Here is a 55,624-nt window from a genome sequence, read left to right on the forward strand (position 1 = left end):
ACAATCATGCCCAGTGCCACCACAAAAGCCCAGGCCGAACCGGTGATTTCTGCGGTTTTCTGGGCAAAACGTCTGAAAAATGCGTTCATGGGACCTCCCATCAGGTGATTTGCAGGTCAGATGCCTTCAGCCTGAAATCTGATGATGTGGCCAGAATGAAATTCAAGAAAACATAAAGAATCCCACCCTGGCTCAAGGGTGGGTGACTCAAGGAAAAATCAGGTGCAACTGATGCAGGAATTTTGAATTGAAATCATGTTAGGGGATTTCCCTGAAACAATCCTGAAATGCTTGATGCAGTCCGGCAAAATCATTCAAGCTCTGGACATCAACGTGCAATCAAAAGGAAGATCAGGGCCAGCAATGCAGGAATCCCCTGCACCATGAAAATGCGGGGCTTCACGGTCGCACCACCATAAATGGCCGCCACCAGCACACAGGCGCAGAAAAACACCTTGACGTCCCACTGACCGATGATCAGGCCCCAGGCCAGACCCGCAGCCAGAAACCCGTTGTAAAGGCCCTGGTTGGCAGCCAGAACCTTGCTGTCCTGTGCAGCCTGTTCGGTGGTGCCAAAAATGCGGCGGGTGTTGGGGGTGGTCCACAGGAACATCTCCAGAACCATGATGTACACGTGTTCAATCATCACAAGCACGACAAAAAGGGTGGCAAGAAAGGACATGCCTGATCATATCCTGAAACGGTTGTTTAGCGGTATTTGTCAGGGTATTCCCTGTCTGTGAAAATGCCTCCAATGGGCAGGTCTTGCAGCTCTACAAGTCTGCCTCCCTGCTGCAAAAGGTCAGGAAGGTGAAGTTCCGCATTGTCCTGGGGCTGGTATCCCCAGCCATACAGCAAACTGTTGTCTGCAAAATTGCGGGTGTTGTTTGAGATGCCATAGACCACTGAAAAACCCGTGCTGGGCTGCCGCAGGCACACCTCTGTCAGGTGCACCATGTCTCTGAAACTGATCCAGGTGCACAGATGGCGGATGCTGGAGGGTTTTTCCTCAAAACTGCCAATCCTCACACACCGACTCCAGACCAAACTTGTCCCAATACAGGCTGGCCAGGGCTTCTCCCAGGACCTTGCTGACCCCATAAAACGTGTCCGGTCTGGGAGGCACTTCAGATCCGATGTGGCCGTGGATGGGATAAAAACCCACAGCATGGTTGCTGCTGGCAAAAACCACCCGTTTGACCCCCTGCAGCCTTGCTGCTTCATAAATGTGGTGGGTGCCCAGCATGTTCACAGAGAGCAGGTCCGTGAACGCAGCTTCGTCGGGAATGCCTCCCAGGTGCACCACAGCGTCCATGCCCTCCATGGCTTTTAAGACCCCATCAAAATCTCTGAGGTCACAGGGCAGCTGTTCTTCATTGCTGGTCAGTTCAGAAATGGGCTCCACATCAGACAGCCTGAGCCGAAAACACCCCGTTAGCCCCCTGCGAAGAACAGAACCAATGTTTCCCTTTGCTCCGGTGATCAAAACGTTCTGGATGGTCTTTTGCATGCTGCACCATAGCACCTGCGACTGAAAATCCAAACCCAGATTGCCAGAAATCCAGCAGTAAAACCCTGCGCTGGTTCCTAAACTGAACTCCTCAAGAGAGGAGCCTCACATGATTGAAGATCCCCACCTTCCTGGATTCACCCCGGACCCACCAGACCGACCTGACACGCCTGAATTCCCCAACAACCCGGAAAACCCCACTTTGCCCGGTTTTGTTCCTGAACCTCCCGAACCCGAGCAGGATCCTCCAGCACAGCCAGGACCAGAAACCGATCCTCCTGTGTTCTGATGGGCCATCCTGAAACCTGCCCTGCAAACCTATAGACTGGAGCATGGCACAATTTGAAAAGACTCAGGCTTTATTGCAGGCTGCTTTACAGCTCTTGAAAGGTCCCGTCTCCGCCCAGGCCCACAATCAGGTGGTGCACCACCTGCACGATGCCTATGACCTGATCCGTCCTGACACCCGCCAGGACCAGAATGGGCAGCCTTTTGAACCCCTGAAGCCCAAGCTGCTCAATTTCAGTTACTACCAGCGCCACGCCACCGAAGTCCGGGGCCACACCCAGGAAGCCCTGGATGAACTGGAATTCATGCTGGAAGAGGGCGTCAGCACCGCATGGGTGAACAGCATTGCGGATTCTTTGCGGGAAGCTTACGACAAGCTGTAAATGAGCAGAGGAAGGGGTCTCTTCTGTGATGACCTCTTCCTCTGCTTAAAAGATGTTTTCAGTCTTCGGTTTGTGGAGCAGCTTTAAGGCCACAGAGTTTTCTGGCCCAGGCCAGGGCTTCCTTGTGGGTGTCAAAACTTGCCAGTTTCAGGGCTGGACCCTGCACCATGCTGGCCTCCACATAAAAAAAGTCATCGTGGGTGGTCTGCACCAGCAGGCTCTGCACGTTGTCCAGGTTGAGCAGGACCACAGTGCCATCGGAATCGTATGCTTCAGTGAATTTGGCCATGGTCCAGTTTACCTGCAAGTGGGGTCAGGCAATGTCAGTCTGAGGCAAAACAGGGGTTAAACAGGGGTCAAAAAAGAAACCAGAAGCATGGGCTTCCGGTTTTTTCTGGAGCGGGTAACGAGACTCGAACCCGTGACATTCAGCTTGGGAAGCTGACGCTCTACCGACTGAGCTACACCCGCATTCTCTGGTGAAAAAATTTTACACCAACCGGGTTCAGGCGACAAGAGCATCAAAAGCTGTTGTGGGCAGGCATTCTGACCTACCACTTAGGTCATCTCAGGGATGTGGTGGACGCTGCAGCTTTCTATACTGCAGACAGCATGCTGGAAGCAAAGAAACCCTACAATATTTCAGGTCTGATGAACCTCATGGATGCCATGATCTCGCCCTCTGGACATCTTTTTTCATCTGATGGACATGATTTACAAGATCTTTTCAGGCGAATTTCTGCGCTGGGATGGGTCACCCTCGATGAGGACCTGAGGTCGCTGTCTTTTTACTTTTCCGGCAGACAGCGGCTCAGCCATGCCATCACACCCCAGTGGATGCAGACACACCTCGCTGATTTGCAGCAACAACCTCACCTGCTGTGCTTTGTGGCCTGTCATCCGAATGGTTATGTCAGGGAGGCAGCCGTGCAATTGCTGCAAAATTCTGGTGCTCTGGAAGCCACAGCATTGCTGCTGGTGCGTGCCAACGATTGGGTGCAAGCTGTACAGCTGCAGGCCCATGCAGCCCTCTGGAAGCGCCTTGTCCCTGAATGCAGGGAACACTGGATTGAACTCTTTCCTCTGGTTGTGCGCCTGCTGGAGGGCACCAGAGCAGGTGCGCCTGAGTGGTTTTCTGCCTTGCTGAAATTGCTGTCCCAGCCGGAGTCTCGCCAACTGTTGCAGTCAAAATTTGCCTTTCTGGACGATCTCACACGCAAGAGCCTGATGCAGGTGGTTCAACATCAATTGACAGATCCAGGATGGCTGCCCATTCTCCAAAAAGATCCCAGTATTCAGGTGCGCAGGCTTCTGGCACAACACGCTCCTGTGGCTGATCTGTTTGAACTGACCGGAGATGCTGACTTCAAGGTCAGAGAAAAAGTGACCCAGCGCATTGCTCAGGAAGGCACACCCCAGCAAATCCGTCCTGTCCTTTTGCAGGCTTTGCTGGACATGCGATCTGGCAACAGGGCACTGGCCCAGTACCTTTTGAAAAAACAGGGCGATGAGGTCAGGAGACTTTACCTTGCAATGCAACCCAACAACACCAGAGAAAAAATTGGCCTTGCAGGTGGGCTTGCCGATGTGGGCACTTTGCAGGACTTGCCCCTGCTGAAAAACCTCTCCAGACACCCTCACCCGAGGGTGCGTGCTGAAGCCCTCAGGGGTCTGGGACGACTGGGACCTGTCCAGTTCCAGAAAGAGCTGGAAGATGCAGTTCTGGAAGTCCAGCGCATTTCCTGGACTGCACTTTATGCCTTGAGGGCAGCACAGCTCATCGCAGAACCTGCCATTCAGAGGCTCTGGCTGAAGGCCACCACCCCTCGGCAACGCAAAAACCTGATCCAGATGGTTTTGCAGCTTCCCAGGTATCAGGCTGTGGCTGTTTTGCTGGAATGGCGGCCTCTGGTCACCCCTGAGGAGGGAGGAAAAATCCTGCAGCACATCCAGATCTTGTTGAAAGGTTATGGAGTGGCTTACTTCACCAAACCTGCTGTGAGCATCCAGAAACGCATCTGGAACAGTTTGTATGTTCAGGAGGTGCCCAGAACCCTGAAGGCCACGTTGCTGGAACTCTCGAACCATTAAGACCCGCTCACACCCAGTGAAAGGTTCCCGTGACGCCCTGCACGTTAAACTGTCAGGCAGTGTCCACTCCTGTTCCCACCCGCACCCCACCCAGACATTCTCCGTTTGCCGTTTACCCGAGGATGCAACAGCTTTTTCCAGAGATCCTGTGGATGGGCCAGTCCCACCCTCAATTTGCCCTGACCTTTGATGATGGCCCCCATCCTGTTGACACCCTGCAACTGCTGGAAGTTCTGGACAGGCATCAGGTGAAAGCGACCTTTTTCTGGCTGGGTGAGAACATCGAGAAGAACCCCGAACTGGTCCAGGCGGCTGCAAAAGCAGGCCATCAGGTGGCTTTGCATGGCTGGACCCACCTCCCCTTTCCCTTGCTGGGCACAAAGCAACTGCAGAAGGACCTGGAACGCACCAGAGGCCTGCTGACCGACCTGACCGGGATTCAGGCCGCAGACCTGCGGGACGTGCGGCCCCCTTATGGTGCTGTGGTGCCCAAAACACTGCGCAGTCTCAAAGCCTGGGACTACCGCACCGTGCTGCTCAGCAGCATCCCCATCCACTGGGTGCAGAGTGTCAATGCCACCGTCAAACAGGTGCTCCAGCACGTGCATGGTGGCATGATCCTGGATTTGCACGAAGGACAGCCCACAGGCCCACGGGTGGCAAAAATCACCAATGTGCTGTTGCCTGAACTCAAGGCACGGGCGTATGATTTTGTGACCATTGACCAGATGTGGCGGGAACATCGGGTGGGGTCTGGCGTGGTGGTGCGGTAAAGCTGGAACCCAGCGGGCGAGGCTCGCCTCGCCCCTACATCATCCAAAGATTCAGTACAATTCCAATCATGAATTCTTTGAAAGTCCGTTTTGGATTGCCAGAGCATGGCTGGATTGCCCTGACCATTGAAAATGGCAGCCTGAAGGCTTGCATTGATGCCGACTCCAGATTTGAAGCCTTTGATGAACTGATTGAGGCACTCAGAAGCATGCACTCTGGTGAGGAGAATGCTGTTGCAACCTGGTATGAAGAACCCAATCTGACAGAATTGCATTTCCAGCAAACCCCAGAAAAAATTCAATTGAGCTGTGTCAACACCAGAATTTATGATCTGGCTGATCAGTCTTCAGATCAATCTTTTGTGGTTGAAGGAAGGTATGGCGAGATCTGTCTGCCTTTTGTGCAAGCTTTGCTGGTTTTGCGAAAAGCTGTAGCTGGGAAAAGATGGCTGAAACTGGCCCAGGATGACTTTCCAGAAGATGAATTTCAGGAGTTTTTGGAATTGCTCAAAGCTGATCCAGAACTGGAACTGCAGTTGAAAATGTAGGGGCGCAGCGTGCTGCGCCCTCTTCTGCCCTCCCCCAACCTCCCCATACAACAAAAAATTCCCCAGATTGCTCTGAGGGACCTGCAATTCCTGTACATTTCCAAACATCCCAGACAACAAAAAAGTCCCCCTTCGTTAAGGGGGACAGCTTCGAGCAAAGCGAGAAGCAGGGGGATTTAATCCGCTGCTTGCTGCGCTTCGCGGGCTTCCTTCTGGGCGTTTTCTTCTTCGCGCTCCAGTTTGGCTTTGATCTTCTTCAGACGGAAAGACTCTTCGCGTTCACGCTGGTCCAGAACCCCACGGATGAAGCGGATGTCGTCTTCCACGCCAGGAATCACGATCTGTTCCAGGGCGTTCACACGGCGGGAGGTCTTTTTGATTTCTTCCCCGATGCGGCGCAGTTTGGTTTCGGTGGCGGCCACGCTGATGATGGCAGCGAGCACCTTCTGAAACTCCTGTGCAGCGGTCATGGTGCGGGCACCCACCCCGATGGGGGAAAAGGGCACGTCGCTGGAGAATTCGGGAAGGTCAATTTTGGGAACCTTCACGCCGTACACGCTTTCCACCTGCAGATCGACCTGCAGCTCGCTTGGACGGGCGAGGGCAAGGCTCTCGACAGCTTCGGGGCTGTCCCAGGCTTTGGCGGTGAACAGGCTGAGGTAGGCACCCTTGGACACGGAAGCAAGGGCTTCACGGGCGGCGAGGGCGTCCTTCACCAGCGCGAAGAATTCTCCGATCAGGGCGTCTCTTTTTCTTTTGAGCAGGTCTGCACCATCGCTGGCCAGTTTTTTCTGGGCCTTGCTGGCGAGCAGTGCAGTGCGGGTGGGGCTGATTTGTCCGGCCATGGTTTCTCCTTTGGAAGTTTAGAGTTCACAGTAGACAGTTCACAGTCTATTGTCCCAGAAGCAGACGGCTTTTTCTGTAAACTGTCTACTGTTTACTGTTCACTTCTCAGATGCCCATGTTGCGGCCACCGCGCCACATGTCGTCCAGCTTCTCACCGTAGAACTTGTCGATGGAATCTTTGCCGATGCGGGTCAGCTCGCTTCTGGGGAGTTTGGAGAGCAGTGCCCATGCGACGGTCAGGCTGTCTTCGATGGAGCGGTCCTGGTCTCCCTGGTTGAGGAAGAACTCTTCGAAGTCATCTGCAAAGCGCAGGTACAGTTTGTCGTTGTCGGTGAGGGCGTCTTCACCGGTGATGGCCACCAGTTTGCGCAGGTCCAGACCGTTCGAGTATGCAGCGAACAGCTGGTCCGAAACGTTCTTGTGGTCTGCACGGGTTTTGCCCTTGCCGATTCCGTTGCCCATCAGACGGCTCAGGGAAGGCAGGGGGTTGATGGGGGGGTACACGCCTTTGCGGTTCAGGGTGCGGTCCACCACGATCTGGCCTTCGGTGATGTATCCGGTGAGGTCAGGGATGGGGTGGGTGATGTCATCGTCGGGCATGGAGAGAATGGGAATCTGGGTCACAGAACCCTTCTTGCCCTGGATCACACCGGCGCGCTCGTACAGGGACGCAAGGTCGGTGTACATGTATCCGGGGAAGCCACGGCGTCCGGGAATTTCTTCGCGGGCACCACCGATTTCACGGAGGGCTTCACAGTAGTTGGTCAAATCCGTCAGGATCACCAGCACGTGGTAGTCATGCTCGAAAGCCAGGTACTCGGCGGCGGTGAGGGCCATCCGGGGGGTGAGCAGTCGTTCCACGGCAGGGTCGTCTGCTTTGTTCAGGAAGAGGATCGAACGGGCCAGAGCGCCGGTTCTTTCGAATTCCTGGGTGAAGAAGCTCACTTCGCGCTGGGTCAGACCCATCGCTGCGAACACCACGGCGAAGTCCCCTTCGTGACCGGGCACTTTGGCCTGACGGGCAATCTGGGCAGCCAGTTCGTTGTGGGGCAGACCGGAGCCGGAGAAGATGGGCAGTTTCTGTCCACGGATCAGGCTGGTGTTCACGTCGATGGTGGAGATGCCGGTCTGAATGAACTCTTCGGGCTTGTCGCGGGCAGCAGGGTTCATGGCCTGTCCGTTGATGGAGAGGCGCTGCTCGGCCACCACGGCAGGCAGTCCGTCGATGGGGCGGCCCAGACCGTTGAAGCGGCGGCCGATCATCTCTTTGGACACACCCAGACGGGCAATGTCTTCCACCAGGCTGACACTGGCAGAGGCCAGGTCCAGTCCAGAGGTTTCTTCGAAGATCTGGATCACGGCGTACTCGGTGGAGACTTCGATGACCTGTCCACCGCGAATGCGGCCCTTGGCATCTTTGATCTCGACGATGGCACCGTAGTTCAGGTCAGAGGCTGCGTTGACGAACAGCAGTGGACCCGAGATGTAACTGACATCGGTGTACTCTTTTTTGAGCATCGTTGGCTACTCCTCTTACGCTTTCACAGCGAAGGCGGTGTCGAGTTCGTTCAGCACGGTGGTGGTGTAAGCGGCGAATTCTCCTTCGGGCACGTAACGGGCACGGGAGAGTTTTTCGTTTACGGTGCTGGCGAGGATCTCGTCGATGGTGGCACCTTTGCGCACAGCGTCGGATGCTTTTTCGTAGTACTTCAGCATCATTTTCATGAGGCCGTAGTTCTTGGGCATGGAGGCGCTGGCATCAACGGGGTCGAAGCCGTTCTGTTGCAGGAAGTCCTGGCGCAGCATGCGGCCGGATTCGATGATCAGACGCTCGTTGTCCTGCAGCGCGTCGGGACCCACCAGTTGCACCACTTCTTGCAGCTTGGCTTCTTCCTGGAGGATCTTGGAGATGCGTCCACGCAGTTCAGGGAAGTCGGGACCGACGTTTTCGCGGTACCAGCTGTCCAGAATGGGGGTGAACAGGGAGTAAGATCCGTTCCAGTTGATGGCGGGGAAGTGACGGCGGCGGGCCAGACCTGCATCCAGACGCCAGAAGGCACCGGTGATGCGCAGGGTGGCCTGGGTCACGGGCTCGGACATGTCTCCACCTGCGGGGGAAACAGCGCCGATCACAGAGACGGCTCCATCTTCACCAGCAAGGGTCACCACGGCACCGGCGCGCTCATAGAAGGCGGCCAGTTTGGCGGCGAGATAAGGGGGGTACCCTTCTTCTGCGGGCATCTCTTCCAGACGGGAGGAGATTTCACGCAGTGCCTCGGCCCAGCGGCTGGTGGAGTCTGCCATGAGGGACACACCGTAACCCTGGTCGCGGAAGTATTCAGCGAGGGTGATGCCGGTGTACACGGAGGCTTCACGGGCAGCCACAGGCATGTTGGAGGTGTTGGCAATCAGGATGGTGCGCTGCATCAGGGGGTTGCCGGTCTTGGGGTCTTCCAGTTCGGGGAATTCCACCAGCACGTCGGTCATCTCGTTGCCGCGCTCGCCGCATCCCACATACACCACGATGTCAGCGTTGCCGTATTTGGCCACAGACTGCTGGGTCACGGTTTTGCCGGATCCGAAAGGACCAGGGATGGCGGCTGCGCCACCCATCACCAGGGGGAAGAGCACGTCCAGAATGCGCATTCCGGTGAGGAAGGGCAGGCTGGGGTCTTTCTTCTTGGCGACAGGGCGGGGCTGACGCACGGGCCAGTAGTGGGCCAGGCGCAGCTTGGTGCCGTCTTCCAGTTCGGCGATGGTGTCGTCGATGGTGTATTCACCAGCAGCAGCCACACTCTTCAGCACACCGCTCACGTTGGGAGGGGTGAGGATTTTGTGGGTGAAGGTGAACTCGGGCACGGTGCCCAGGATGCTGGATCCGCTGATGGTGTCGCCGGCCTTCACGCTGGGGCTGAAAGCCCACTTCTGGGTGCGGTTGAGGGCGGACACCTCGATGCCACGGGCGATGAAGTCGCCGGAGGCTTCGCGGATTTTGTCCAGGGGGCGCTGGATGCCGTCGTAAATGCCGTTCAGCATGCCGGGGCCAAGCTCCACGGAGAGGGGCAGTCCGGTGGTGGCCACAGGCTCACCCACGGTCAGACCGGATGTGTCTTCGTACACCTGCACGAAGGCGGTGTCGCCGTCCAGACGGATGATCTCGCCCACGAGGCGTTCGGTGCCCACACGCACGATGTCGTACATTTTGGCGCCGTACATGCCTCCAGCGATCACCGCAGGACCAGCAATTTTCAGGACTACACCAGTTTTGGTGCTCATGTTCCTCCTTGAAAGAGTCAACAGTTAACAGTTCACAGTTAACAGGGTTGTTGGCTTGTGCTTATGCATTTTACTGTGAACTGTCTACTGAAAACTGTTCACTTTAAAGCTTGATGTCGAAGCCGATGGTGTCGCGCACCAGTTTGCCCATGTAGGCTTTGGCGTCGACGGTTTCGGTGCTGAAGGCGTCCCTGAGGCTGGGGATGGGCAGCAGGATGGGAAGGTCCCGTCCACGCATGGCCCGCTCGGCAGCCCTGGCAGGATCGGCAATCAGGCCGGAATCCACAGCGACCAGACCGTAATTGCCCTGGGTGATCAGACCCTCCAGGGCTTTCACTGCGGTTTCTGCGGTGGCTTCGACGACTTCCACACCTGCCAGGCGGTAGCCGGTGGCGGTTTCTGAATCTGCGAGAACCACGACCTTATGCATTTCCGAGCTCCTGTCTGATGCTGTCTCCGGGAACCCCGTAGAACTTGCCACGTCCGATCAGACGCAGTTTGGCAATCTCGATTTCCTTGCGGCGCAGGAAGTCCAGCACCACACCTGCACCCAGCACGTCGGTCATGGCCACGTTTTTGGCGGCCTGGTCCAGCAGCAGTCTGCTGAGGACTTCGGCACGGTCCAGGCTTCCGGCTTCCAGCAGGGGTTGCAGGTCACTGTTGGAAACAGCATTGTCGCCGCCAGCAATGCGCAGGAAATCCCCTTCGCTTAAGGATCCACCCGGCACGAAGTATCTGGCACTCACGGTGCCGCCACGCAGTTGCAGGGCGGTCAGGATGTTGCGCACGTCCACTTCACGGGCCAGGTAACGCCTGAGGTTGTTGCCACGGGCAGCAGAAAGCGCTGCACGGTAATATTCCTGGTCGAGGGTCACTTCCACATCCAGCAGTTCATTGGTTCCGCTGGACACGGCCTGACGCAGGGCGCGTCCCAGGAAACCTCCGCCAATGGAGAGGGTCTGGGCCAGGCTGGCCAGGTCGGTGCTGTTGGCGGCGGCCTGCAGAACACCCCACTTGATGGTTCCGGCAGGAATCAGTCCGGCCAGAATGTCCTGTGAGCTGCGTCCGGTGAGCACACCGCGCACCAGGGTTTTGATGTTGAGCAAATCCCAGCGGGCCACCAGGGTGTCCACTTCTTTCTTGGCTTCGCCACTGGCGAGGCCCTGAACCTTGCGGACCACCCGGAAGAGGTTTTTGCTGAGGGCAGCGTCCAGCTCGCCCAGTCCGGCTCCCTGGGCGGTGGCGTCTCCGAGGTCTTCCCGGATGGGGGTCTCGGAGAGCACCCGCAGGTACTCGGCGTAGGTGGCTGCAGAGACCGCCTCATCCAGCTGGCGGTTTTCGAGCAGTGAGCCGCGCATCATCTTGACGCGGGCGTTGATGTATCCGTAATCGTCTGCCACGTCTGCTCCTTTATTGGGCCAGAACGCGGGCCACCTGAGAAGCAAGGCTGTCGCGGGTTTGGGCGAGGCGTCCGAGGAGGGTGTTCTGCACGCTGGTGCGGGCACCCTTGGCCACAAGACGCACACCGGTCTGAACCTGCTCGTTGCCCTTCACAGGAACATTCAGGCCGAGGTCGGCCAGCACATCCTGGGCCAGCAGCAGGTCAGCAGGGTTCACTTCAACCGTTTCGGGTTCAGCGATGGCTCCTCTGGCTTCTTCGATGAGTTTCCCGAGGATCGTGCGGTACTCAGCAGACTGGCTGTTCGCCAGGTCGCGGATTTTTTGTTCTGCCTCGACGAAAGCGCGTTTTTGCACGCTGTCCGCTGCTGAGAGGCGGAGTGCTGCAACTTCTAAACTTGCAGCACTCTTCGCCCGCACGACTCCCGCATTGAATTCACCTTCGAGGGCGCGTTTCCGGCTTTCCAGCAGGTTTTGTGCCTGCTCTTTGGCCTGGTTCACGATCTCAGCAGCTTTCTCCTGGGATTGCCGCTTGACCTGCGCGATTTCCTCGCGGACTTCAGTTTCGAGAATCGATGCAAGGTTTGACATGTTTTCCTTACTTGAGGAGGAACAGGCCCACGAAACCGAAGATCACCAGGGTTTCGGGAATCACGAACCAGATCAGCATCTGACCGAACTTCTCGGGGCTTTCGGCGGTCACGCCGGCAGCGGCAGCACCGATGCGGCCCTGGGCAATGCCGGTGCCGATGGCGCCGAGACCGAGGGCGAGACCTGCGCCGATGGCTTTCAGACCAGCGACCAGCACGTCAGAGTTGGTGGCAGCTTCCTGAGCGAAAGCAACGCTTGCGAGAGCAATAACAGCGAGAACAGTAGCCAGTTTCTTCATGGGGTTCCTCCGAAATTCACTTTTGCTTGCTGAGTTTTCTCAGCGGATTGTAGCGGGGGCCGGTTTCGGTGTAGAAGCCGGTGGGGTTTAAGAATTCCACGTAATTCAAACGCAAAGGCTGCATCACGTGTCCGATGATGGTCAGGGCAATGGCAAAGGCATGCACCAGCAGGGCCAGCAAGATGCCGAGGATGGCACCGATCGCGCCCATGCTTTCATACAGTCCCCAGCCGAGGTCGGTGGCCAGGTTGGCCAGGATGGCCGAAGCCAGACCCACAGCAAAAAGACGGCTGAAGCTGATGATGTTGCCGCCCTGGGACAGCAGTTCAATGGTCATCATGCCCATCTTGGACATCACAACGCCCACGATGAAGACCAGGAAGCCAATGACCATGACCCAGAAACGGGGATCGGTGCTGTCACCGATGGCACCCAGTTCTTTGCCTGCCTGAGAAATCCAGGCCACCATGATCAGGCCAACCAGACCGCCAATCATGCCCACGCCTTCCCAGAAGTGGTTCATGTGGCCGTGCTTCAGGCCCAGCTGGGCTTTGAGGCCCCAGCTCCACAGCAGAAAGAGGATGCCGATGTACAGGGTGTGCACCATCACGGTGCCAGCGAACCCAGAATCCACACGGGGGTAGAGGATGGGAAACAGGCCTCTGGCTTCTTCTGCAGCATGACCCGCTTCTGCAGCATGGTGGGCCACCTGGACACCCCAGACGTTCTGAATCAGGTTGGGATCGATGTAGAAGATGCCCAGGTGTTCAAAGAAGTTGCCGAAGAACTCTCCGGTGAGGAGGCCCCACAGGATGGCCCAGAGGCTCATGGTGGTGAGCACGGTGGCCACCTGACCCAGGGTTCTGGGATCGAGCACCAGGCCCATGAATCCAATGGTGACGCTTTTGCCTGCTCTGGATTGACCCATCGCCCACAGGGAGACGAACAGGAACAGCAGCCCCAGCCCGATGTCTGCGATCACGAAACCGAAGAACAGGGGGAAGAAGAAACTGACAATCCAGCTGGGATCAAAAGTGCCATAACGGGGAGGCTGAGAAACATTCAGCAGGAACTCAAAGTTCTGGACGTATCCATTGTTCTTGAGTTTGACCGGAACGTTTTCAGAGTGGTGCTCGTCTGCAGCTTGCATCTCGATGGCCACATCAAATTGCTTGAGGGCATTTTGCAGGTCGCCAGCCTGATCTGCAGGCACGAAGCCTTGCAGGGCAATGCCGTACTTGCCACGGGCACTCTGGGCCTGCACTTCAAAGGCCGTCACGCGGTCTTTGAGGGCGTCCCGGATGGCGTTCAGGGTGCTGCCCTGTTGCTGCCCGATGCTGTTCAGACGGTCGCGGATGCCTTGCAGTTGACCGGGGGCCTCGCGGCTGACCCGGCTCAGTTCTGCAGCGGCGTCCCCGAGGGGCATGCTGTCAAAGCGTCCGGGCAGGCGAAGTTCGCCCACACGTGCTTTGGAGAGGGCCTGGCGGGCAGCATCGCGGTCCTGGTTTTTGACCACGACCACACCTGCACGCAAAGCACCCACGGGTTTGAAATCCATGGCGAAGCGGTCTTTCAGGTCGCTTTGCAGGGTCTGCTGCAGCAATGCAGCATCCTGTTTGGCGTCCAGGGTGAAAGGAACCACAGCGAGACGTTTGGAAGCGTCAAGGCCCTGCGCCACTTCAGCCAGTGCTTTCACCACATCAGAGAACGACTGGGCCAGAGCAAGGTCTGCTTCCAGGCCAGTGCGCTGGTGGGTGAGGGCATTGCTGTCTCTGGCCACAGCCTCAACAGTGCTTTCCCAGTTGGCTTCTGCGGGCAGAGCGCCACTGGGGAGAACGGGATTCCCGAGCTCACCGAGGGTGGTGTCCACGCGGGCGAGCAGGCGCTCCGTGTTTTTACGGTCTTCAGCATCCTGCCCGGTCAGGGCTCCGGTGGAAAGTTCCTGGGTTTCGACGGGGGTGATGTGTAGCACTCCGGCATCCTGCAAAGCAGAAATCAGTCTTCTTGCATCGCTCTTGCGGGCGGCAATGGTGACTTGCTGCATTTTCGAGATCACGGGAGTACCGCCTTCAAGATGAGATCCACAGCCTGACCAACGCGCCCTTGTGCACGGGCTTTGTCGCCTTCGACAGATGCTGTTGCAGTTTCGCGCTCCGCATTGCGGATGCGTTCCTGCTCGGCTGTCAGTCGTTGCGCGTTGTTGGTTGCCAGTTGACGTGCCACCGTTTCAGCTTCGGACAGAATGCGTTTTGCTTCTGCTTCGGCGTTCTCGATGGTGCGTTTGGCTTCCGTCTGGGCTGCTTCGATCTCAGCTGCGAGCGCACGCTCCTTCTGAGCGAGTTCGCTGATGATTCGACCACTCGACGCTTCCAAACCTCTCCTCCTTTCCGTAATGAACGGACCGGGTCGCGTATTTTGTGCTTGCGATGTCCCGATCGCGCTGAGTCTAAATTGTCCTGAAAGCTTGATGTAAGTAAGGCTCAAGCCCCGCAAAAAGAGTACCATAGCGGCCTGGGGGTGTAAACCTTTCCTCTAGCACACAAAATTGCTCTTGGTGCTCCTCTACTGCGCCCTTCAATTGTAGGGGGGGTCAATCGGGACTCTTGTCCTTGTGGCAGGAATGCAGACATCAATCAAGTCTCTCCAGAGGTAACACCCTGCTGGAACCGCTGCCATTTTCGATTGACACACAAAACCCTCTGGATGGTCCTGCCTAAACAATCCAGTGTTTCATGCAGCCGTGAAACCGAGATGAAAGGGGAAAAGGGATTTTAAGGCTCACCTTCTGCAGTTCTGGCAGCAGGCTTCTTCCTGAGCATGAAAGCCACACTGACCGCCCCAATCAGCACACACCCCAGAATGATCCAGAGCTGGTATTGCTGCCACCACTTCAGGAAAGCCTCGCCCGATTTCCAGAGGCCGTACTGCCACACACCCACCCACAGAAAAGCCCCGATCAGGCTGAACACTGTGTAGCGCCTGAGGCTCATTCCCGCCGCACCTGCATACAGAATGAAAGGGGTGCGCAGAAAACCCACCCAGCGGCTGATGATGATCACCCAGAAATCGTATTTCTCATACCAGCGCTTCACATCTTTGAGTTCAATGGCATTGCGGGCTTTCTCGGGCAGGTAAGCTGCAATTTTGTGGCCAAACACATAACCCAGCACGTTTCCAATCCAGTTCCCCAGCGTGCCCCACAACACCGCCTCCCAGAAGGTGGTTTTCCCAGCATGAATCAGCAACCCCTCTGTGACCCACAGCAGTTCAAAAGGAATGCCCGGAACGCCCACCCCTTCGATCAGCAGCACCACAAAAAGCAGGCCATGCAAAAGCACGGGGTTCAAACTCAAAAGCCAGTCTGGTAACTGCACCCCACCAGACTAGCAGTGTTCTTTAAGGACACCGTGGGAGGCCCTCAGGGCCGGGGGGCCACTGCAAAAACAAAATTCTGCACGGTCTTCCACATGTGGGGGGTGCTGGTGTGGTACAGGTTGTAATAGGTCACGAAAACATCCTCCTGCCTGAACGCTGGAAGTTGCAGGGCAGGTTTGCCCTCCCCCTCACAGATGTACCTTTCCTGCACAGGCGGGCTGGCAGACCCATTGCGGGCCAGATGCACCACCTTGACCGTCCGGTCTGCTTTCCTGCGCACCACAAGCAGGTCACAAAGCTGTTTGTAGGGAATCAGGGGGTCCTGGGCGGCCACCAGATTGAGCACCGGAGCATCCACCAGGGCCGCCTCTTTGAGGGGCTGGCGTTTCTCGTACTGTTCAGGTGCATCTTCGGGGGTGCCCCCAAAAATCTGGTACCAGCGGTCTAAAGCGTCCGGGCGGGTGGCCCTCAGAATTCGAATCTGCTGCGCAAAATCCATGGGGGTCACCAGAATGGCCACCCCTTTCACGTCTTTTTGCTGTGCAGCGGCCTTGAGGGCAATGCATCCTCCCAGGCTCACCCCGATGTGCACCACCCCTCTGGTTTTCAGGCGTTCCTGCACCACCTGCTTGAGGGCCAGGGAATCCTGCACCTCGCCCTGACAGGCTTCCACCTTGCCTTCACTGCCGCCCTGGCCCCTGTAGGCACTCTGGGCAATCACATAACCCAGACGGGCGTACTCTGCACAGCGCTTCGGATCGGTGGACGTGTCAAACCCCCCATGTTCCAGCATGATCAGGGGGGTGTTGTCCTTGAGCTTGCGTGGAGCGCACACCAGACCAGCAATGCTCAGGCCCTCACTGTCATAACGCACCCGACTGAGGTTGATGGTGCCCTGCTGGGTGGTGTTCCATTCGGGTTGCTGCAGGTCTTTTTTGATTTGCGTGTTCTGCGTGTCTGCTGGCACATTATGGCCCTGCTGCGTCTTCTGGTAAGCCTGAAGCCCCGCCAGCACCAGCACAAAAAAGACCAGAACCAGGAAAAAACGCATGGTGAAACAAGTATAACTGCCACCTCGGGGAAAGAGGTGGCAGGAATGAGGGTTTGCAGAAGGCCAAAGGCAGAAGGCACAAAAGATAAAATTCTTGTCCTGGCCTCAAGGACAGCAAGTTGCGGGTCAACCCTTGAAAACCCTCTGTAAGCAAAAGCTTGAGCCATACATCAGAGCCTTCTGCTTTCTGCTTCCTCAAAATCCATGCCCTCCACACAAATGCATGGAGGGGTTTTGCTCACTTGCTCAGATCCAGCCCAACCACCACAGGATCATGGTCACTGGAACGGTAAGGGGTGGGGCTGTAGAGGTCTGCAATCTGGGCAGCGGTTTTGAACTCGGTGTTGTAGTCCAGCACGATGGGTTCATCAGAGTTGATGTGCCATTCGGTCACACCTGTGATGTTGTCAGATAAGGTGCTGCTGCTGAGGGCGTGGTCCAGATACCCGGTTTCGCCGTTGAAGACGTAGGAGTAACGGTCTTCTGAAGGGATGCGTTTGTTGAGGCTTTCCAGACCGCCTGCTTCCAGCGCCTTGATGGGGTCTTCCAGGCCGTAGGCGTTGAGGTCTCCCATCACCAGCACATCTGTGTCGGTGGCTTTGAGGGTGCCAATGAATTGCAACAGCGCATTGGCCTGGTTCACACGGGTCTGGTTGTAGCAGCTCTGACCGTCATTCTGGTCCTGGTCCAGTCCGGTGGCGTTGCTGCACCCTTTGCTCTTGAAGTGGTTGATGACGAAGGTGAATTTCTCGCCTGAAGACACCTCCTGGAACATCTGGGCGATGGGGGGGCGGGAGTACACAGCGTTGGTGTCGATCACAAAGTTGCCAGACAGACTGACTTTTGCAGGTTTGTAGATGATGGCCACTTTGATCTCGTCGGTGCCCACAGTTCCGGTGGGAACAGCAGCATAGACGTTCGAGCCGTAAGCAGCGTTGAGGCCGCTGACCAGATCGTTCAGGGCGGTGTCCCCGTTGTTCTGGATTTCGGTGAGGCCCAGAATGTCTGCATCGATGGCCTTGATGGCGGCCACAATTTTGGCTTTCTGGCGGTCAAATTCCGTCTGGTTGTTGGCCCCGCGTTTGTTAAACTCCGTGAAGTAATTCAGCACGTTGAAGCTGCTGACCTTCAGGGTGCCGCCCACAGCTCTGGGGGCGGCGGTTCTGGGGTTGGCATCTTCAAACACCACGGGCTGGGTGGGCTGGATGCGGTAGAGGTCAAAGCCGTAAGTCAGGTTCCCGGTCAGGCTGGTAACTCTGTCTCCCACCCGGCGGGTTTTCTGGTCGTTCAGGTAGGGGATGCTGGCGGGGTTCTGCACGGTGCTGCCATCGTCAAGCTGAATGCGGCGCAGGGTGTTCTGCTGGGCGGTGCTGGCCTCGTTGCCGTTGGTGGGGTTGAACAGGCGGCCTCCGGCAGACAGGGACAGTTCGCCGTAACGCCCCAGTCCGTACACCTCGGTCACGGTGAGGGGCCCACTGAAGGTGATGAGCATGCCCTCGTGTTTTTCCAGGTCGGTGGTGGCAGCCACAGGCAGAGCAACCGGAGTTGCGGCAGGAACGCTGGTGGTTCCACAGATGCTGAGTCCAGTCACAGAATCCAGTTCGGTCAGGGTCAGGGTGCTGGATTTGAATTCCTTGACCAGACCGGTCAATTGCACGTAATCTCCGACTTTCACATCGTTGCTGGCGGTCAGGGTGTTGGTGTACACGAAGATGCCGTCACTGGTGCTGGTGTCCCCATCTCCGGGGATGTCCTGCAGGTAGAAGCCTTTGAGCTGATTGGCAGCCTGGAAATCTCCGGTGACCACGCCACGCACTGCAACGGTCTGTCCGACCACAGGACTGGTTGCACCACTGCCCTGCACGGCTGGAATGGTGGTCAGGCTGGCCGGGGTGCTGGAGCAGGCGGGCAGACCCAGGAAGTCCTTCTGCACGCTGCTGGGACCCTGTTCAGGGGTGAAGGTGTAGGTGCCGCCCTCAATCAGGTTGCTTCCGGAATAGGCCCGGAAATGCAGGGTGTAAGCCATACCCTGGGGCAGGCCCAGAGCACCACTGAAGCTGCCAGTGCCACTGGGGATCAGCTCCAGTGCATATTCGTTTTGCAGCTCCTGCTTGCTGACCTGCTGGGTGGAGATGTTGCTCTGTGCGGTCACCACAGCCACCACACGGTCTGCACTGGCAGGCACGTTCTGGGCCTCCACGGTCACCTGCGAGGTCTCTGCACCCAGACCCACCTCGATGTTGCCGTCGGTGGTGCCCAGCACCTGCACGGACAGGCTTGCCGTGCTGCTCAGATTGGCGGTGTTGGTGGCCGTCACGATGATCGAGTTGTTGCCCCCGGCGGTGTAGGTGTGCTGCACATTCAGGGTCTGGCTGGAACCATTGACCGCCTGGGTGGTGCTGGATCCATCTCCCCAGTCGATGGTGAGGTTTTTCAGGGTGGTGCCGTTGGTGTTTTTGTCCTGCAGGTTGATTTGCAGGCTGTAAGGATCGCCCTGCTTCACGCTGCTGTCTCCCACCAGGGTGGGGTTTTCTGGGGCCAGGATGCTCACGTCCTGCAGGGACACATTGACGGTCTTGTTGGCTTCGGAGAGCTGCACGCTGACGTGTCCCTGCTGGATGAGTGCACCGCTGATGTCTCTGCCTTCCACGATCACCATGCGGTTTTTTCCGGTGGGCACGCCCAGCAGATCGCCTTCAGCGTTGCTGCCAGATTTGAGCAGGCGGGCGCTCAGGTTGCCCACTTTGGCGGTGTAAAGCACCACTGTGTCTTTCGTGGGGTTGGCCACCACATGGATGTTGCTGGTCAGGCGGAACATCTTGAGCGTGACCGGATCGGCGTTCTGGATGCTCTGGGCAGGCAGCACCCCTTTGTAAAGCACCACCCCGCCTTTTTCATCCCAGCCTCTGGCGGTGACCTTGTAGGTCCCTTTGATCAGGTTGCTGGCCGTGACGGTGGCGGTGCCGTTGTTCAGGCTGGATTCGATGGTGCGGTTTTCTGGACCCTGCAAATCCAGGGTCAGAAAGGTGGTGGTTTCTGGCAGGCCCTGGGCCTTGATGGTGAAGGCAGTGGTTTTGCCAGAAGGCACCTGGGCACTGCTGCAGGCGGCCAGCAGCACGGTGAGGCTGAGCAACATGGGGGTTTTTCGCATGCTTGAACTCCTTGGGAAGCGCTGAAATCAGGCCGTGTAAAAAGAGAAAACCATGGAGAGGTGACCTGCCAGCAGGCTTCAAATTCAGTCAGAAGTGCATTATTTCTGCAATGTGTCAGCAAAAGGACATGAATTTTTGACCGGGCAGAATTTTAAACCCACTCCATGCGACTGGCAGCAGGTTTTTCTTGAATTTATGAGTTTCCTTAAAAATGTTTAATGTACACAAATGATCTGGAAACACCAAGCTTGCTAAATCTTCATGCCAGAAAGATCAATTGGGGAATGTCCTTACACAAACTGAATTGGAGCTGAGGGTCAGGCAAGGGTCCGGGCCGTCGGAACGGCACCCGTACGCAGTCTCTCGTCCATCCACCAGAACACCCCTGCACCCAGCAGGCCAAACCAGCCAAAATAAGGCCCAAAAAACAGCAGAAACAGTGCGCCGCCCAGCAAGTGAATCCCCAGTGCAATCCACCTTCTGGGGTACGGACCCCGGTCAGCAAACCTGTCTGACAGGGCCGTGACCGCCAGGGCAGGCAAAAGGCCATACAGGAGGGCCACCAGGGCCGTGAGTGCAAAAACCTCAAATGCCTCTTTGCTGGTTCCATCCAGGCGGGTCATCACGCCCAGAACCACAGCGATGGCCAGTGCAGCCACCAGCAGGGCCAGCACTTTTCTTCCAACCCATTTCCAGAACATCATGGGTTCCAGGGTAACGTGCAGTCTGGAAGAATCGACCAAATTGGACACAGCGAAAAGCAGATCTCTGATCAAGCTTTTGCCAGAACATTCCAGCCTTCTGCCCTGGCCTTTTGCCTTCTGCCTCTTGCTGAGCATTACGCCCACAAACGAAAACCCAACGTTGTGTTGCCCACCATCTGAAATCCAGCCTGAGGTAAACTGTGAACCATGTCGCACGACCCCTGCATTGATCCCGCCTGCACCAGCTGTTCCACCCGAAAGTTTGCCCACCTGCACCAGCACACCCAGTACTCCCTGCTGGACGGGGCAGCCAAACTGAGGGATTTGCTGAAATGGGTCAAGGAGGTCACCCCCAACGACCCGGCCTGTGCCATCACCGACCACGGCAACATGCACGGGGCCGTGCACTTCTTCAATTACGCCCAGCAGATGGGGGTCAAACCCATCATCGGGTATGAGGCTTACGTGGTGCCTGGAATGGGCACCCGCAGGGACAAGAAACCCGGCCAGAGCGGTGAAAAGGGCATCTTTCACCTGACCATGCTGGCGAGGGATTTTGAGGGTTACCAGAACCTCTGTCGCCTGACCTCACGGGGTTACACCGAAGGCTACTATTACAAACCCCGCATTGACCACGAACTTTTGCTGGAGCACCACAAGGGCATCATCGCCTTCTCGGGGTGTCTGGGGGCAGAAGTGCCGCAACTGATCATGCAGGACCGTCTGGAACAGGCCAAAGAGCGCCTCTTGTGGTACCAGAGCCTGTTCAGGGAAAATTACTTCATTGAGGTGCAGGACCACGGCATCCCTGAACAGGTGCGGGTCAATGAGGTCCTGAGAACCTGGGCAAAAGAACTCGGGATTGGCATGGTCGCCACCAACGATGGGCACTACGTCAAACGCGAAGATGCCAAGCCCCACGACGCCCTACTGGCCATCCAGACCAAGGCCACCCTGGCAGACGAGAACCGCTTCAAATTCCCCTGCGAGGAGTTCTACGTCAAGAGCCTGGACGAGATGCAGCAGGCCTTGCCTGTGGATGTGTGGGGCGAGGAGCCCTTCGACAACACCGCAGACATCGCCCGCATGTGCAACGTGGAATTGCCTGTGGGCAAAAAACGCGTGTACCAGATGCCTGCGCTTCCCATTCCAGAAGGCCGCACCATGTCCGAGGAGTTGCGGGTGCAAACCTACCGCGGCATGATGAAACGCTACCCCGAGCACCTCACGGAGCCCCTGATCCGGGAGTACATCTGCCAGTCCTGGGAAAAAGTGCAGCAGGATGAGGCACTGAAGGCCTATTACCAGGCCATTTATGAGCCCAAACTCGATGGGGAAAAATTCACCGAAGAGAAATTTACCGCCATTGATTTTGCAGGTCACACCAGCAAGCTGAAAAAACGCCTCCCCAACTTCAGGCCACAGACTGCTGATTTTGAAACGCTGTACGCTGCCATGGCCTTCATGGGCTCCCTGTGGGAAGACCTCGGGAAAGCTGTGGGGGAAAAATACACCAGATATCCCGCGCTGGAAGAGCTGGAGCAGCGCTGCAAAGACGGCGAGTGCATGGAGGGCTTCTCAGAAGACCAATACAATCACGCCGTTGTGCTGCTGAGGCGTGCAGAATACGAGCTGTCCGTGATCAACAACATGGGCTTTCCGGATTACTTCCTGATCGTGGCAGATTACATCAACTGGGCCAAAGACCACGACATTTCCGTGGGACCAGGCAGGGGGTCAGGTGCAGGATCGCTGGTGGCATACGCCATCCGCATCACCAACCTGGACCCCCTGGAGTTTGAACTGCTGTTCGAGCGTTTCCTCAACCCGGACCGCATCTCCATGCCTGACTTCGACATCGACTTCAACGACCAGAGGCGTGAAGAAGTGATTGCCTACGTGCGGGAAAAATACGGCGATGACAAGGTGGCCCAGATTGCCACCTTCGGGACCCTTTCTTCCAAGGCATGCCTGAAGGATGTGGCCCGGGTGATGGGTGTGGTTTATGCAGATGTGGACAAGGTCTCCAAGCTGATTCCGGTCAAATTCGGAAAAAGCTACTCGCTGGAACAGGCCCGTGAGAGCGTGCCAGACATTCAGGACATGCTGAAAGCCAACCAGGACCTTGCTGCGGCTTACGAATTCGCCCAGAAACTTGAGGGCCTGACCCGCCACGCCTCGGTGCACGCTGCAGGGGTAGTGATCGGACGGGACAATCTCACCGATCTGGTGCCCCTGATGCGCGACAACTCCGGGGAAGGCATCGTGTGCCAGTATGACATGAAAGCCTGCGAGGACATCGGGCTGATCAAGATGGACTTTCTGGGACTCCGCACCCTGTCTTTTCTGGATGAAGCCCGAAAGATCCTCAAGGATTCCAAGAACATCAACATCAACTTCGATGAAATCCCGTTTGACGATGAAGCCACCTTTGACCTGATGGGACGCGGAGAGTGCAAGGGGATCTTCCAGTTTGAAGGGGGCGGCATTGCCGACGCCACCCGCCGCATGAAGCCCAAGCGTCTGGCCGATCTGGTGGCCATGTCTGCGCTGTACCGCCCCGGTCCGATGGAGAACATCCCCACCTACATCCGGCGGCACCACGGACAGGAGCCGGTGACCTACCCCGATTTCCCCACCAGCGAGAAATGGCTGGAGCCTATTCTGCGTGAGACTTACGGCATTCCGGTGTACCAGGAGCAGATCATGCAGATTGCGTCCACGGTGGCGGGATATACACTGGGCGGGGCAGACTTGCTGCGTCGGGCCATGGGTAAAAAAGATGCCAATGAAATGAAAAACCAGCGCATTCTTTTTGTTAAAGGCTCCAAAGAGAATGGTGTTCCCGAAGAAGAATCAAACAAGCTTTTTGATTTGCTGGAAAAGTTCGCCAATTACGGTTTCAACAAATCACATTCAGCCGCATATGGCGTAATATCATATCAAACAGCATGGTTGAAAGCAAACCATCCTGTTGAATTCATGGCCGCATTGTTGACTGTAGAGCGCCGGGATTCAGACAAAGTCTCTGAATACGTCAGCGATGCCCGCAAGATGGGCGTGGTGGTGCTGCCCCCCAGCATCAACCATTCTGGCGCAGACTTCAAAGTGGTTAAGGGCCAGATTTACTTCGGTCTGTATGCCATCAAAGGCCTGGGGGAAAATGCTGTGGAGTTCATTCTGGCCGAGAAAACCCACCACGGTCCTTACAAATCCCTCCCCGATTTCTGCAAACGGGTGTCTTCCAAAGTGGCCAACCGCAAAGCGCTGGAAAACCTGATCAAGGGCGGGGCTTTCGATGCTTTCGGAGACCGCAAAGCTTTGCTGGAATCTGTGGAAGAGGCCCTGAGTTTCGGGCAGGCCAGCCAGCAGGACAACGGCATGGATTCGCTGTTCGGAGCGGCCACCACCATGCCAGAACCGAAACTCAAACAGGTTGCACCCTTCACAGAGCTGGAAAAACTGAGTGCCGAAAAAGAAGCGCTGGGCCTCTACATCTCTGGTCACCCGCTGGAACAGTACGAGGGTCTGCGTGAAGCGGCAAGCTGCACCATCCTCAATCTGGAAACCTACTTCCAGCAGAACCGCCCTGGAAATGGTCGCCTGAAGGTGGTGCTGGCAGGCATGCTGGAAGCCATCGTCAAGAAACCCACCAAATCCGGAGGCATGATGGCCAAATTCAACCTGGCAGATGAATCCGGTGTGCTGGAACTGGTGGCCTTTGGCAAGGCTTACGAACGGGTGCAGCACAAACTGATTCCCGATTCTCCAGCCCTGGTGATTGTGGACCTCGATGACTCCGAAGGCTCCATCCGGGCCATTGCAGAGGAAATTGTCACCATCGAGAATTTGATTGATGTGCCCAAAGTGGCCTGGCTGAACCTGGACCTCGACCAGACCGACAACGACGCACTGCGTGAACTGGCCAGCTTTATGGACGAATACGCCGGAAGCCTGCCCGTGCGCATGAAAGTCTCTGGCAACGGCATGTTTGCCAGCCTGGAGGTCTCGGGCATGAAAATTTCTCCAGACGGCATCAAAGCCCTGAGCAGCACCTTCAAATGGGTGGATGCCTCGGTGGCCTACGACAACTCCACCATCCTCAGCAAATTTGCCCCCAAACCCAGATGGCAGGGCAAACCCTCTGGCGGTTTCCAGAACCATCAGGCCTGAACTGAACAAAGCTGCTTGACCTCTGAACCCCCGAGCAACAGTGCATCCATATGTGCATCCAAAACAAAGACCCTCTCCATGGGAAAGGATCTGGTGCCGGTCACTCGGGGGTGTTCAAAAACTTAAGGCTGCTCCTGCAGGGCTGTTTGACGCTGCACCAGAGACCATTCCCATGATGAGGTTCCGACTGAAGGCTTCTGTGGCTTTGCGGTCGGGTTTGCTTTCCAGCATGGGGCGCAGGATCCGCAAAGCAGCCATGACCTCTTCAAAGGTGTACACCTTCTGCCAGAAGAATTCGATGTGGTTTCTCAGGTGGTGCAGCGGAAGCACCTGCACACCCTGCACCACACCCCCATTGATGTCCTGCTTGAACACGATCAGGGGTTTGACTTTCATTTTGAGCACACCTTCCAGGCGCTTTGTGGCCCCCAGGTGCTCCCGGACCAGGTAATCCTGCAGTTTGGCATCAATGTACAGCGAGCCTTCATGCACTTTGACTTTTTCCCGGTCCAGCCTTTCCAGCACGCTGAAGGCCCCAAAGCGGGACACCAGCACGTAATCGATGTGAAAGCGGTCGTTAACCACATCCTCACGGATGTACCACTCGTCGGAAAGTTCATAGATGGAGTCTGAGACGCTGAGGTGTTGTATTTTCATGATGGGGCTCCTCTGGACGCATCCAGCAACTCGGGACGCAGGCTGTGGACCCATCCGTGGGAGCTCAGCCTGAACTTACGGCAACATCATGCCCCCCAATTGTCTGAGCTTTGCAATGCACCATCACAAAAATGTAAAAAACACCTGAAGCTGTAAAATCTGAAGCCATGAAAAAAGCACTGGACATCCAGTGCTTTTGCAGGGACAGCCTTTCGGTCAGTCGCGCTTTTTGCCCCAGCCGTGGTCCTTGCGGGCACGGGGTTTGAAAGCAGATTCGCCTTCTTTGCGCTCAGGACGGGTTTCGCTTCTGGGGCGGAAACCACCTTCAGGACGGTCACCACTGGGACGGTCACCACTGGGACGATCGCTTCTGAAACCACCACGGTCACCACTGGGACGGTCGCTCCTGAAACCACCACGGTCTCCACTGGGGCGGTCGCTTCTGAAACCACCACGGTCTCCACTGGGACGGTCACCACGGTCGCTTCTGAAGCCACCACGGTCACCACCCCTGTCACCGCCACGGTCATCCCGGTTGAAAGTGCGCTCTCCGGTGCGGAAGTCACGTCCTTCGCCTCTGGGACGGTCACCACTGGGACGGTCGCCACGGTCGCCTCTGAAACCACCACGGTCTCCACCACGATCGTCGCGGTTAAAGGAACGCTCGCCACTGGGACGGTCATTTCTGAAACCGCCGCGATCATCGCGGTTAAAGGAACGCTCACCACTTGGGCGGTCACCACGGTCGCTTCTGAAACCACCACGGTCACCACCGCGGTCGCCACGGTCAAAGGAACGCTCGCCACGGTCGCCACCACGGAAACCGCCTCTGTCACCACGGTCAAAGGAACGCTCGCCACGGTCACTGCGCTCGAAGGAACGCTCGGGTTTGCGGTTCTCCACGGCTTTCTTCAGTTCAGCAATTTCGCGGCCCTGGGCTGCGACCTGTTCTTTCAGAGCGGCAAGTTCCGCGAAAATTTCGTCCAGACTCTGGTATTCCCCTTCTTCGAGATCGGCCTCGGTGTCCTCATCCATTTCGCCGGATTCCAGGGCGTCGATGAGTTCATGCAGGCTTTCGGGGTTGTTCTCTTTGGTCATGCTGTGATCCTTCCCACCTGGGTCTCCAGGCGATTGTGTTGCTTACTGTGTTGCTTTGAGCAGGTCTGCTCTGATTTCAGTAAAGACAGGAGAATGCCCTCGGGCACCCTGAATTTTTTTCGCTGGCTTTCTTCGGTTAAAAATGACCCGTCATTTTTGACAGGCCTTTTAAAGCACACCTTTTCAGTGTACTTCATCTCGAGATGGGAAAAGGGCCGAATTGCTGAGAAGCTGCAATTCAGGCCAGAATTCAGGGCTGTCCTGGTTTAAGTCAGCTTTGTTGTTCGGCTTCCAGGGCAGCGAGTTTCTCTTGCAGATCGGTGCGTGCAGGAGAGAAAGCCTCGATCACCACGGTGCTGGTCAGGGCTTTTGCACTGTGGAAAGCATTGGAAGGCACGAAGACCACTTCTCCGGCAGTCAAAACCCGGATTTCACCGTCCAGTTCGTATTCCAGTTCACCCGAAACCACCAGGGTGAGCTGTTCGTGGATGTGGTTGTGTCTGGGGGCAATTTTGCCTGCTTCCAGCTGGATGTGCAGCAGGGTGGTGTTTTCTCCGCTGAAGGGGCGCACATGAAAGCCCTCTGCGGGCTTGAGGTGCACGTTTGCAAAAAGGTTGTCGGTTTTCATCGGGGGTATTTTACTGCGTTTATCAGTGAAATAGGAGCATTCAGAAAAATCCTCCTATTTCAAAGAACATGAACCCAGGAAACAACTTTTATTCTTCTGTCAAATGCTCTAAAACATCAGGCAGAAACTCAAGAAGCTGTTTCCTGGTCTGCATGTTTTTGTGACAGCAAACTTCCAGAGAAGCCTGCTGTCACACCGATCAACGCAGCAACCCAGAACAGCCTGGGCTCAGGAGGCTTTGATGTGCTCCGGGTACACCACCATCACACGGGCCTTGCCTTCCAGCAAATCTGCCAGGGTTCTGAGGGTGTGGGCGGCTTTGAGGCGCATCAGCGAGGGAACCTGGTTGCTGAGGTGGTGTTGCTGCAGGTCTTTCAGGTAAGTCTGGTAGCGGTCCTGCACTTCGAGCTGGCGCATGTCTACGGGGTCTTGCATGGCTGAAATCCTCTCTAAAAGCAATGGGGCAGCTTCCTGAGCTGCAGGCAGTTCAGGCACTGGAAGGTTGGAGGGGTGGGTCAGTCGCAGGTGGGGGCGTTCTGGTGGTGTTCCAGAAACTGGGTGAGGGGTTTGAAGCCTTCTCCGTTGAGGGAGTAGTAAACGGTGTTCCCTTCGCGGGTGGCTTTGACCAGTCCCGCTTCCACCAGCACTTTCATGTGGTGGCTGACCGTGGGCTGGGTGAGGCCCAGGCTCTGGCTGATGCTGATGCCATAAGAGGTGGGGTCCTGCGGGTCCTGGGGTTCGCTGTCTTTCTTGTCGCAGATGGAACGCAAAAGCCCAATGATCTTGAGGCGTGTGGGGTCTGCGAGGGCTTTGAGTTTGAGCAGCACCTCGTCCATGTCTATAGACTATCATCTAATTAGATCTTCGTCTATATAGATGTGCGTCTAATCTGGAAGGGTATACTCGGTCCAGAGGTATACAGAATGACCCAGGTGCTGATCATTGGAGCAGGTTTGAACGGTCTGTCTTGTGCTTACGCCGCCTGGAAACAGGGGCATCAGGTCACGGTCATCGAGCAGTTTTCGCTGGGCCACACGCTGGGCAGCAGCCACGGAGAGTCGCGCATCATCCGTTATTCTTACGGGCACCCAGAATATGTGCGGCTGGCAAAACGGGCCTACCCCCTCTGGCATGAACTGGAAGACCAGCTTGAACTGAAGATCATCCATCCGGTGGGCGGCATTGATCTGGCTCCCAGCGGGCATCCTGTTCTGCAGCAGCACATGAATGCCCTGCAAACAGAAAACATTGATTTTGAACTGCTGTCTGGTCCTGAGGCCAGTGAACGCTTTCCGCAGTTTCACCTGCCTGACAGCGAATCGGTGCTGTTCCAGAAAGACGCTGGCATCCTCAAACCCGATGAGGTGTTGCCCGCTCTGGCCCGTTTCCTGAGAAAACAGGGCGTGAGCATTCAGGAGAACACCCCGGTGCTGTCTGCAGAGCACGGAAAAGTGGTCACCGAACGCTGGACCTACCAGCCAGACCATGTGCTGGTCTGTGCCGGGGCCTGGGTGAACCGCCTCTTGCCTGCCCCCCTCCCCTTGCAGGTCACCGAAGAGCAACTGAGCTATTTTGCAGTGCCTGACCAGAAATTCCATTACCCCAACATGCCTGTTTTCATTGATCTGGTGCGGGGTCCTTATGGCTTTCCACAGTTGGACAGGCCCGGCGTCAAACTGGGTTTGCACCACCATGGCCCAACCGTCACCCCGGAAAACCGCACTTTTGCCCACCAGCCAGACAAAACCCGTTATCTGGCAGACTGGATGGCCCGCTTCATGCCTGAAGTGTCTGCAACGCCGCTGGAAAACATCACCTGCCTGTACACCAACACCCCAGACGAGGATTTCGTGGTGGACCGCATGGGAGACCATCTGACGGTGGTTTCTGCCTGCTCCGGGCACGGGTTCAAGTTTGGCCCGGCCACCGGAGAACTGGCCCTGCAAAGGGCCCTGCAAACCCCAGATGCCTTCTCGGGGTTTTTTCTGGCAGATTTTCAGCAGGAATGAGTGTTGCAGAGGGCTGACCTTTTGCCTGGCAATCCCTCTGCACCCTTTTTCTGTTTTTTACCCGATCTCCAGCTGGAAATTGCGCAGTTCATAGCCCTGAATCAGTTCATTCCAGGTCATCTGGGGGGCCTTGAACTTCACAGGCAATTTCAGGAAACGGGTCAGGAAGATGTCGGTTTCCTGCAAAGCCAGAAAAGCCCCGGGGCAGCGGTGGTGTCCATCTCCGAAACTCATCACCTGGGCCTGCACCCCTCTGGGAAGGTCCCTGTGGGGGCACACCTCTCTGGGCTGCTCTCCCACTGTGCAGGTGTCCTCGTTGGCCCCATACACGTGCAGCACCACCAGATCGCCTTTTTTGAGGGGGAAAATCTGGTTGTCGCTTTGCAGCTCCAGATCGCCCTGCATGCGGCGGAACAGCTGGCCCACCACCGGCTCAAGGCGCAGGATCTCGCCCAGGATGGCCATGCGTTCTTTTTCGGAGGCGACCAGATACCGGTCTTTGAGTCTGGGGTGTTCCAGCAGGTGCCAGGCAGCCACCTGAATGAATTCACGGGTGGTGACCATGCCTGCAGCCCCATAAGTGATGCATTCGGTCAGGACCTCCATGCTGGAATACCCTTTGCCCAGCGTGTGGCTGATCACGTCTTCTTTTGGGGTTTTCATGCGGGCTTTGACGGCAGGCTTCACATCCTGGTTGTAGAAGCGAAAGAGCTTCACCTGGTTTTGCAAAAAGCGCACGATCTGGATCCATTTCGGAGCTTCCCGGCTGGGATCCTGCTGGAAGAAGGCTTCCAAGCGCTCGGACATTTTATCGGGGTCGCTTTCCGTGAGGCCCACCACCTGACCGGCCACCCGCACCGCAATGCGCAAGCTGATTTCCGAGAGGTTGATGGTCTTTTTCTGCACGGCGTCCTTCAAAAAGGCGTCCACGAACTGTTCCATCATGGGGCGGTACTTTTCCACCGTGGTGGGCGAGAAGTATTTTGCCACTTCGGAGCGGTAGGTGCGGTGTTCTTCCCCATCCATGAACAAAACGGGCTGGTTGCTGAGGCCCTTGACCCCGCGCACCGTTTCAGCCAGAAATCCGGCCTGGGTGGTGACATCGCTGCGCAGCACCTGACGGGCCTCGTCAAAACCATACACATGCCAGTTGCCTTTGGTGTCTTTAGACACCCGATGGGTGGGAATGGGCTCACGGTTGGTTTTCTGCACGCCGCCTTTCAAAATCTGGGTCATTTGACATCCTCCTGGGCAAGCTGGGAGAGGGTTTCGATCTGGTTCACAAAAGTGTCCGGGTTTTCAAGCTGGGAGAGCAAAGGAGAGGCTGCATCTTCGGTCATCTGCAAGGCCCTCAGCTGCGCTTCGAGGCCCTGGCGGGTCACCGTGAATTGCATGCGTCGGGCGTCTTTTTCATCCACCTGCCGCTCGATCAGGCCTTTTTTCAGCAGTTTGTCCAGGGTGCGACTGACCTCGTATCTGGGGAGCAGGATGTGCTGGGCCACCTCGCTGGGATAACTGGTGCCCGCAGCCAGGTAAGACAGCACGATCAGTTCCCGCAGATCCATGTTTTCTTCGGTCTGGATGGCAGATTCCACTTTTGCCACCAGGGCCTGTCCCACCAGCCAGTACGCGCACAGAAAGCGAAAACTGGCGGTGCTGCGCTGGGTGAAATCGGGGACTTCCGGGGCCACATCATTTGATTGCATGTTGCAACTGTAGCATGTTGTGAGGATGTGCATGGTGAAACTGGCTTAGTGCAGGATCACAAGTGAGGTTGTGAAGATCCCTGTCATCTGTCACAGTGAACTATGGGCAGCAAAGTCAAGGTCCGGCTCCTCAGCGAGGAAGAAGTCCAGTACATTCAACATCAGCTCAAATCTAAAGATGCGTTCACCGTCCGGCGTAGCCAGATTCTCCTGGCCAGCCATGAGGGCCAGGTGGTCTCCCAGATCGCCCGATCCCTCAGGATTGCCACCCAGACCGTGCGCAATACCTTCCGTGCCTTTGAAGCTGATGGTTTAGCGAGCCTGCACGAAAAATCTCATCGGCCCCATAGCATGCTGCCTCACATCGACGAATCCGCCTTACAACGCCTCCATGCTCTACTGCAACAAAAACCCCGAGATTTTGGAATGCAAAACGAACACTGGACGCTGGAAAAGCTAGCTCAGGTCAGCTTCGAGCAAGGCATCACCAGTGAGAAGATGAGCTACGAAAGCATGCGTCGGGCTTTAAAACGGTTGGACGTGAACTGGAAACGGGCCACCTCCTGGATCACGTCACAAGATCCCAACTACACGGTCAAAAAAACCAACGGGCACGACTGATCCATCTGGCCCTCCAGCACTCCGATTGGGTGCTCGGTTTTATGGATGAGGTGTGGTGGAGTCGCTTTGCTCAGCCGAAAAGAGCCCTGTGGACGGGTCAGAACCGCTCCAAAGTGGAGGCCCCTCAGTGGCAAGCCGGAGATGAAGATCCCAAAGCGCTGGCATGCTACGGCTTGCTGAGGGCCGACACCGAAGAAATGATGCTGCGTTTTGTGCAGGGTCGACCCATCAGCGCTGTGACCTGTGACTTTCTACAGTGGCTCACTCAGGAACTGGGTAAGCAGGGCAAAAAGGCGTTGCTGCTGGTCTGGGACAACGCCAGTTGGCACATCAGCAAGCAGGTCACCTCCTGGATCAAGCAGCACAACCGAAAGGCCAAAGCAACAGGTGGGGTGCGGATCTTGAGTTGTTTATTGCCGAAGAGAAGCCCGTGGCTGAATCCCATTGAACCGAAATGGCTGCATGGGAAACGGGCGGTGATGCCCGCTCAGGGCTTGCTTTCGGCGGAGGAGCTGGAGTCTCGGGTCTGCGCTTACTATGGTTGCCCGAAATTAAAGCCCCTTGCACAACCTCTTTCGTGATCCTGCATTAGGTCAAACGGAAGATGCCCTTTTGTTCCAGAAGCCCTAGAGTGCTCTGCATGGACATTGTGTTGCTGATGGGACTTCAGGCTTCGGGAAAAACCTCTTTCTACAGACAGGTTTTCAAGGAAACCCATGTGCACATCAGCAAAGACCTCTGGAAGAACAACAAACCCTACAAACAGCAGAAACTGCTGCTGGAAAGCCTGAATGCAGGCCGCAGCGTGGTGATCGACAACACCAGTCCCACCCGTGAAGAGCGTGCAGCCCTGATTCAGACGGCAAAAACCCGTGAAGCAAAAGTGATCGGGTATTATTTCCAGTCCAGGCTGCAAGATTGCCTGGAGCGCAACCAGAACCGGGACCGACAGGTGCCTGCACTGGGCCTGTATGCCACCTTCAAGAAGCTGCAGTTGCCGTCTCTGGAAGAAGGCTTTGAGGCACTGTTTTACGTGGAACTTGCCGAAGGCACTTTTGTGGTGTCTCCCTGGGAGGAACCATGAAAAAACCCAACAAACAGGATCTGGATGTTCGGATGCGCCAGAGGGAGGTCTACCACAACCTGACCCTGGTTCCGGGCATGTGGGCGGTGGTGCGTCTGGATGGGCGCTCCTTCTCCAGGTTCACCCAGCAGTTTTACCAGAAGCCCTTCGACAACAGGTTTAAGGACGCCATGGTCCAAACAGCCACAGCCCTGATGAAAGACCTGCATGGCCTTTATGGCTGGACCTCCAGCGACGAAATTTCCATTTTGCTGCCTCCAGGCTGGGCTGGCTTTGGGCGCTCGCTGGAAAAAACCCTTTCCTTGTCTGCCAGTCTTGCAGGCAGCACCTTCAGTTTGCAGGTGGGTCAGGCGGTGCAGTTTGACAGCCGCATCTGGCTGGGTGCCACGCTTGCAGATGTGCTGGATTACTTTCAGTGGCGGCAGGAGGACAGTGCCCGCTGTGCTTTGCAGGGCTGGGCCTACTGGACCCTCAGACAGCAGGGAAAAACCGCCCAGGAGGTCACCCAGCTGCTGGAGGGCACGGACGCCGCTTTCAAGAACGAATTGCTGTTCCAGCAGGGCATCAACTTCAACGAAACCCCCCTCTGGCAACGCAGAGGAATCGGGATTTACACCGCTCAGGTCAGCAAGACGGGCTTCAATCCCATTTTGCAGCAGGAGGTCATGGTGCAGAGAAATGTGCTGGTCCAGAAAGACGATTTGCCCATGAAAGAAGCGTATCGGGATTTTCTGGGTGACCTCCTGCAATGATCCTCACTTCTGCCCTCACATTCCCCAGTGGTCTGCAAAGTGGCTGTTGGGAAAAATGCTGCGGGCAATTTGCAGCATCTCCTGCCAGGTCTCCCTGCGGTACCGCTGGGACACGTGAAACAGAAACAGGTTTCCCACTCCTGCATCGCGGGCCACTGCAGCCACCAGATCCGGGGTGGTGTGGTGGTTTTTGACAGCCAGTTCCAGGTCCTGAGGATGAAACTGGCTCTCACAGACCAGGGTTTCCACCCCCTGCAGAAAGGGCAGAAGGTGTTTTCTGGCCGCATCATCAATCAAAAGGTCCGTGATGTAGGCCAGAGACCCCTGCTGTTTCTGAATGAGGAGGGCCTTTCGCAGATCCTGGGTGGAGTGTGCCTGTCCAGCCACCTCCAAAGTCTCCTGCTGGTACTGGGGGTCTTTCAGGTGCTGCATCCAGGGGCCAGGTTTGAGGCCCAGTGCGGCAAGTTTTGTCATGTCGATGTTGGTTCTGGGTTTCTCCTGCACCCGGTATCCCAGTGAAACCCCATGGTGCGACAGGGGCAGGGCCTGCACACTGAATGCCTCGTGTTCCAGAATCACGCTGGAGTGTGGCCGGACAGGCTGAGGGTAAGCCACTGAAAAAGCTTCATGGGCCAGAAAATGGGTGGTCTGGATGTGGTCTGCATGCACTTCATGCACCTGCCAGAGGGCGTCCAGGTCTGCTGCATGGTTCCACCAGAAGCCCTGAAAGCGGTGCTGCAGGATCTTTGCAGCCCCAGGCGGTCCCCAGATGTGGTTTTCTTTGCTGGTCCGGTTGAAATTCGCCCGGAAATACGCATCAAATCCCGAAACATGGTCCATGTGAAAATGTGAAAAGAACAGGTGGTCGATGGCCTGCACCTCGGAGTAAGGGAGGGAAGTCAAAACCCCCTCGCCACAATCGAAAAGCAGGCGGTGAATGCTCTGGCTGGTGTTGATGGTCGCCAGCACCGCATTGTCCTGGGAGGGTTCCCCCAGAATCGAAAAATGAATCATAAAAACCTCCAGAAACACCACAAAAACACCTGCGGTGTTCAAATCTGTGTTCTCAGTTTAGGGGCAGCCCCCTGCAGATGCACCTGCAGGCTGGCCTAAGCCCAAAACAGCATCACAAAAGATAAACTTCATTTAATTGCCCTCAATTGAATTGCGCTACAATAAGGCATGACCGACCTGCTGCCCACTGCTCCTGAACCCGAGGTGGGTCTGGAAGATTTGCTGTGCTTCGATGTGTACGCCACTTCCAGATTGATCATCCGGGCCTACCAGCCTTTGCTGGAACACCTGAACCTGACCTACCCGCAGTATCTGGTGATGGTGCTGTTGTGGGAAGGCCAGCCCCACACCGTCAAAACTCTGGGCCTGAGGCTGGAACTGGATTCTGGAACGCTTTCTCCGCTGCTCAAACGCCTGGAACAGATGGGGCTGATCACCCGCACCCGCCTGAAACACGATGAACGCGAAGTGGGCATTGCCCTGACCGAACTGGGCCTGCACAAGAAAACCGAGGCCCAGCACATCCCCGAACAGATGGCCTGCATGATGTGCCTGACCCCTGCCCAGATGGTGGCCTTGCAGCAGCAACTCCGCGATTTGCGCGCAGCCCTCAAAGCCAATGGCCTGAAAGACTGACCTTTAGGGCATTGAACAGAAGATCCAGAGGTTCACTCTCTGAAGAGGTTTTTAAAATGGGAGGATTACAGAAAATCCTCTCATTTCACAGATCAACGCAGCAGACCAACAAAAAACCTCCAGATCTCTCTGGAGGTTCTGTTTTTACAGGGATTGCAGGAATTACAGGACTTTGATGTCCAGGGTCATTTCGGGGACAGCAGCCAGCAGTTTGGAGATGGGGCACTTCTCCTTGGCTTCCTGTGCGGTGGCGCGCAGGTCTTCTTCGCTGATGCCGCTGACCTGGGCTTCCAGGAACAGTTCAATTTTGGTGACGGTGGGACCTGCACCCAGGTGCACTTTGGCGGTGGTGTGCAATCTCTCAGGGTCCAGGCCTTTTTCGCTGAGCAGGGCACTGAGGAACATGGTGTAACAGCCAGAGTGGGCAGCGGCAATCAGTTCTTCGGGGTTGGTGCCCTTGCCATTTTCAAAGCGACCAGCGAAGGTGTATCCGCCTTCGTACACGCCGCTTTCCAGTTTGAGGTGGCCTTTTCCTGCTTTGAGGGTTCCGTTCCAGGTGGCTTCTGCGCTTTTCACGGTCATGGTGTGCTCCTTTTGCAGTTTCAATGCGTTGGGGTGTCCTGCTCTTGTTGCTTCTATATTAATTGCACACAATTGAATTGCTGTCAATAGGTCTCACTCTGGGACTGGCCCACCTTCCAGCATCCCCCCTTTCCCAGACCCACAAAAGGGGCCTGCCAACACTTCAAGGCAAAAAGAGTTCCTGTGACCTGAAAAAGCCTCCTCAGAAAACTTTTTGCTACTGTTAGACCATGCAACGCTGGATCACGTACCAGAAAGAGCGTTTTCCGCTGCTGGCCCACTTCCCACTGGTCCTGTTGACCAGCTGGTGTGTGCTGTCCTTTGCCAGTTCTGCTGCGGTGCGCCTGACCGGAATGCTGGCCGTGACCTGCCTGATTCTGGGGCTGTTCTTTCAGCTCAGGGTCTTCGATGAATACAAGGATTTTGAAGAGGACAAGGCCCACCGTCCTTACCGTCCGGTCCCCAGAGGACTGATCACCCTGCGGGAGTTGCGCAATGCAGCCCTCTTCATTGCAGGTTTTCAGTTCACGACCACCTATGTGTGGAACTACCCCTCTTTGACCCTGCTGCTGGTCTGCTGGATTTACATGATCCTGATGGGCAAGGAGTTCTTCAACCCCGAATGGCTGAAAAAGCAGCCCCTGCTGTACATGCTTTCCCACCTGCCCATCGTGGGCCTGATCCAGCTTTATGCTGCAAGTTTTGTGTGGGATCTGAATTTTCCACAGAAAGCCTGGGTGCTTTTTGTGGTCAGTCTTTCAGGAGGGGCACTGCTGGAATTCGGACGCAAAATCCGGCCTGCAGAAAAAGAAGAACCCGGTGTGCAAACCTACAGCGCCATCTGGGGCATCGAAAAAGCCCTGCTGACCTGGTTTCTGGCAGGCAGCGTGGGGGTGTTTGCGCTGGGCTACTTTCATGGGGGCTGGCTGGTGCTCTCCATTTTTTACCTGTTGATGTTTCCTTTCGCGGTGGTGGCGGCTGTGCGCAAAACAGCTGCCCTCCTCAAACACGTTGAACTGCTCAGTGCCCTGTGGATCGTGCTGATGTACCTGGCCCTGGCCCGGTTCCCCTGAAACCGAGGTTTTCGATGCAAACTTCACTGATCTTCACCCCCTCTGAAGCCCTGACCCAGCCCGTGGGAGGCAAAGCACAGGCGCTGGCCCGTCTGGGCGAAAAGTTTCCCATTCCCTCCTGGTTTGTGGTTTCTGCACAGGCTTTTGCCTTGCTCACAGCAGAGCAGCAGGCACAGGTGGCACATGGCAATACCGCAGGCTTGCCCCTCCCCGAAACCCTGCAAACCCAGCTTTCACAACACCTGTCCCGGCTGGGAGGTCAACTCTGGGCCGTGCGTTCCAGTGCCCTGGACGAGGACGGCTCCCAGACTTCTTTTGCAGGACAGTTTGATTCTTTTCTGAACATCCCCACAGAACAGGTGGCAGAACACCTCCTGAAGGTCTGGCATTCGGGTTTTGCTTCCAGAACCGCTGCTTACCGCAAAGAAAAAGGGCTGCACTCTGGGGTGCAGGTGCCTGCCGTATTGGTGCAGCGCATGGTGCAGGCAGACAGTGCAGGGGTGTGCTTCAGTGCCGATCCGGTGAATTCAGACCGCACCCGCTGTGTGGTGTCTGCGGTTCAGGGTCTGGGAGACCGTCTGGTTTCTGGCGAGGAGGACGGGGAAACCTACACCCTGCTGGAAAGTGGCGAGATTGAAAAACCTGCCTCTCCCCTTCTGACAGACCCCCAGGTGAAACAGATTTGTTCTCTGGCCAGACAGAGCGAAAAATTCTTTGGGGTGCCCCAGGACATCGAATGGGCCATTGAAAAAGGCAAACTGTTCCTGCTGCAATCCCGGCCCATCACCACCCTGGAAAGCGTGACCTGGTGGGACAACAGCAACATCATCGAGAGTTACAGCGGGATCACCACGCCCCTGACCTTCTCTTTCGCTTCGCGGGCCTACCGCACGGTGTACCGCCATTTTGTGCGCCTGCTGGGGGTGTCTGACCGCACCATCCAGCAAAACGGTCATGTCTTCGATGTGATGATCGGGCTGGTGCAGGGCCGCATTTACTACAACCTCTCGAACTGGTACCGGGTGCTGGGGATGCTGCCTGGATTCAGCATCAACCGCAAATTCATGGAGCAGATGATGGGGGTCAGCGACGGCATGCCCACAGAGCTGAAAGTGCAGTCTTCCAGCGGAGCCCTGCAGGACACCCTTGACCTGCTAAGAACGGTGGGGGGTCTGATGTGGACTTTGCAGCAGCTTCCGGGAGCCAGAGCCCGTTTTTACACACGTCTGAAGAAACACCTGGGGGTGAGAAAACACCTGCCCGCCATGGGTTACAGCCAGCTTGCAGACCACTACCGCACCCTGGAAGCCGAACTGCTGAACCGCTGGGACGCTCCCCTCAGCAATGACTTCTTTGCCATGATTTTTTATGGGGTGCTCAGGCAACTGTGCAGCAAATGGCTGTCAGACACCGGTTCTTTGCAAAACGATCTGGTCTCTGCAGAAGGCCAGATGATCTCTGCCGTTCCAGCAAAGAAGCTGGAAGAAATGGCAGGGCTGCTGCGGAACCAGCCAGACCTTTTAAACACCTTCCAGAACGGCTCAAGAACAGAAATTTTGCAGGCTTTGCAGGCCCACAGCGACTTGCAAAAACGCTTCCAGATCTACCTTCAGGATTTTGGAGAACGCTGCCTGGACGAACTGAAACTGGAAAGCCTCACCCTGCAGGACGAACCTGAAATGCTGGCCCGCATGGTGGCCAGGCTGTCCCTGATTCCTCCAGTCAGCCACGATGCCCAGTCCAGACGGGAAAAAGCCGAGGAGATTGCACGGCAGAAACTCTCGGGCTGGAAGGAAAAAGTGTTCTTCTGGGTGCTGCAGCATGCCCGTGAATGCGTGCGCGAACGGGAAAACATGCGTTTTGAACGCACCCGCGTCTTTGGCGAGGCCCGCAAGATTTTCAGGAGCATGGGGGCCAATCTGGTCAAAATGCAGCTGCTGGACGACCCCGAAGATGTCTTTTACCTGACCGTGGATGAGCTGCTTGGTTACGCCGAGGGAACCGCCACCTCCCTGAATTTAAAAGGACTGGCCCAGATGCGCAAAGAGGAATTTCAGGGTTATCAGACCCTGCCCGGCCTTCCCAGACGCTTCCGGGCAGCAGGCAGTGTGTACAGGCAGAGCCTTCAAACCAGCACCTCCCTCACCCTGTCCGAAACCGAAAGGCAGGGCATCCCTTGCTCTCCCGGGGTGGTGCGTGGAACTGTAAGGGTGGTCAAAGATCCCCGCACCGTGCAGCTCTCAGAACCCACCATTCTGGTGGCAGAGCGCACCGATCCCGGCTGGATCATCATTTTGCCCCTGGCCCGTGCGCTGCTGGTGGAACGGGGAAGCCTGCTGTCCCACTCTGCCATTGTGTCCCGAGAACTGGGGATTCCGGGCATTGTGGCCATTCCCGAAGTCACCCACTGGCTGCAAGACGGCGATGAAGTCGAACTGGACGGTTCCACAGGCGTGGTGCGCCTGATCCGCGCAGCAAACCAGCCCTCCCCCCTGCTGGAGAAGCAACCATGAGCAGCCACATCGAAGAAAAAGCCAAATTTGATTTCATCCGGTACGCCCAGGTCTGGGAGGATGCCGATGTGCTGCTGGAAGCCCTGCGTCCCCTTTCTGGCGGCCGTTTTGTCTCGGTGTGCTCTGCAGGAGACAATGCCCTTTCCCTGCTGACTTTAAACCCCCAGGAGGTGGTGGCCCTGGACCTCAGCGAGGTGCAGACCTTCTGCCTGGATTTCCGCATTGCAGCCTTGAAGACCCTGCCTTATGAGCAGGTGCTGGAAATCATCGGATCTGTTCCCTCACAAAGGCGCATTGGTCTTTACACCCGTCTGAGAAAAGCCCTGGCCCCCAGGTCCCGGCAGTTCTGGGATTTGCAGGAACACATCCTGAGGAATGGTGTGGGATCAGGAGGCAAGTTTGAACGCTACTTTGCACTGTTCAGAAGTTACATCCTGCCTTTTCTGCTCTCTGGTTACGACATCCGGCAACTGCTGACCCCCAAAAACCACTCTGGCAGAGAAGTTTTTTACGAGACCCGTTTCATGAACTGGCGCTTCAAGGCCCTGATGCGCTTCTTCTTCTCCAGAACCATGATGGGCAGGCTGGGCCGCGATCCTGAATTTTTCGCTTTTGCAGAAGGAAGCCTCAGCGACAACGTGATGAAACGCACCCGCCACGCCCTGGTCGAACTGGACCCCTCCGAAAACCCCTACCTCTCCTGGATTTTGAGGGGCAAACACGACAAAATCCTGCCATTCTGGCTCAGACCGGAAAACTTTGAAGCCATCCGGGACAACCTGGACCGCTTGCGCTACGAGGTGTGCAGCCTGGAAACCTTCGTGCAGAAAGAAGCAGGGCTGTGGGACGGTTTCAACCTCAGCGATGTCTTTGAATACATGCCCGAAGCCACCAGCGACAGACTGCTCTCCGATCTGGCCCAGCACACCCGTCCCGGAGGCCGCCTGGTCTACTGGAACATGATGGTGCCCAGAGACGGCAAAAACCTCCCTGAGCTCCTCAGGCCCCTCCCTGAACTTTCTGAACAACTTCATGCCCAGGACAGGGCTTTCTTTTATTCCAGGCTGGTGGTGGAAGAGCGTGTGTGAACGCCCCACCCATGCTTAACGTCCCCCTGGTCCTGCTGATGCTGGTCGGGTGCATGCTGGGCCTGAAGGGGTGGCAGAACCGCTTCAAACCCCACCCGGAACTGGCCCGCAAACTCATGCACATTGCCACGGGTCTGGTGGCCCTGACGTTTCCAGCTTTGCTGCACGATCCAAAAGCCGTGTGGCTGGCCTGCGGTCTGGCCATTGTGATGCTCTTGCTGCAGAAATACTTCAAACCCCTCAAAGCCCTGGGAAGCGTGCTGAACAGTGTGCAGCGGGTCTCTCTGGGCGATGTGTACTTTCTGATCAGCATTGCCCTGATTTACCAGCTTGCCCCTGAGCCTGTGTATTTCACCATTCCAGTGCTGGTGCTGACCCTGGCGGATGCCCTGGCTGCATTGATCGGGGTGCGCTACGGGCAGACCAAGTATTTTGTCGAGCAGGACCAGAAAAGCCTGGAAGGAAGTGCTGCGTTTTTTCTGGTGGCGTTCCTGTCCACACACATTCCCCTCTTGCTTTCAGATGCCACCGGACGGCTGGAATCCCTGCTGATTGCCATTCTGGTCGGTCTGGTGGTGATGATCATTGAGGCCATCTCCTGGGAGGGCCTGGACAACCTGTTCATTCCTTATGGCACCCTGGTGGTTTTGAGGGGACATGTGGGGGATTCTCCGCTGACCATGCTTTATGACCTGCTGGGCTTCATTGGGATTGCCCTGATCACCATCAGCCTGCGCCGAAAAACCCGTCTGGACCACGGAGGACTGATGGCCGCCATCCTGATGGGCTTCGTCGTGTACAGCATTGCAGGCATCAAATGGGTGGTGGCTCCACTCATTTTGCTGGTCTGTTACATCGTGCTCAGAAAACCTCTGGGCATGCACAGCAGTTCCGTGAAGCATGTGGCGGTGGTGTGCATTCCGCCCACCATCTGGATGCTGATCAGCATTTACGGGACCTCTCCCGACCTGGTCTCTGCAGCAGGAACGGTCCCTTCCCAGCCGCTTTTTTACGTGTACTCGCTGTCCATTGCCACCCAGGCCGCCGCCATGAGCGGGCGCAGCCTGCCCGAACTGAGGCAGGTCTGGTTTTCTTTGCCCATCCTGATCGTGCTGTTCTTCACCCCTTACGCTGTGCTGGGCGGGGAGTTTAATGTGCTTCGCCTGCTGGTGTTCGCATTTGCCTGCACCATTCCCGCCCTGGTCTCCTACCGCCTGAGAAAGCGCAGTCTGGAGTACCACAGCGCATTTGCAGCGTTCTCCTCTTTGCTAGGACTGGTGATCCCGTGACCCTGATTGTGAACCCCGACCTCCCTGAACATTCCTCCCTCCCTGCCCGTTCTGCTGCACCTCCGCCTGCTGTGGTTTTTGGATTTGCAGAGGAAGGCCTGATCACTGCAAGGGCTGCACTCTGGGATTCTGGAGCCATCGGGCATTTTGATGCCCTGAACGAGGAGGGCGCTCTGGCCGTCCTGAGCGCTGCCCTGCAGGAGGCCAGACAGAAAGGCCTCAGACAGGTGGTCGGTCCCATGAACGGCAACACCTGGTTCAAATACCGTCTGGTCTCGGAGTTTGGGACGGTCAGACCGTTTTTTGGGGAACCCTGGCAACCTGCTGCTTACGTGGAACACTTCCAGAAAGCAGGTTTTCAGGCAGGCTGGGAATACCAGTCCAGTGCAGCCTCCCCGGAAGTGCAGGATCCGCGTTTTGCAGATCTGGAAACCAAATTCAAGGCCCTGGGTGTGACCGTTCGGGGTGTGGTTCCAGAGAAACTGCAGCAGGACATCTCAGACATTCATGAACTCAGCAATCTGGCCTTTCAGGACAATCCCTTCTTTTCAGAACTGGACGAGGCCACTTTCCGCAGCCTGTACCTGCCCGTTTTCCAGCAGCTTCCCACCGATTTCATGTTCCTGGCCGAACACCAGGGCCGTCTGGCAGGCTTCTTTCTGGCCTACCCTGACCCTATGAACCCCGGACAGGTGATTGCCAAAACCATTGCAGTCAGACCTGAGCGGCAGTATGCAGGACTGGGGCGTTACCTGACGGGTCTGCTGAATCAGAAAGCCCTGCAGGCGGGCATCCACACCATTGTTCATGCCCTGATGTTTGACAGCAACACCTCCCGGAACCTCAGCCAGATTTACGGCAGTCAGGTGATCCGCAGGTACACCCTGTACAGGACAGACCTGTAGGGCAAAGTGACAGGGCAGAATTCTGAAAGAGCATTTTGGCTACAATCAAAACATCCTGGCCTGATTCACAAGGAGAAGCCAAATGCAGCATCACAGGTATGACGCCACCGAACAGCACCGTCTGGACAGACTGCACTCCTATTCGATCCTGGACACCCCCAGGGAAGCCGAATTCGACCAGTTGATCGACGATCTGGCCTTCATGGTCGGGGCAGATGGAGCCTACCTCAGCTTCATGGACGAGAAAAGGCAGTGGTTCAAGGCCACCAGCAACCTGAATGCCTCAGAGCTTCCCAGAGAACAGGCCCTCTGCAACACCACCCTGCTGACCCACACCCCCCTGATGGTTTTTGACCTCGGCCAGGATGAGCGTTTGCGCCGCCATCCCCTGGTGCAGCAGGCAAACATTCAGGCCTTTCTGGCCCTGCCCCTGAGCACCCAGGATGGGCAACCCATTGGAACCCTCTGCGTGTTCAAACAGGACATGCACATCTGGACCGTGAGGGACACCGAAATCATGATGCGCTTTGCAGGCCGCATTTTGCAGATGCTGGAAAAACGCCTGCTGCCCGCCCAGCGTTCCACCCTGGCAGAAGAAATCGAAGCCATCATGCAGTACGGCAGCGACGGCCTGATCTTGCTGGACACCACCGAGCACGTCATGGAATGCAATGCGCTGGCCACCACCATCACCGGCATCCAGTGGGAGAAAGGTGAGGTGTTCAGCACCACCCCTTTCCTGCACGACGAATCCATCCCTGAAATCCACAAGGGCAACGTGTTCATGCGCTGGGACGGCCAGGTGTGGTTCAAAGTCACTGCTGCCCCCCTCCCCAGCCAGGACTGGATTCTCTTGATCATTGAGGATGTCACGCACCACCTGCAACACCAGTTCGGTCTGGAAGCAAAGGTGTATCAGGAGCAGACCCGTGAAGAAGGGGAACGCAACGCCCTTTACGACTACCTGCAGGGCCGCATCAAAGACCAGAATTGCTCGGTGGTCTACCTGGACCTGGACGATTTCCGCAGCGTCAATGAGCAGCACGGTTTCCAGATTGGGGACCATTTGCTGCGCCAGGTGGCCATCCGCCTCAGGCAATCCTTGCGCGGCCAGGACCGGGTGTACCGCCTCTCCCGCGATGAATTCATTCTGGTGCTGGCTGGACAGCTCACCCCGGACATCCTGACCATGATCGCAGGCCGGGTGCAGAACAACCTGCAAAAACCCCTGAACCTGGACCACCACACCTTAAAAGTGACCGCCAGCATGGGCCTCACCTCCACAGATGCCTCAGAGAGTGTTGACACTGTGCTGCAACGCGCCGAAACCCTGATGCAAGCGGCCAAACAGCAGGGACCGGGAGGGTTCAGCATTGGAGAGAGGGCTGCGCCCGCAGAAGGCTAAAGGCAGAAGGCAGCGACCCAGTGCCGACAAAGCCGCCTTTGAGGCACGTAGTCAGGGTCAAGAAGAAGGCTTTTCAGGCTAGCTGATGCATCGGCTTTCTGCTGATTGTCAGGATAAAAGCGTTTGAGCCCTCAAGGAACGGCTAAAGCATGTTCCTCAGAAGGGTGTCGCATGCTTGATCTTTTGGCCTTCTGCCTTCTGCTTCACTTCCCCACACAGAAATTCCTGAAAATCTGCTCGATCACCTCTTCAGAAACATTCTTGCCGCTCAGTTCGGCCAGGTGGTTGAGGGCCAGTTCGATTTCGTAGCTGGCCAGTTCATCCGGGAGGGTCAGGGCACCCTGCACATGTTCCAGGGCTGCAGTGACGGCCTGGACCTGCCGTTCGCTGGAAAGCCAGACTTCGTGGCGGGCCTGGTCGCCCAGCAGTTTTTCCCGCAGGCGGTCGCGCAATTCTGGGAGTCCTGCTCCAGTGATGGCTGAAACAGATTGGTAGCGGTCATCGTGCCAGACCTGTCCCAGATCGGTTTTGGTTTGCAGGCGAATCAGGCGGTCTTCTGGGACGTTCACATCCAGGGGTTCTCTGGGGGCTGAGGCGTCTTCCAGAAGCATCACCAGATCGGCGTTTTCTCCGAGTTGCAGGGCACGTTCCACCCCTGCAGCCTCGATGACATCTGCCGTTTCCCGCACCCCTGCAGTGTCAATCAATGTGATGGGCACCCCCACCAGTTCCATGTGGGCTTCCAGGTAATCGCGGGTGGTTCCGGCAATGGGGGTGACAATGCTGCGCTCGTAACCCAGCAGGGCGTTCAGCAGGCTGCTTTTTCCGGCGTTGGGCCGTCCCAGCAAAGCCAGCCTTGCTCCCTGCTGTGCCAGTTTTCCTGCTCTGGCGGTGTCCAGCAGGTGGTTCAGTTCGTTTTGCACTGCCAGCAGGGGAACAATGCGGTCTTCCTCGGGAACGCCTTCTTCGGGGTAGTCCAGCATGGCCTGGATGGCCCCCATGGTGCGGGCCAGTTTGAAGACCATGCCGTCCAGGCGTTTGCTGAGGGCACCCTGCAAACCCAGGGTGGCCTGCCTGCGGGCCGTGTCGGTCTGGGCGTGGATCAGGCTGTTGACGGCCTCGGCCTGATTCAGGTCCATGCGGCCTTCCAGAAAAGCCCTGAGGGTGAATTCTCCGGGTTTTGCCAGCCTTGCCCCCAGTTCCACACAGCGGGTCAAGAGCGCTCCCAGCGCACTCACCGAACCGTGGGTCTGCAGTTCCGCCACATCTTCTCCAGTGTAGGAGTGAGGACCTTTGAACACCAGCACGATGCCCTCGTCGATGGTTTCGCCTTCCCGATCCAGAAAACGGCCATACAGGAAGCGGCCCCCCCGGGTTCTGGAAGGGGTGCGCTTTCCGGAGAACAACTGGTCTGCAATGGACAGGGCTTGCGGGCCGGAAAGCCTGACGATGCCAATGGCCCCCTCACCCTGGGCAGTGGAAATGGCAACGATGGTGTCCGCTCGAATCATGCCTAGCAGTATAGCGCAGTCGTATTTTCTGCTGGATGGAAAACCAGAAAGCAGAAACCTTCCAGATGCTGAACATCATTCATCCTTTCAGACGGTTTGACATCTCCTGCTGCCTTGCCAGATGGTCCATGTAGGGGGTGCTGGCAAACATCCTGCCGCAAAACGGACAATGGCGGATGCTCAGGGCATCATCTTCAATGCCAGAGGGGTGGGGAATGGCGTACAAAATCACCTCTGCATCAGAACGGGCGAAAATCACTTCCAGAATGGCCCCTTCTTGCACGGCTTGTGGCAATTCATCGCATTCGCAAGGGTGTGCAGGGGTGTCCATCAGGCCTCCAGAATGAAAGAAAGTTCATCCCACACGTAACCCAGCACGGGCAGGTCATGCCCGAACCATCTCATGCTGTTTTCTGCTTTGCACACCCCGCCCATGCGTTCATAGAACCCGATGGTGGGATTGTCCTTCAGGACCCACAAACCCAGACTTGTGGCCCCAGCACCGTGCAGTTTTTTCACCGATTCCTGCATCAGTCTTTTTCCAAAGCCCTGTCCATGGTGGGCTTTGAGTGCATAAATACAGGCAAGTTCTGCATCTGTATGCAAATCCGCTTCAGGTTTGTGCACGGTCTGGGAGAAAGCCAAGATGCTTTCTTTCACCTCCAGCACCAGCACATCCCTCCATTCATCCTGGGTTTTACGCTCCCACTGGGTCAGCCTGCGCTCATAAGTGAGCTGCGAAAGCACCTCGTCGGGGATGCGCCCTGCATAGGTTTCCTGCCAGCTCTGGGTGTGCACTTTTGCGATTGCTGAAACATCATGAACTGTGGCATTGCGAACGATATATTCCATGTCACACATTATAAAAGAAAGCAGAAGGCCTGGCTTGAATCTGGCTTTTTGTTTGCCTTCTTCTTGACCCTGACAGCATGCCTCTCTTGACCCTACTACGCGGTCCAAAGCGGTTTGGACCGCTGGGTCGCTCGGGGACGGCCCCGTCGGCATTGGGTCGCTGCCTTCTGCCTTCTGCTGTTCTTTGGCCCTCAGCTCTGGGCATTTTGCCTTCTGCTCAATTCAGGAACTCCGCTTCCACTTGCCTTTCTGGGCTCCAGGCTTCACCTGCTTGGTTTTCACCTGGCCAGAATCAAAACGCAACATCAGGGCCACCCGTGACCTGCTGAGGATCTGGTGGGGGTTGTTGGGGACATAAGCCGTGACCACATCAATCCACTGGTCTTTCTGGTGGAAGTCCACCACCACGTGCAGTGGGAGTTTCAGGTTGACCGAGTGAAAGTACCCCATCACCAGCCAGCGCCGGTCCTGCGGGTACACCGCCCGGATGCGGCCTGAATGCAGCACCTGCACGATGTCTGGCTCCATGAAGCCCTGAGAACGTGCGTGCTGGACGGCGTGCTCACAGATGTCGTAGCGGCCTTCCCACATCACGTCCCGCAAAGTCTGGTGGGCACGTTGGAGGACGAAATCCCGGGTGTCGATCTCAAGTGCGTCTGCGCGTGTGATCCAATCTTGCATCACGGCACCCCCCTTTGCGCTGCTCAGCGGGGCGTCACCCTGCCGATGGCAGCCTTGACCCGCACCAGACCAGCTTGCGGCCTGCTTTCCAGGGTTTTTAAGCGAAAACGCTCCCCACAAACGTTGGTTTGTTGGGGAGCGCTTCGTCGTAACCCTAGAGGGTCATGTTCAAAGTATAGCGAATCTGCAATCCGGAAAAGTAAGAGAATCAACTTCTTTTCTTGAGGATTCAAGCAATGTTGACAGGCCCACAATTGCCGCAAAAGCCAGCCTGAAGTGACCCCATCGCTCTGGCGCTGCACTGGAAGGGAAAAACCTGCATGCTTCACTGCGCTGGATGAGAGAAGTTTCTGCCCGGTGCATTTATATACCGGGTTTTTGTGTCACAACTTCTTTAAATTTTAGGCGTACAATGGGTCTACCTTACTTTTCGAGATTCTGCAAAATCAGGCGTTGGCAACGGTGTAGCGTTTTTTCTGGCCCAGCGAGGGACCGGACAACCCCCTCCCTCCTGAGCCCCTTTTCCCCACTCACCTCATGGAAATCCAGTGTTTTCGCCTCTTGTTCCGTCTGGGCGCGGAATGATGCCCTGGGAGCGTGGTCATGCTGATTCGACAGGTCAAACCCACCGACACCACCGACATTCTTGCCTTGCTGGACTGGATGGATGCCAGTCCCCACCGTGAAGTGTTCACCCCGGAAGCCCGCACCCCGGAAGACCTCAGCTGGGAAGTGACTTCCGACCAGGGTCTGGTGCTGGAAGATGAAGCGGGTTCTGTGCGTGCTTTTGCTGCCCTGAACCTCTACAAGGACGGTTTTCTGCTGGAAGGCCCCCTGGGAGATTCTTCCGATTACACCCGCAGCATTTTGCGTGCCGTCCTGAAAAAAGCCCACAAACCGGTGTACGCCTTCTGCTCTGCCATGAACAGAGAGGTGAGGGTGGCCCTGGAAGACCTGGGCTTTGGCACCCTGCACTGCACAGACTTTTATAGCATGGCCAGACCCAACAAACAACGTTTGCCTTTCCTGCCAGATGGGGTCAAATTCATGCCTGCTTTCAGGATTGGGTTTCAGGATTACCTGGAACTGTACCGCAGCAGCGAAGACGTGTGGGCCGAGCGCCTGAACTGGACCGAAGAAAAATACCGCCAGCATTTCGCCCAGGAAAATGTGGAGATGATGGTGCTGTGCAAGGACGGTCATCCGGTGGGTTTTGCAGAACTGGAATTCGATGAAGACGAGGCCACCCTGGCCTACTGGGCCGTGCATCCTGCTTTCAGAGGGCAGGGGTATGGCAAGTTGCTGTTGCAGTACAGCATCCATGATGCGTTTCTGAAACCCCAGATCATGTGTCTGAAAGCCCGTGCCCACGACCATGAAGCGGGTGCCCGCCACCTGTATGATGCGCTGGCCTTCCGAAAAGACCGCAGCATGATGGCTTACCTCAGAGAACACCACGAGCAGGCCTGAACCCTCTCCATTTGCTGCGTTTATCCGTGAAATGGGAGGATTCAGAAAAATCCTCCCATTTCAAGAAACACCCCCAGAGACAAAACCTCTTATGCTTCTGTGAAATGCTCTAAACCCACCAGAGGTGCAACCAACTGCCCTTCTGGTGGGTTTGTCAGCTGATTTCAGGGTTTTCTGAGGTTCAGTTCGGTGGAGCCGCTGTACTGGGGATTCAGGCAGGCCTGGCTCACCTGTTTCTTGCGCCAGAGGGGAAACAGCATGAAACTGACCCGTCCAGCCACCCTGTCCAGTGAAACCGGACCAAAGAAACGGGAGTCTTCACTGCCCCCAGGAGAACGGTTGTCTCCCATCACAAAATATTCTCCAGCAGGAACCGTGAAGGCCTTGCTGATCCGGTTTTTCTCCTGATCGGCCTGAATGTAATTGGCAGCAATGGATTCGGGCTGGTTCTCCCAGCAACCCTGCTGTTTCCAGAAGTCCTCCTGAACATGGAAATCTGCTCTTTTTCCATTGACATACACCTGTCCACGGTCAATCCGCACGGTGTCTCCTCCAATGGCCACCACCCGTTTGACGTAATAGGGGATGTAATGCCAGAAGGTCACGGTGCTGCTGGGAAAGGCATGCCAGGAGCTCTGGTGGTCTGCAGGCGGCTTGAACACCAGGATGTCTCCGCGCTGAAACTGCCCGATGCCCATGCGGTGCAGAAACGTTTCGTATTTTGGAATCAGCATGCGTTCTCCGTTGCGCAGGGTGGGCTGCATGCTGTTGCCACTGACCGCCGGAAAGGAGACCACAAAAGTGGTCAAAGCAATCACGATCACAAATTCTTTGATCCAGTCCCAGAGTTTGATCAGGGTTTTCATCATTTCAAGCGCACCTGCATTTCATCTTGATTTCTGTGCATCACAAGCTGTCCGGGTTTCAGGGACAGTCTTTCGGTTCCGGTCCAGCAGTCGCTGGTTTCAAAGTGTCCAGAAGGCCAGTTCAGGCTCAGCACCACCTGCTGCCCAGAGTCACAGGGGTCCAGGGGTCGGGTGTCCACCTCAAAACGCACTTTGCCCTGGGCCTTGATCCTCTGCTCCAGATCTGGTTTTCCTGCCAAAACAAACTGAAGTTCGATCTCGTTTTGGGCTTCTCCAATGGTCCCTGCAAAATGCAAAGGCTGCATCTGCCTTGTTGCCTGACCATTTTGCTGGGAGGTCTGGGCTTGCGCCCTGTTCCAGACCATGCCTCCCAGCAACGTGAGGGTGATTCCCAGGGTGGTCCAGCCTGCTGGAAGGGTCCAGTGGGCAAAATTCAGCTGGCGGGAGAGTCCATGCTGCCCTCCCAATTGCTCCAGGGCAATGCTCTGTGCCTCCTCAAAACTGTACCCCTGCTGCTGGTGTTGTTCGATGCGTTCCAGCAGGTGGCTTTTCAGTTCTGCCATGGTCAGCAGGCGTTCCTGGTGGGGCAAACCCCGGGTGGCCTGCAAAAGGTATTTTTGCAATTGCTTTGAAGGCTTTGAAGGTTTTAAAGGCTTTGAAGGTTTTAAAGGCTTTGAAGTGTTCATGTTCCTCCCAGCAAACCGTCCATGGCCTGCCTGAGCTTCGACCATTCAATTTTTTTCTGCTTCAGGGCTTCCCTGCCCAGCACACTCAGGCTGTAGTAGCGTCTGGGGGCTCCGCCTTTCTGGGATTCTCCCCAGCTGCTGTCCAGCCAGCCCTGTTTGACCATGCGGTGCAGCGCCGGGTACAGGCTTCCCTCTTTGAATTCGTAATCTGCGCCCGTGCGGTCCTGAATGCGCTGCAGGATCTCCAGACCATAAGCAGGCTGGGCTTCCAGCACACTGAGCAGCACCAGGTCCAGTGCCATCAGCTTGGTGTTTGAATCCATGTGACTATCTTGCATCACAAGTATCTTGGGAAGCAAGGGACTTTGATGAGAAATGGCCTGAACAAGAAAGGCGTTTGACCCTGTGCTCCTGTCTTTTTTCCCGTATGCTTTTATCGTGCAAGCGAGACTGAAAACCTACCTGGACTTCGTCCGGTTCGAACACACCATCTTTGCCCTTCCCTTCGCATATGCAGGCATGTTTTTTGCAGCCCAGTCCCAGGGCAGGTGGCCCACCTGGCTGGAATTCCTGTGGATCACCCTGGCGATGGCCGGAGCCAGAACCGCAGCCATGGCGGCCAACCGCCTGATCGATGCGGGCATCGATGCCGCCAATCCCAGAACGGCAAAACGGGAAATTCCCAGCGGCAAAATCAAACCCCTGCAGGCCACCGTGCTGACCCTGATCTCGCTGGGGGTTTTGTGGTTTGCTGCTGCACAACTGAATCCGCTGGCCTTAAAACTGCTGCCCATTGCAGTGGTCTTTCTGATCCTCTATCCCTACACCAAGCGCTTCACCTGGCTGTGCCATGTCTGGCTGGGCATCACCGATGGAGCCGCAGCAGCAGGGGGCTGGATTGCCATCACAGGCATGTGGCACCCTGGAGCCATCGCCCTGTGGCTGGTGGTGGTTTTCTGGATGGTCGGTCTGGACGTGATTTACGCCACCCAGGACCATGACTTTGACACCCAAAACCGGGTGCAGAGCATTCCAGCCCGTTTTGGCATTCCTGCAGCCCTGAAAATCTCTGCCTGGTCGCACTTCCTGACCTTTGCCCTGCTGGTTTACTCGGGGTATGTGATTGGCACCAGCTGGGCGTTTTATCTGGCAGCCGTGGTGATGGGCGGGATTCTGCTGTACGAGCACCGCATCATCAACCCAAAAGACCTCACCAAAGTGAACATCGCTTTTTTTGATGCCAACAGCTGGCTGGCGCTCACCATGCTGGTGGGAACTGTGCTGGATGTGATTTTGCGGTGAGCTTGCAGATCACCCGATCCGGCACACCTGCTTGAAGGTGCAATCAAAACAGTGAAACCCTGCGCTGGGAGTGACATCTCCAGCAGCAAGGCTGTCTTTCAGGTCATGCAGTTGCTTCCAGGCGTCTCTGGCCTGGTTGTCAAAGACACTGCGGCGTCTGGGTTTGGCATACAGATCCCAGGTGTACAGTTCGGTGTCCCAGCCAGCCTGCTGAAAAGCTGCGTAGACCCACAGGTGCTCGGGGTTGTTTTTGAGCAGGGTGCGGATGTCCGGTTCCTGGGTGACCACATAGATGTTGGCTTTGCGGGTGTCATTGAAGGGCTGGTAGGCATGGGGCCGGAAACGAAATTCCCCCAGCTTGAAATCCCTGAAGACCCGCAAATTGGGCAAATCCGGCCTGGGAGGCAGGTTGTCTTTCAGGTGCCTTGCCACCTGCTGCTTGAAGTGGTCGGAGTACACCCCATCCAGCACAGGTTCAGGCTGGGCCTCCCAGGCAGATTGCCTGAGCAGGCGTTCCATGCGGGTGCGGTCCTGCCTGCTGAACAGCCCTCCAAAGGGTTTTTCGGTGTGGCTGCTGAGGTAACCACGCAGCTTGCAGGGCAGGTAACGGGTCAGCATCCAGGCGCGGTTTTCCTGCACCGGAGGCACCTTGCTCCACCAGTCCGGGCTGCCCAGTTTGATGTCCCGGGTGGACAGGGCGTATTCCAGCGGGCTCATGGGCATCACCTGCGGGGTGGTGGCCTGCCCCATCTGGGCCAGCAGGCGGTGGGGACGCTGCACCCCATCGCGGTCTGCACTGGCATAACTGAGCGTCACCTGCAGTGCACGGGTGAAAACCTCATAAAAGAGGCTTTCTGCAATGCCCCTCATGCTGCGGGGCAAACCCAGGTTCAGGCGTTCCTCTTCGGTGAAGAAGAAATCCTCTTTTTCTTCCAGCAGGTACTGGTGTTCGGTGGCATTCATCAGCCAGAGTTTCTGAAAACGCCTGCCGGTGATTTGCTCCGGGGTGAGCACCCGCACCCCTTCCTGCCGTTCCCGGGTCATGGCCACACTGGGCAACAATGCCATCAGCCAGTCTTCCAGCACCGTGTGTTTCTGTTTCTCTGCCGGAATCAGTTCAAACACCTCACGGGCCATGATGCGGATGGGGTCCCGGCTGGACTCCGGGTGTTTGATGCGGTCCAGCAAAGTTTCAATCCAGTTCAGCCAGCCCTGGGAACTGCCATCGGTGGGAGCCGTTTCCAGCATCAACAGGCTCAAAGACTCCCGGTTCACATCCTCCAGCAGATGGGCATGGATGCCGTTCAGACCACGCCCCTCCAGCTCTTCTGCCACCCTGTTCAATCCCTCATAGAACATGGAGAGGTCAAAGAGGTCACGGGTGGGGTAATTGCGCCTGCGGGTGGAAAGCAGGGTCATCAGTTTGCGGCCATGGAAACTGTCCACAGGCGTGCCTGGCTGCTCGTCCAGCAGGGGAATGCGGGCTTCCTCTGCCAGTTTGAGCAAATTCGCTGTGGCGCTGTCTCTGGGCACCACCACAGCCATCTCGCTGGCCGGAATGCCTTCCAACAATGCGGCTTTCACCTGTGCCACCACCTGACGGGCTTCCCGGGTGACGTTGGGGTACACCTGCACTGTGAAGGCAGGCAGCGCCTTGTAAGACAGTTCGGTCACACTGGCCTTCAGAAAATCTGCGTAACCTTCCAGGTCTTTTTTTCCCAGACGGGTCTGGTAAGGATAGGGCGCATTGGCAGGCAGGGTCAGGATCAGGCTCCTGGAGGTCAGGGCCAGCGCACGGATCAGGCGCAACTCCAGAGGATTCAGTTCGCTGTACCCATCAATCAGCAGGTGTTGAGGACGGGCAGACCACTGCAGGCCATTTTCCAGCAGTTCACTGGCCAGCAGGCGCACATCGTCCAGGTCCAGCAGGTGACGTTCCTGCAGTTCCTGCTGGTAGCGGGCAGCAAGGCCCAGCAGGTGTTTCCCCTGCGCTCCCACTTTGCGGGGATCCAGTTTTCCCGCCACATTCTGTTTCTTGAGGTCCCCAATGGCATGGGCATACAGGGCAGCCTCACCAGGGGTGGGGTAATCTTTGCGGTCCGACATCAGCAGACGGCCCAGCAACGCCACCCGTCCTGGAATGCTGAGAAAGTTCTTCTCGTTGCCCCCTCTTTCCAGCACCTCGTAAGCCACGCTCTGCAGGTCGGTGACCCGCACATTCAGGGTGGGCTCTTCGGAGAGGCGTTTGACCAGATCCTGCCTCTGGTGCGGCAAACAGAACAGCGTCACTCCGTCTTTTGCGTGCTTCCAGGCGTGTTTGAGCACAGCCGTGGTCTTGCCACTGCCTGCTGCGCCCACCACAATCCGCCTCATCCCTTCACTCTATTAAACCACCGGGCAGGGTGGGTGAAGAGGGGGAAATCTGGCCGGTGGAGTGACAGGGGATTCTGTTTCTGGCGTAAAATGGGTGGCCGTTGGAACTCTGGTGCTGGAGGCCGAGAGCCGAGAGCCGAGAGCCGAGAGCCGAGAGCCGAGAGCCGAGAGCCGAGAGCCGAGAGCCGAGAATAATGTGCTGCATCCAAAGCACTGTGTCAAGTTCTGGAGTCTCAAGACCAGCAACCACAAAGCAACTGTGGTGGTGTCTGGAACAACCCCAGGATTTTGCTTTGCGAAAATGGTCTCAAATGCCAAAAAAGACTTTGCGTGATGGCCCTCGGCCCTGTGCCCTCGGCCCTCGGCACAAAAGCGTGTACACTGTTTGAAGTGGTACTGGAGAACTCCATCGAAGAATTTATCGAACGCTTCCGCACGGATGCAACCCAGGGCAGCCTGTATCCGCAACCGGAAGGCAGTGTTCTGCTGGAATTTGTTGCAGGCGGACAGGTGATGTACCTGTTTGACCGCACCGGCCCTTACATTGCCCGTCCTGGACCGGCACGGGTGATTGTGCATCCGCTGCTGAAAAGCCTGGAACCCACAGACCAGCACGAGGAAGTGCTCACCTCTTCACAGATTTCAGCGCTGGAAGGGGTGGGGCAGGTGACCCGCACCGAGAAAGGGTTCATCATTGTGCAGGCCCGCATTCCCCTGGTGTGCGGCTTGCTGGACCAGGATGTGGTGAACGTCAAACCTGGAGACTGGGTGCGTTTTGAAACCCTGGCTCCCACACATGGTTTTTACCTGTTGAAATGAGCATGGGAACCCCGACCAAACAATTTGTCACGGTGGTTTTCATGGATCTGGTGGGTTCCACCGCCCTGGCCCAGCGCATGACGCTGGAGCAATACGGCGAACTCATGAGTGAAGTCCTGCAGGTGGGTTACCTGCGGGTGGCCTTGTTTGGCGGGCGGGTGCTGCAACACCAGGGGGATGCTCTGGTGTGCCTTTTTGATGGCAACAAGGTGGAAAGCGCCCTCAGGCTGGCCCAGGAGTGTCACAAACGCATCCATGAGATTGGTGCCGCCCAGCGCATTGGGGCGCACCTGCAGTTGCGCATTGGGGTGGCCACCGGAGAGGTGCTGTCCCTGAATGCCGGGGTGACCCTGGCGGTGTATGGCCTTCCGGTGAACATGAGCCGCAGGCTGTGCTCCCGGGCCAACCCGGACATGACCCTGGTGTGTGAGAGAACCTATCAGGCGTCTCCTCCAGAAGCGGTGTTCTCTGAATTTGATGGTGAAGCCCTGAAGGATTTTGCCAACGAGAACGTCTACGAGTTTCACTGGGTCTAGCCCTTGCTGCATTCAAGCTAAATCTGCCTTTACTTTTGCTTCATCACCCCCTGAAAATTCTCATAAATGAAAGAAATTTTAGAATCAGGACTTCTGTTCTCATGAGGAGCACCCTATACTGGGCTCATGGAACGCAAACCCCTGGTGCTCGTGATCGAAGACGAAAAAGACATCGCACGCTTCATTGAACTTGAACTTGCCGCCGAAGGTTACGCCACCGAAGTTGCTTTCGACGGAGTGACCGGACTCTCCAAATTCCGTGAAGTCAACCCCGATCTGGTGATTCTGGATTTGATGCTTCCTGTGCTGGACGGACTGGAAGTCGCCAGACGCATCCGAAAAACCAGCAACACCCCCATCCTGATCCTCACCGCCAAAGACAGCATCCAGGACAAAGTGGAAGGCCTGGACGCTGGTGCAGACGACTACCTGATCAAACCCTTCTCCATTGAAGAACTGCTGGCCCGCGTGCGTGCTCACCTGCGCCGCGTCAACCCTGCTGTCACCGGAGAGGTGCGCGTGGCAGACCTGGTGATGAACCTCGATGGCCGCGAAATCTTCCGGGGGGGCCGCCGTGTGGAGCTCTCCGCCAAGGAATTTGAATTGCTGGAACTGCTGGCCCGCAACCCCGGCAAGGTGTTCTCCCGTTTTGAAATCGAGGAGAAAGTCTGGCCCGAATACACCGGGGGCAGCAACGTGGTGGACGTGTACATCGGCTACCTGCGCCGCAAACTGGAAGAAGGCGGAGAACGCCGCCTGATCCACACCGTGCGTGGCGTGGGGTACGTGCTGCGGGAAGAATGATAAACAACAAAAAAGCGCCCAGAAGGGCGCTTTTTTGTTGTGCCGAGGGCCGAGAGCCGAGAGCGGGTCTGGGATCACCTGGAGTCAAAGGGAAGATAGGGATTTTAGGCTCCCATTGGCTTCTCAACACATCAATAGAAGAGCCCTGCAGGAGGGTACAGACTTGCTCGATTTTGCTGGTTTTGCCTGGACTGACATTTCAAAAGA

At 56.6% G+C, this 55,624-nt stretch carries 58 protein-coding genes and 1 tRNA gene (1 of these 59 running past the window's edge); 23 read left to right on the plus strand and 36 right to left on the minus strand.

Going from position 1 to position 55,624, the window contains the following annotated elements:
* From IEY52_RS14735 to IEY52_RS14750, 4 genes are all read right to left on the minus strand, one after another.
* Positions 1-89 carry the 5' portion of a low affinity iron permease family protein gene (locus IEY52_RS14735; protein ID WP_189003594.1) on the minus strand. It extends 271 nt beyond the left edge of the window, so 89 of the gene's 360 nt are visible here — the first part of the coding sequence; the start codon lies at positions 87-89; the stop codon falls past the left edge of the window.
* A gap of 239 nt (positions 90-328) precedes the next feature.
* A complete protein-coding gene (locus IEY52_RS14740; protein WP_189003596.1) occupies positions 329-682 on the minus strand; it encodes a DUF1304 domain-containing protein in 354 nt (117 codons plus the stop codon).
* A 26-nt stretch (positions 683-708) separates the two neighbouring features.
* On the minus strand, positions 709-1,029 hold the full coding sequence (locus IEY52_RS14745; protein ID WP_189003598.1) for a hypothetical protein: 321 nt from the start codon (positions 1,027-1,029) through the stop codon (positions 709-711).
* Positions 1,010-1,510, minus strand: a complete 501-nt coding sequence (locus IEY52_RS14750; RefSeq protein WP_189003601.1) for an NAD-dependent epimerase/dehydratase family protein — start codon at positions 1,508-1,510, stop codon at positions 1,010-1,012. The genes IEY52_RS14745 and IEY52_RS14750 overlap by 20 nt, the downstream gene beginning before the upstream one ends.
* A 109-nt stretch (positions 1,511-1,619) precedes the next feature.
* On the opposite strand from IEY52_RS14750, the gene IEY52_RS14755 reads away from it, so the two are divergent.
* Both IEY52_RS14755 and IEY52_RS14760 read left to right on the plus strand, forming a co-directional pair.
* Positions 1,620-1,799, plus strand: coding sequence for a hypothetical protein (locus IEY52_RS14755; protein WP_189003603.1), 180 nt, complete (start codon positions 1,620-1,622; stop codon positions 1,797-1,799).
* A 43-nt stretch (positions 1,800-1,842) separates the two neighbouring features.
* Complete coding sequence (locus IEY52_RS14760; RefSeq protein ID WP_189003605.1) at positions 1,843-2,181, plus strand: hypothetical protein; 339 nt, start codon at positions 1,843-1,845, stop codon at positions 2,179-2,181.
* 58 nt (positions 2,182-2,239) lie between these two features.
* On the opposite strand, the gene IEY52_RS14765 is transcribed toward IEY52_RS14760, so the two are convergent.
* Together IEY52_RS14765 and IEY52_RS14770 are read right to left on the minus strand one after the other, a co-directional pair.
* On the minus strand, positions 2,240-2,470 hold the full coding sequence (locus IEY52_RS14765) for a hypothetical protein (protein ID WP_189003608.1): 231 nt from the start codon (positions 2,468-2,470) through the stop codon (positions 2,240-2,242).
* Positions 2,471-2,576: 106 nt separating this feature from the next.
* A tRNA-Gly gene (locus IEY52_RS14770) sits at positions 2,577-2,652 on the minus strand.
* A 456-nt stretch (positions 2,653-3,108) separates the two neighbouring features.
* Here IEY52_RS14770 and IEY52_RS14775 point away from each other — a divergent pair.
* Genes IEY52_RS14775 through IEY52_RS14785 form a run of 3 tightly spaced genes read left to right on the plus strand, consistent with a single transcriptional unit; the run spans position 3,109 to position 5,593 of the window.
* Positions 3,109-4,272, plus strand: coding sequence for a HEAT repeat domain-containing protein (locus IEY52_RS14775; RefSeq protein ID WP_189003610.1), 1,164 nt, complete (start codon positions 3,109-3,111; stop codon positions 4,270-4,272).
* Between the two features lie 59 nt (positions 4,273-4,331).
* Complete coding sequence (locus tag IEY52_RS14780; RefSeq protein ID WP_189003613.1) at positions 4,332-5,045, plus strand: polysaccharide deacetylase family protein; 714 nt, start codon at positions 4,332-4,334, stop codon at positions 5,043-5,045.
* Positions 5,003-5,593: a hypothetical protein gene (locus IEY52_RS14785; protein ID WP_189003615.1), complete on the plus strand. Its 591-nt coding sequence runs from the start codon at positions 5,003-5,005 to the stop codon at positions 5,591-5,593. Before IEY52_RS14780 ends, IEY52_RS14785 begins: the two co-directional genes overlap by 43 nt.
* 176 nt (positions 5,594-5,769) lie before the next feature.
* On the opposite strand, the gene IEY52_RS14790 is transcribed toward IEY52_RS14785, so the two are convergent.
* From IEY52_RS14790 to IEY52_RS14850, 13 genes are all read right to left on the minus strand, one after another.
* Complete coding sequence (locus IEY52_RS14790; protein ID WP_189003617.1) at positions 5,770-6,438, minus strand: V-type ATP synthase subunit D; 669 nt, start codon at positions 6,436-6,438, stop codon at positions 5,770-5,772.
* Positions 6,439-6,544: 106 nt separating this feature from the next.
* Positions 6,545-7,957, minus strand: a complete 1,413-nt coding sequence (locus IEY52_RS14795) for a V-type ATP synthase subunit B (protein WP_189003619.1) — start codon at positions 7,955-7,957, stop codon at positions 6,545-6,547.
* Between the two features lie 15 nt (positions 7,958-7,972).
* Positions 7,973-9,715, minus strand: coding sequence for a V-type ATP synthase subunit A (locus tag IEY52_RS14800; protein ID WP_189003622.1), 1,743 nt, complete (start codon positions 9,713-9,715; stop codon positions 7,973-7,975).
* A 103-nt stretch (positions 9,716-9,818) separates the two neighbouring features.
* Positions 9,819-10,145, minus strand: coding sequence for a V-type ATP synthase subunit F (locus tag IEY52_RS14805; RefSeq protein ID WP_189003624.1), 327 nt, complete (start codon positions 10,143-10,145; stop codon positions 9,819-9,821).
* Positions 10,138-11,115 (minus strand): V0D/AC39 family V-type ATPase subunit, encoded by a 978-nt coding sequence (locus IEY52_RS14810; RefSeq protein WP_189003626.1) that lies wholly within the window; start codon positions 11,113-11,115, stop codon positions 10,138-10,140. Before IEY52_RS14810 ends, IEY52_RS14805 begins: the two co-directional genes overlap by 8 nt.
* A 10-nt stretch (positions 11,116-11,125) precedes the next feature.
* Complete coding sequence (locus IEY52_RS14815) at positions 11,126-11,704, minus strand: V-type ATP synthase subunit E (protein ID WP_189003629.1); 579 nt, start codon at positions 11,702-11,704, stop codon at positions 11,126-11,128.
* 7 nt (positions 11,705-11,711) lie between these two features.
* On the minus strand, positions 11,712-12,002 hold the full coding sequence (locus tag IEY52_RS14820) for an ATP synthase subunit C-like protein (RefSeq protein ID WP_189003631.1): 291 nt from the start codon (positions 12,000-12,002) through the stop codon (positions 11,712-11,714).
* 16 nt (positions 12,003-12,018) lie between these two features.
* On the minus strand, positions 12,019-14,058 hold the full coding sequence (locus IEY52_RS14825; RefSeq protein ID WP_229684814.1) for a V-type ATP synthase subunit I: 2,040 nt from the start codon (positions 14,056-14,058) through the stop codon (positions 12,019-12,021).
* Complete coding sequence (locus IEY52_RS14830) at positions 14,055-14,375, minus strand: V-type ATPase subunit subunit G family protein (protein ID WP_229684815.1); 321 nt, start codon at positions 14,373-14,375, stop codon at positions 14,055-14,057. The genes IEY52_RS14825 and IEY52_RS14830 overlap by 4 nt, the downstream gene beginning before the upstream one ends.
* A 398-nt stretch (positions 14,376-14,773) precedes the next feature.
* Positions 14,774-15,355, minus strand: coding sequence for a DedA family protein (locus IEY52_RS14835; protein WP_189003635.1), 582 nt, complete (start codon positions 15,353-15,355; stop codon positions 14,774-14,776).
* Positions 15,356-15,420: 65 nt separating this feature from the next.
* Positions 15,421-16,428: an alpha/beta hydrolase family protein gene (locus tag IEY52_RS14840; RefSeq protein ID WP_189003637.1), complete on the minus strand. Its 1,008-nt coding sequence runs from the start codon at positions 16,426-16,428 to the stop codon at positions 15,421-15,423.
* Positions 16,429-16,666: 238 nt separating this feature from the next.
* Positions 16,667-19,579: an ExeM/NucH family extracellular endonuclease gene (locus IEY52_RS26735; protein WP_229684816.1), complete on the minus strand. Its 2,913-nt coding sequence runs from the start codon at positions 19,577-19,579 to the stop codon at positions 16,667-16,669.
* Between the two features lie 318 nt (positions 19,580-19,897).
* Positions 19,898-20,284, minus strand: coding sequence for a hypothetical protein (locus tag IEY52_RS14850; RefSeq protein WP_189003639.1), 387 nt, complete (start codon positions 20,282-20,284; stop codon positions 19,898-19,900).
* A gap of 207 nt (positions 20,285-20,491) precedes the next feature.
* Here IEY52_RS14850 and dnaE point away from each other — a divergent pair, with 207 nt between their 5' ends.
* Positions 20,492-24,457, plus strand: a complete 3,966-nt coding sequence (gene dnaE, locus IEY52_RS14855; protein WP_189003642.1) for a DNA polymerase III subunit alpha — start codon at positions 20,492-20,494, stop codon at positions 24,455-24,457.
* Positions 24,458-24,571: 114 nt separating this feature from the next.
* On the opposite strand, the gene IEY52_RS14860 is transcribed toward dnaE, so the two are convergent.
* The 5 genes from IEY52_RS14860 to IEY52_RS14880 form a co-directional block, all read right to left on the minus strand.
* Positions 24,572-25,114 carry a hypothetical protein gene (locus tag IEY52_RS14860; protein WP_189003644.1) on the minus strand — a complete coding sequence of 181 codons (543 nt, stop codon included), beginning with the start codon at positions 25,112-25,114 and terminating at the stop codon, positions 24,572-24,574.
* 216 nt (positions 25,115-25,330) lie between these two features.
* Positions 25,331-26,212 carry a hypothetical protein gene (locus IEY52_RS14865; protein ID WP_189003646.1) on the minus strand — a complete coding sequence of 294 codons (882 nt, stop codon included), beginning with the start codon at positions 26,210-26,212 and terminating at the stop codon, positions 25,331-25,333.
* Positions 26,213-26,483: 271 nt separating this feature from the next.
* Positions 26,484-26,840 (minus strand): cupin domain-containing protein, encoded by a 357-nt coding sequence (locus IEY52_RS14870; RefSeq protein ID WP_189003648.1) that lies wholly within the window; start codon positions 26,838-26,840, stop codon positions 26,484-26,486.
* Positions 26,841-27,068: 228 nt separating this feature from the next.
* Positions 27,069-27,275, minus strand: a complete 207-nt coding sequence (locus IEY52_RS14875) for a hypothetical protein (RefSeq protein WP_189003651.1) — start codon at positions 27,273-27,275, stop codon at positions 27,069-27,071.
* A gap of 80 nt (positions 27,276-27,355) precedes the next feature.
* Positions 27,356-27,676, minus strand: a complete 321-nt coding sequence (locus tag IEY52_RS14880; protein ID WP_189003653.1) for an ArsR/SmtB family transcription factor — start codon at positions 27,674-27,676, stop codon at positions 27,356-27,358.
* 87 nt (positions 27,677-27,763) lie between these two features.
* Here IEY52_RS14880 and solA point away from each other — a divergent pair, with 87 nt between their 5' ends.
* Entirely contained in the window at positions 27,764-28,849 is a 1,086-nt protein-coding gene (gene solA, locus IEY52_RS14885) for an N-methyl-L-tryptophan oxidase (protein ID WP_189003655.1), read from the plus strand.
* A 57-nt stretch (positions 28,850-28,906) separates the two neighbouring features.
* Here solA and IEY52_RS14890 read toward each other — a convergent pair whose 3' ends face one another.
* A complete protein-coding gene (locus IEY52_RS14890) occupies positions 28,907-30,085 on the minus strand; it encodes a cytochrome P450 (RefSeq protein WP_189003657.1) in 1,179 nt (392 codons plus the stop codon).
* Complete coding sequence (locus tag IEY52_RS14895) at positions 30,082-30,555, minus strand: MarR family winged helix-turn-helix transcriptional regulator (protein ID WP_189003660.1); 474 nt, start codon at positions 30,553-30,555, stop codon at positions 30,082-30,084. The genes IEY52_RS14890 and IEY52_RS14895 overlap by 4 nt, the downstream gene beginning before the upstream one ends.
* Positions 30,556-30,657: 102 nt before the next feature.
* Here IEY52_RS14895 and IEY52_RS14900 point away from each other — a divergent pair, with 102 nt between their 5' ends.
* The 4 genes from IEY52_RS14900 to IEY52_RS14915 are packed head-to-tail and all read left to right on the plus strand — an operon-like array spanning position 30,658 to position 33,012.
* Positions 30,658-31,176, plus strand: a complete 519-nt coding sequence (locus IEY52_RS14900; RefSeq protein WP_189003662.1) for a helix-turn-helix domain-containing protein — start codon at positions 30,658-30,660, stop codon at positions 31,174-31,176.
* A gap of 41 nt (positions 31,177-31,217) precedes the next feature.
* Positions 31,218-31,757: a transposase gene (locus tag IEY52_RS14905; protein WP_189003665.1), complete on the plus strand. Its 540-nt coding sequence runs from the start codon at positions 31,218-31,220 to the stop codon at positions 31,755-31,757.
* Between the two features lie 59 nt (positions 31,758-31,816).
* A complete protein-coding gene (locus IEY52_RS14910; protein WP_189003667.1) occupies positions 31,817-32,260 on the plus strand; it encodes an AAA family ATPase in 444 nt (147 codons plus the stop codon).
* Positions 32,257-33,012: a tRNA(His) guanylyltransferase Thg1 family protein gene (locus IEY52_RS14915; RefSeq protein ID WP_189003669.1), complete on the plus strand. Its 756-nt coding sequence runs from the start codon at positions 32,257-32,259 to the stop codon at positions 33,010-33,012. Before IEY52_RS14910 ends, IEY52_RS14915 begins: the two co-directional genes overlap by 4 nt.
* 15 nt (positions 33,013-33,027) lie before the next feature.
* On the opposite strand, the gene IEY52_RS14920 is transcribed toward IEY52_RS14915, so the two are convergent.
* On the minus strand, positions 33,028-34,026 hold the full coding sequence (locus tag IEY52_RS14920; RefSeq protein WP_189003671.1) for an MBL fold metallo-hydrolase: 999 nt from the start codon (positions 34,024-34,026) through the stop codon (positions 33,028-33,030).
* A gap of 168 nt (positions 34,027-34,194) precedes the next feature.
* Between IEY52_RS14920 and IEY52_RS14925 the strand changes: the two genes are divergently transcribed.
* Entirely contained in the window at positions 34,195-34,662 is a 468-nt protein-coding gene (locus tag IEY52_RS14925; RefSeq protein ID WP_189003673.1) for a MarR family winged helix-turn-helix transcriptional regulator, read from the plus strand.
* Positions 34,663-34,824: 162 nt separating this feature from the next.
* On the opposite strand, the gene IEY52_RS14930 is transcribed toward IEY52_RS14925, so the two are convergent.
* Complete coding sequence (locus tag IEY52_RS14930) at positions 34,825-35,244, minus strand: OsmC family protein (RefSeq protein WP_189003675.1); 420 nt, start codon at positions 35,242-35,244, stop codon at positions 34,825-34,827.
* A gap of 230 nt (positions 35,245-35,474) precedes the next feature.
* Here IEY52_RS14930 and IEY52_RS14935 point away from each other — a divergent pair, with 230 nt between their 5' ends.
* The 6 genes from IEY52_RS14935 to IEY52_RS14960 all read left to right on the plus strand — a co-directional run bounded on the left by IEY52_RS14935 (position 35,475) and on the right by IEY52_RS14960 (position 43,517).
* On the plus strand, positions 35,475-36,317 hold the full coding sequence (locus IEY52_RS14935) for a UbiA family prenyltransferase (protein WP_189003677.1): 843 nt from the start codon (positions 35,475-35,477) through the stop codon (positions 36,315-36,317).
* Positions 36,318-36,331: 14 nt separating this feature from the next.
* On the plus strand, positions 36,332-38,830 hold the full coding sequence (locus IEY52_RS14940; protein WP_189003679.1) for a PEP/pyruvate-binding domain-containing protein: 2,499 nt from the start codon (positions 36,332-36,334) through the stop codon (positions 38,828-38,830).
* A complete protein-coding gene (locus IEY52_RS14945) occupies positions 38,827-39,918 on the plus strand; it encodes a BtaA family protein (protein ID WP_189003681.1) in 1,092 nt (363 codons plus the stop codon). Before IEY52_RS14940 ends, IEY52_RS14945 begins: the two co-directional genes overlap by 4 nt.
* An 11-nt stretch (positions 39,919-39,929) precedes the next feature.
* Positions 39,930-41,207 carry a diacylglycerol/polyprenol kinase family protein gene (locus IEY52_RS14950; protein ID WP_189003683.1) on the plus strand — a complete coding sequence of 426 codons (1,278 nt, stop codon included), beginning with the start codon at positions 39,930-39,932 and terminating at the stop codon, positions 41,205-41,207.
* Positions 41,204-42,112, plus strand: a complete 909-nt coding sequence (locus IEY52_RS14955) for a GNAT family N-acetyltransferase (RefSeq protein ID WP_189003685.1) — start codon at positions 41,204-41,206, stop codon at positions 42,110-42,112. The genes IEY52_RS14950 and IEY52_RS14955 overlap by 4 nt, the downstream gene beginning before the upstream one ends.
* 82 nt (positions 42,113-42,194) lie before the next feature.
* Entirely contained in the window at positions 42,195-43,517 is a 1,323-nt protein-coding gene (locus IEY52_RS14960) for a GGDEF domain-containing protein (protein WP_189003687.1), read from the plus strand.
* 203 nt (positions 43,518-43,720) lie between these two features.
* Here IEY52_RS14960 and mnmE read toward each other — a convergent pair whose 3' ends face one another.
* From mnmE to IEY52_RS14980, 4 genes are all read right to left on the minus strand, one after another.
* Positions 43,721-45,028 carry a tRNA uridine-5-carboxymethylaminomethyl(34) synthesis GTPase MnmE gene (gene mnmE / locus IEY52_RS14965; protein WP_189003689.1) on the minus strand — a complete coding sequence of 436 codons (1,308 nt, stop codon included), beginning with the start codon at positions 45,026-45,028 and terminating at the stop codon, positions 43,721-43,723.
* A gap of 79 nt (positions 45,029-45,107) precedes the next feature.
* Positions 45,108-45,359, minus strand: coding sequence for a hypothetical protein (locus IEY52_RS14970; RefSeq protein ID WP_189003691.1), 252 nt, complete (start codon positions 45,357-45,359; stop codon positions 45,108-45,110).
* A complete protein-coding gene (locus tag IEY52_RS14975; RefSeq protein ID WP_189003693.1) occupies positions 45,359-45,880 on the minus strand; it encodes a GNAT family N-acetyltransferase in 522 nt (173 codons plus the stop codon). Before IEY52_RS14975 ends, IEY52_RS14970 begins: the two co-directional genes overlap by 1 nt.
* A gap of 222 nt (positions 45,881-46,102) precedes the next feature.
* A complete protein-coding gene (locus IEY52_RS14980; RefSeq protein WP_189003695.1) occupies positions 46,103-46,561 on the minus strand; it encodes a DUF4258 domain-containing protein in 459 nt (152 codons plus the stop codon).
* 603 nt (positions 46,562-47,164) lie between these two features.
* On the opposite strand from IEY52_RS14980, the gene IEY52_RS14985 reads away from it, so the two are divergent.
* Complete coding sequence (locus IEY52_RS14985) at positions 47,165-48,031, plus strand: GNAT family N-acetyltransferase (RefSeq protein ID WP_189003697.1); 867 nt, start codon at positions 47,165-47,167, stop codon at positions 48,029-48,031.
* 164 nt (positions 48,032-48,195) lie between these two features.
* Here IEY52_RS14985 and lepB read toward each other — a convergent pair whose 3' ends face one another.
* Genes lepB through IEY52_RS15000 form a run of 3 tightly spaced genes read right to left on the minus strand, consistent with a single transcriptional unit; the run spans position 48,196 to position 49,906 of the window.
* Positions 48,196-48,900, minus strand: coding sequence for a signal peptidase I (lepB, locus tag IEY52_RS14990; RefSeq protein WP_189003699.1), 705 nt, complete (start codon positions 48,898-48,900; stop codon positions 48,196-48,198).
* Positions 48,897-49,583: a permease prefix domain 1-containing protein gene (locus IEY52_RS14995; protein WP_189003701.1), complete on the minus strand. Its 687-nt coding sequence runs from the start codon at positions 49,581-49,583 to the stop codon at positions 48,897-48,899. Before IEY52_RS14995 ends, lepB begins: the two co-directional genes overlap by 4 nt.
* Positions 49,580-49,906 carry a PadR family transcriptional regulator gene (locus IEY52_RS15000; RefSeq protein ID WP_189003703.1) on the minus strand — a complete coding sequence of 109 codons (327 nt, stop codon included), beginning with the start codon at positions 49,904-49,906 and terminating at the stop codon, positions 49,580-49,582. The genes IEY52_RS14995 and IEY52_RS15000 overlap by 4 nt, the downstream gene beginning before the upstream one ends.
* A 115-nt stretch (positions 49,907-50,021) precedes the next feature.
* Here IEY52_RS15000 and mqnP point away from each other — a divergent pair, with 115 nt between their 5' ends.
* Complete coding sequence (mqnP, locus tag IEY52_RS15005) at positions 50,022-50,885, plus strand: menaquinone biosynthesis prenyltransferase MqnP (RefSeq protein WP_229684817.1); 864 nt, start codon at positions 50,022-50,024, stop codon at positions 50,883-50,885.
* A gap of 9 nt (positions 50,886-50,894) precedes the next feature.
* Here the strand turns inward: mqnP and IEY52_RS15010 are convergent, their stop codons facing one another.
* Positions 50,895-53,258 (minus strand): UvrD-helicase domain-containing protein, encoded by a 2,364-nt coding sequence (locus IEY52_RS15010; RefSeq protein WP_189003705.1) that lies wholly within the window; start codon positions 53,256-53,258, stop codon positions 50,895-50,897.
* A 333-nt stretch (positions 53,259-53,591) separates the two neighbouring features.
* Between IEY52_RS15010 and IEY52_RS15015 the strand changes: the two genes are divergently transcribed.
* The 3 genes from IEY52_RS15015 (at position 53,592) to IEY52_RS15025 (ending at position 55,417) form a co-directional block, all read left to right on the plus strand.
* Positions 53,592-54,077 (plus strand): hypothetical protein, encoded by a 486-nt coding sequence (locus IEY52_RS15015; RefSeq protein WP_229684818.1) that lies wholly within the window; start codon positions 53,592-53,594, stop codon positions 54,075-54,077.
* A 2-nt stretch (positions 54,078-54,079) separates the two neighbouring features.
* Positions 54,080-54,613: an adenylate/guanylate cyclase domain-containing protein gene (locus IEY52_RS15020; RefSeq protein WP_189003707.1), complete on the plus strand. Its 534-nt coding sequence runs from the start codon at positions 54,080-54,082 to the stop codon at positions 54,611-54,613.
* 126 nt (positions 54,614-54,739) lie between these two features.
* Positions 54,740-55,417: a response regulator transcription factor gene (locus IEY52_RS15025; protein WP_034344709.1), complete on the plus strand. Its 678-nt coding sequence runs from the start codon at positions 54,740-54,742 to the stop codon at positions 55,415-55,417.
* The last annotated feature ends 207 nt before the right edge of the window (positions 55,418-55,624 follow it).

The sequence above is a fragment of the Deinococcus roseus genome, assembly GCF_014646895.1.
Taxonomy (GTDB): Bacteria; Deinococcota; Deinococci; order Deinococcales; family Deinococcaceae; genus Deinococcus_C; species Deinococcus_C roseus.

Bases quoted from the DNA above. Each gene is read 5' to 3' on its own strand.
- IEY52_RS14940 (WP_189003679.1), top strand. From the start codon at position 36,332: ATGCAAACTTCACTGATCTTCACCCCCTCTGAAGCCCTGACCCAGCCC.
- IEY52_RS14850 (WP_189003639.1), bottom strand. From the start codon at position 20,284: ATGATGTTCTGGAAATGGGTTGGAAGAAAAGTGCTGGCCCTGCTGGTG.
- IEY52_RS14950 (WP_189003683.1), top strand. From the start codon at position 39,930: ATGCTTAACGTCCCCCTGGTCCTGCTGATGCTGGTCGGGTGCATGCTG.
- IEY52_RS14980 (WP_189003695.1), bottom strand. From the start codon at position 46,561: ATGCAAGATTGGATCACACGCGCAGACGCACTTGAGATCGACACCCGG.
- IEY52_RS14960 (WP_189003687.1), top strand. From the start codon at position 42,195: ATGCAGCATCACAGGTATGACGCCACCGAACAGCACCGTCTGGACAGA.
- solA (WP_189003655.1), top strand. From the start codon at position 27,764: ATGACCCAGGTGCTGATCATTGGAGCAGGTTTGAACGGTCTGTCTTGT.
- IEY52_RS14740 (WP_189003596.1), bottom strand. From the start codon at position 682: ATGTCCTTTCTTGCCACCCTTTTTGTCGTGCTTGTGATGATTGAACAC.
- IEY52_RS15025 (WP_034344709.1), top strand. From the start codon at position 54,740: ATGGAACGCAAACCCCTGGTGCTCGTGATCGAAGACGAAAAAGACATC.
- IEY52_RS15015 (WP_229684818.1), top strand. From the start codon at position 53,592: ATGGCCCTCGGCCCTGTGCCCTCGGCCCTCGGCACAAAAGCGTGTACA.
- IEY52_RS14945 (WP_189003681.1), top strand. From the start codon at position 38,827: ATGAGCAGCCACATCGAAGAAAAAGCCAAATTTGATTTCATCCGGTAC.
- IEY52_RS14930 (WP_189003675.1), bottom strand. From the start codon at position 35,244: ATGACCGTGAAAAGCGCAGAAGCCACCTGGAACGGAACCCTCAAAGCA.
- IEY52_RS14860 (WP_189003644.1), bottom strand. From the start codon at position 25,114: ATGAAAATACAACACCTCAGCGTCTCAGACTCCATCTATGAACTTTCC.
- IEY52_RS14815 (WP_189003629.1), bottom strand. From the start codon at position 11,704: ATGTCAAACCTTGCATCGATTCTCGAAACTGAAGTCCGCGAGGAAATC.
- IEY52_RS14760 (WP_189003605.1), top strand. From the start codon at position 1,843: ATGGCACAATTTGAAAAGACTCAGGCTTTATTGCAGGCTGCTTTACAG.
- lepB (WP_189003699.1), bottom strand. From the start codon at position 48,900: ATGATGAAAACCCTGATCAAACTCTGGGACTGGATCAAAGAATTTGTG.
- IEY52_RS14900 (WP_189003662.1), top strand. From the start codon at position 30,658: ATGGGCAGCAAAGTCAAGGTCCGGCTCCTCAGCGAGGAAGAAGTCCAG.
- IEY52_RS14975 (WP_189003693.1), bottom strand. From the start codon at position 45,880: ATGGAATATATCGTTCGCAATGCCACAGTTCATGATGTTTCAGCAATC.
- IEY52_RS15010 (WP_189003705.1), bottom strand. From the start codon at position 53,258: ATGAGGCGGATTGTGGTGGGCGCAGCAGGCAGTGGCAAGACCACGGCT.
- IEY52_RS14895 (WP_189003660.1), bottom strand. From the start codon at position 30,555: ATGCAATCAAATGATGTGGCCCCGGAAGTCCCCGATTTCACCCAGCGC.
- IEY52_RS14805 (WP_189003624.1), bottom strand. From the start codon at position 10,145: ATGCATAAGGTCGTGGTTCTCGCAGATTCAGAAACCGCCACCGGCTAC.
- IEY52_RS14995 (WP_189003701.1), bottom strand. From the start codon at position 49,583: ATGAACACTTCAAAGCCTTTAAAACCTTCAAAGCCTTTAAAACCTTCA.
- IEY52_RS14800 (WP_189003622.1), bottom strand. From the start codon at position 9,715: ATGAGCACCAAAACTGGTGTAGTCCTGAAAATTGCTGGTCCTGCGGTG.
- IEY52_RS14865 (WP_189003646.1), bottom strand. From the start codon at position 26,212: ATGACCAAAGAGAACAACCCCGAAAGCCTGCATGAACTCATCGACGCC.
- IEY52_RS14755 (WP_189003603.1), top strand. From the start codon at position 1,620: ATGATTGAAGATCCCCACCTTCCTGGATTCACCCCGGACCCACCAGAC.
- IEY52_RS14985 (WP_189003697.1), top strand. From the start codon at position 47,165: ATGCTGATTCGACAGGTCAAACCCACCGACACCACCGACATTCTTGCC.
- IEY52_RS14875 (WP_189003651.1), bottom strand. From the start codon at position 27,275: ATGCAAGACCCCGTAGACATGCGCCAGCTCGAAGTGCAGGACCGCTAC.
- IEY52_RS15020 (WP_189003707.1), top strand. From the start codon at position 54,080: ATGGGAACCCCGACCAAACAATTTGTCACGGTGGTTTTCATGGATCTG.
- IEY52_RS14935 (WP_189003677.1), top strand. From the start codon at position 35,475: ATGCAACGCTGGATCACGTACCAGAAAGAGCGTTTTCCGCTGCTGGCC.
- IEY52_RS14790 (WP_189003617.1), bottom strand. From the start codon at position 6,438: ATGGCCGGACAAATCAGCCCCACCCGCACTGCACTGCTCGCCAGCAAG.
- IEY52_RS14905 (WP_189003665.1), top strand. From the start codon at position 31,218: ATGGATGAGGTGTGGTGGAGTCGCTTTGCTCAGCCGAAAAGAGCCCTG.
- IEY52_RS14970 (WP_189003691.1), bottom strand. From the start codon at position 45,359: ATGGACACCCCTGCACACCCTTGCGAATGCGATGAATTGCCACAAGCC.
- IEY52_RS14840 (WP_189003637.1), bottom strand. From the start codon at position 16,428: ATGCGTTTTTTCCTGGTTCTGGTCTTTTTTGTGCTGGTGCTGGCGGGG.
- IEY52_RS14765 (WP_189003608.1), bottom strand. From the start codon at position 2,470: ATGGCCAAATTCACTGAAGCATACGATTCCGATGGCACTGTGGTCCTG.
- IEY52_RS14820 (WP_189003631.1), bottom strand. From the start codon at position 12,002: ATGAAGAAACTGGCTACTGTTCTCGCTGTTATTGCTCTCGCAAGCGTT.
- IEY52_RS14795 (WP_189003619.1), bottom strand. From the start codon at position 7,957: ATGCTCAAAAAAGAGTACACCGATGTCAGTTACATCTCGGGTCCACTG.
- IEY52_RS15000 (WP_189003703.1), bottom strand. From the start codon at position 49,906: ATGGATTCAAACACCAAGCTGATGGCACTGGACCTGGTGCTGCTCAGT.
- IEY52_RS26735 (WP_229684816.1), bottom strand. From the start codon at position 19,579: ATGCGAAAAACCCCCATGTTGCTCAGCCTCACCGTGCTGCTGGCCGCC.
- IEY52_RS14910 (WP_189003667.1), top strand. From the start codon at position 31,817: ATGGACATTGTGTTGCTGATGGGACTTCAGGCTTCGGGAAAAACCTCT.
- mnmE (WP_189003689.1), bottom strand. From the start codon at position 45,028: ATGATTCGAGCGGACACCATCGTTGCCATTTCCACTGCCCAGGGTGAG.
- IEY52_RS14925 (WP_189003673.1), top strand. From the start codon at position 34,195: ATGACCGACCTGCTGCCCACTGCTCCTGAACCCGAGGTGGGTCTGGAA.
- IEY52_RS14920 (WP_189003671.1), bottom strand. From the start codon at position 34,026: ATGATTCATTTTTCGATTCTGGGGGAACCCTCCCAGGACAATGCGGTG.
- IEY52_RS14750 (WP_189003601.1), bottom strand. From the start codon at position 1,510: ATGCAAAAGACCATCCAGAACGTTTTGATCACCGGAGCAAAGGGAAAC.
- IEY52_RS14870 (WP_189003648.1), bottom strand. From the start codon at position 26,840: ATGAAAACCGACAACCTTTTTGCAAACGTGCACCTCAAGCCCGCAGAG.
- IEY52_RS14890 (WP_189003657.1), bottom strand. From the start codon at position 30,085: ATGACCCAGATTTTGAAAGGCGGCGTGCAGAAAACCAACCGTGAGCCC.
- IEY52_RS14880 (WP_189003653.1), bottom strand. From the start codon at position 27,676: ATGGACGAGGTGCTGCTCAAACTCAAAGCCCTCGCAGACCCCACACGC.
- IEY52_RS14915 (WP_189003669.1), top strand. From the start codon at position 32,257: ATGAAAAAACCCAACAAACAGGATCTGGATGTTCGGATGCGCCAGAGG.
- dnaE (WP_189003642.1), top strand. From the start codon at position 20,492: ATGTCGCACGACCCCTGCATTGATCCCGCCTGCACCAGCTGTTCCACC.